Raw genomic sequence first — 43,558 nt, 5'->3', positions numbered from 1 at the left:
CGCCCAACACCCCGTTAATTTTTCTGTGCCCCCCGCCCCCGCCCCCCGCACCGCCATCAAAAACCCCCCCTATTATTCTCTCCCCCCCCCCCTCCCTCTGCCCCCGCGGGCCCCGCGGCGGGCCCCCCCCGACAAAGTCAAACCTCCGGACGCAACCAAAGGATGCGATCGGCGAGACAAGAAACGGACCGTCCATGTTGCGATTCCTGCTCACGCGCATAGCGTCGGCAATACCGGTCCTCGCCATTTTGAGCCTGGTCACCTTTGCCATCATCCAGGCGCCGCCGGGCGACTATGCCGACTACATCCGCTCGCAGGCGATCAACCAGGGTGGAGCTTCCTTCGCCGAGGCCGACGCGCAGGCCAACGCCTATCGCATCGAGCATGGCCTCGATAAGCCGCTGCCTGTCCAGTATCTCAACTGGATCGGCGGCATCATCACCCGCGGCGATTTCGGCTACAGCCTCTATTACAACAAGCCGGTCGCCGATGTGGTCGGCGAGCGCCTGCCGCGCACGCTCATTCTGGCACTGGTCTGCCATCTGCTCGCCTCGGTGCTCGGCATCACATTCGGCATATGGGCGGCGACGCGGCAATACACCTGGATCGACTCGACACTTTCCGCGATCTCTTTCCTCGGCATGACGGTGCCGCGCTTCCTGATGGCGCTGATCATCGTCTATCTCCTGGTCTTCCAGTTCAACGTGTCGGAGATCGGCAGCTTCTTCTCGCCGCAATATGGCGGCGCGCCGTGGTCGTGGGCCAAATTCGTCGACCTGGTCAAGCATGTCTGGCCGGTCGTTGCGATCGCCACCTTCGGCGGCCTCGCCTACAACATGCGCGTCATGCGCGGCAATCTGCTCGACACGCTGAACGCGCAATATGTCGAGACGGCCAGGGCCAAGGGGCTGACCGGTGCCGCCGTCGTCATGCGCCACGCCGTGCCCAACGCGCTGCACCCGCTCGTCATGTATCAGGGCGTGGTGCTGCCCTACATGCTAACCGGCGAGATCGAGACCGCGATCATCTTCGCGCTCCCGACCGTTGGCCCGGCGATCGTCGGTTCCATGGCTGTCGGCGACGTCTATGTCACCGCCACGTTCATGATGGTGCTGTCGGCGACGCTGATCGTCGGCAACATCATCGCCGACATGCTGCTCGTGCTGCTCGATCCGCGCGTGCGCCAGTTCGGGGAGGGTTAGATGCTGGCTTTCGACAATCTGCCACCACCGCTGCCCGCCGAAGGCGCCATCGGGAAGCCGCAGCGCGGCAATGAGAGCTATATCGCCCTTGTCTGGCGCCGGTTGAAGCGCTCCTGGACCGGCACGGCCGGGCTTTGGCTTGTCGTGCTCCTGTTGATAATGGCCGTGTTCGCCGAGTTCATCGCGCCGATGGACCCGAAGGTCACGGATGTCGGCTTCGCTCCGCCGCAGGTGCCTGTTTTCCATGACAAGGACGGAGGTTTCACCGCGCGGCCGAGGGTCTATGCGCTGGCCGATTCGGCGGATCTCGATCCGGTCACCTTCCAGCCCGTCGTCGGCCCCGACTATGACCATCCAAGGCTGCTTGGTTTCTTCGTGCATGGCGCGCCCTACAAGCTGTTCGGGCTGTTGCCGGCGGACCGGCATTTGTTCGGCTCTCTGGACGGCCAGCCGGTGCATTTCCTCGGCACCGACAAGTTCGGCCGCGACGTGCTGTCCCGCGCCATCCATGGCTCGCGCGTCTCGCTTATGATCGCGCTGACGGTCGTCTTCATCATCACCGTCATCGGCACCACCGTCGGCATGGTCTCCGGCTATTTCGGCGGCAGGTTCGATGTCTGGATGCAGCGTTTCGTCGAACTGGTGCTCGCCTTCCCGCAACTGCCGCTTTACCTGGCGCTGACGACATTGATCCCGGTTACCGCGCCCACCAATGTCTTCCTCGCTTTCGTCATCATCGTCATGTCGGCATTGGGTTGGGCGCAGATGTCGCGCGAGGTGCGCGGCAAGACTTTGGCGCTGGCGCGGATCGAGTATGTGCGCGCCGCCATGGCGGTCGGCGCCACCGACCGGCGCATCATCATGCAGCACATCTTCCCCAATGTGATGAGCCATGTGATCGTCGCCGTGACGCTGGCGATCCCGACGGTGGTGCTGCTTGAATCGTTCCTCGGTTTCCTCGGCTTCGCCGTCAAGCCGCCGCTGATCTCGTGGGGCCTGATGCTGCAGGACACCGCGACCTATTCCGTCATCGGCACCTATCCCTGGATCCTGTCGCCGGTAGGTTTCGTGCTCGTCACCGTCTTTGCCTTCAACGCGCTGGGCGACGGCCTGCGCGACGCCGTCGACCCCTATTGAGGTGGAACAGATGACAGTCGCGCTCGCCGAATCCTTTGCACCAACCGTCCGTCACGACCATGACGGACGCCAGGACCAGCCCATCATCGACGCCCGCAACGTCGCCGTGGCCTTCAAGGTCGAGTATGGCGTCGTCGACGCGGTCAAGGACATCTCGTTCCAGCTCTATCGCGGCGAGACGATCGCAATCGTCGGCGAATCCGGTTCCGGAAAGTCGGTGACGGCGCGCACCGTCATGGGCCTGCTGTCGCGGCGCGCCACGGTGTCGCCCGGGTCGAGTGTCTGTTACGACGGGCAAAACATCCTGAAGTTTCCCGAGAGCGCCCGGCGCAAGCTGCGCGGCAACCGCATCTCGATGATCTTCCAGGAGCCGATGAGCTCCCTCAACCCGATCTATACGGTCGGCAGCCAGATCGTCGAGGCGATCAGGGTGCATCGCAAGGTCAGCCGCAAGCGGGCCTGGGCGCGAGCACTCGAACTTCTGCAGCACGTGCAGATTCCCGATCCTGTCGCGCGGCTCAAGCAGTATCCGCACCAGCTATCGGGCGGACAACGCCAGCGCGTGATGATTGCCATGGCGCTGGCCAACAATCCCGATGTGCTGATCGCCGATGAGCCGACCACGGCGCTCGATGTCACCGTCCAGGCCCAGATCCTGAACCTGATCCGCAGCCTGCAGAAAGAGCTGCGCATGGCGGTGATCCTGATTACCCACGACCTGACCGTCGTGCGTCAGTTCTCCGACTACGTCTATGTCATGCAGCATGGCGAAATGTGCGAGCACAACGTCACCGAACGGCTCTTCGCCGATCCGCGGCATCCCTATACGAGGCGGCTGCTGGCTTCCGAGCCGCGCGGACAGCCGAAACCGCTGCCTGAGGGCTGCGGCACCATTCTCGAGGCCAGCGGCGTGCGTGTCTCCTTCATGCTGCGCCACGGCACCTTCCTGAAACCGGACTGGCGCGAACTGGTCGCCGTCGACGATCTCAGCCTTAGCCTGTGCCGCCATGAGACGCTGGGGCTGGTCGGCGAGTCCGGTTCCGGCAAGACCACCTTCGGCCAGGCCCTGCTCCGGTTGATAGATACCAAGCGCGGCGAGATACGCTTCGATGGCAGGCCGATCCACGGCCTGTCGCGGGCCGAGATGCGGCCGCTGCGCTCGCGCATGCAGATCGTCTTCCAGGATCCGTTCTCCTCGCTCAACCCGCGCATGACGATCGGCCAGATCATCGAGGAAGGGCTGATCGTCAACAGCATAGGGGCGACACGGCGCGAGCGGGTCGATCGGGTGCGCGAGGCGCTGGTCAGCGCCGGCATGCCCGGCGATATACTGTCGCGGTTTCCGCACGAATTCTCCGGCGGCCAGCGGCAACGCGTCGCGATCGCCCGCGCCATCGCATTGGAACCTGAATTCATCCTGCTCGACGAGCCGACATCGGCGCTGGACCTGTCCGTTCAGGCGCAGATCATCGACCTGCTGCGCAAGCTGCAGGACGAGCGCGGCCTCAGCTACCTCTTCATCTCGCACGACCTCAAGGTGGTGCGTGCACTGTGCCATCGCGTCATCGTCATGCAGAACGGCAAGATCGTCGAGCAGGGCCCCGTCGACGACGTCCTGTCCAATCCCAAGACCGCCTACACCGAACGGCTCGTCAGGGCCGCTTTCGACGTGGCCTGAACATATGCCGGAGGTTAGCATGGCAAGAAATCCCAAGATCACTTTCATCGGCGCCGGCTCGACGGTGTTCATGAAGAACATTGTCGGCGACGTGCTACAGCGCCCGTCGCTTTCGGGCGCGACGATCGCGCTGATGGACGTCAATCCGCAGCGGCTGGAAGAGAGCGCCATCGTCGTCAACAAGCTGATCGCGACACTCGGCGTCAAGGCAAAGACCGAGACCCATTCGGACCAGCGCAAGGCGCTGGCTGGCGCCGACTTCGTCGTCGTCGCCTTCCAGATCGGCGGTTATGAGCCATGCACGGTCACCGATTTCGAAGTGCCGAAGAAATACGGCCTGCGCCAGACGATCGCCGACACGCTCGGCGTCGGCGGCATCATGCGGGGCCTCCGGACCGTGCCGCATCTGTGGAAGGTCTGCGAGGACATGCTCGCCGTCTGCCCGCAGGCGATCATGCTGCAATATGTCAACCCGATGGCGATCAACACCTGGGCGATATCAGAGAAATATCCTGAGATCAGGCAGGTCGGCCTCTGCCATTCGGTGCAGGGCACGGCAATGGAACTGGCGCACGATCTCGACATTCCTTACGAAGAAATCCGCTATCGCTCGGCCGGCATCAACCACATGGCCTTTTATCTCAGCTTCGAGCATCGCCAGCCGGACGGTTCCTACCGCAATCTCTATCCAGATCTGGTGCGCGCCTATCGCGAAGGCCGTGCGCCCAAGCCTGGCTGGAACCCGCGCTGCCCTAACAAGGTGCGCTACGAGATGCTGACCAGGCTCGGCTATTTCGTCACCGAAAGCTCGGAACATTTCGCCGAATACACGCCCTATTTCATCAAGGACGGCCGCCCGGACCTGATCGAGAAGTACGGCATCCCGCTGGATGAATATCCCAAGCGCTGCATCGAGCAGATCGAGCGCTGGAAGGGACAGGCGGAAGCCTATCGTTCGGCCGATCGCATCGAGGTCGAGCAGTCGAAGGAATATGCCTCCTCGATCATGAATTCGGTCTGGACCGGCGAACCGTCGGTGATCTACGGCAATGTCCGCAACAATGGCTGCATCACCTCGCTGCCTCGCGATTGCGCCGCCGAAGTGCCGTGCCTGGTCGATGCATCCGGCATCCAGCCGACTTATATCGGCGAACTGCCGCCGCAATTGACCGCGCTGATCCGCACCAACATCAACGTGCAGGAACTGACGGTGCGGGCGCTGATGACGGAGAACCGCGAGCACATCTACCATGCGGCGATGATGGATCCGCATACCGCCGCCGAACTCGATCTCGACCAGATCTGGTCACTGGTCGACGACCTTCTCGCCGCTCATGGCGACTGGCTGCCGGCCTGGGCGCGCGTGGCGCGCAAGACCGAGGCCGCCTGACGCCTTATTTAGGAGCGTCGGGGTCGGTCTCTTCCTCGTCGTCGCGGGCCTTGATGACATAGGCGCCCTTCAGCCAGCGGTTGAGGTCGATGTCCTTGCAGCGCGTCGAGCAGAACGGAAAAGTGTCGCGCGCCGATGGCTTGCCGCATTCGGGGCAGGGGCGCTTTGGACGCAAGGGCGTGACTTTGGGGTCGGAACTCATAGCCGTGCGCCTGACAGCCAGCCGCCATGCACCTTGAAGCCTTCGCCGCTCAACAGCGCCACCGTCTCATAGAGCGGCAGCCCGACGACGTTGGTGTAGGAACCGACCAGCTTGACGACGAACGCGCCGGCGAGACCCTGGACGGCGTAGCCGCCGGCCTTGCCGCGCCATTCGCCCGAGGCGACATAGGCGTCGATTTCCTCGCGCGGCAGCCGCTTGAAGCGCACCCGCGTCTCGACCAGCCGCTGGCGCAGTTTGCCGCCCGGCGTGATCAGGCAGATGCCGGAATAGACCCGGTGCGAACGGCCGGACAACAGCCCGAGGCAGTTGGCGGCGTCGTCGAGGGTTTCTGCCTTGGGCAGGATGCGCCGCCCGACGGCGACCACCGTGTCCGCGGCCAGCACGAAGCCCGGCGCGTAGTCGGCTTCGGTCTTCAGCGACGCGAACGCCTTCTCGGCCTTTTCCTTCGACAGCCGCTTGGCCAGCGAGCGCGGATGCTCTGCACGCAGCGGCGTTTCGTCGACATCGGCCGGCAGCACGCGGTCCGGCTCGATGCCGGCCTGCTGCAAGAGCTCGATCCGGCGCGGCGAACCCGAGGCAAGCACCAGCTTCTGCAAAATGCTCATCGCGGACCAGTCGGGCTTGGCTTACTTGAAACGATAGGTGATGCGGCCCTTGGTCAGGTCGTATGGCGTCATCTCGACCAGAACCTTGTCGCCGGTCAGCACGCGGATGCGGTTCTTGCGCATGCGGCCGGCCGTATGGGCAATGATCTCATGTTCGTTTTCGAGCTTTACCCGGAACATCGCGTTGGGCAACAATTCCGTCACGACACCCGGAAACTCGAGGACTTCTTCCTTCGGCATTCGATACCTTTGCTTGGATGGTAGTTCCAGCGCCTAGAGCATGATGCCGAAAAGTGTGAAGCGGTTTTCGGACGACATCATGCTCTACTTCTTGATTTAGAGGCGGATTCAGATTTCAGGTCGAACAGACCTGAAATCATCCGACTCTGCCGGAATTTCGGCGGAACCTATATGATAATCGCCCGCTTGTGAACACGCTTAATCCGTCGCGTTTTTAGCTTCCGGAAGCAAAAAACGTCGGCCTATGCGCAACTTCAGCCGCTCGCGCACGTCGCGATAACTGGCCATGATCCGTTCGCGCGTGCCGTCGGCATCGGTAGGGTCCGGCATCGGCCAGTATTCGACCTCGACGGCGAGCGAGCGGGTGAGTTCGAGAGCCGCGTGGTGCGCTTCCGGAGACAGCGTGACGATGAGGTCGAAATAGTCGTCCTCGAGATCGTCCATCGTCCTTGGGTGACGCTCGCCCAGTGTGAGACCCTCCTCGGCCAGCACCGCATCGACGAACGGATCGCGCTCGCCCGCGCGAACGCCGGCCGAGGCGACGAAGATGGTGGCAGGCAGCATCCGCCTCGCCAGTTGCTCCGCCATCGGCGAGCGCACGGCATTCATGCCGCACAGGAACAGGATCGAACGGGGAAGGACGCCGGGTGCCAGGGCTAGCCCCGCCAGTGAAGCACGCAGACCAGCGTGAACAGCCGGCGCGCCGTATCGAAATCGATGTCGATCTTGCCGGAAAGCCGGTCCATCAGCGTCCGCGAGCCTTCATTGTGCAGGCCGCGGCGGCCCATGTCGATCGCCTCGATGTGGCTTGGCGTCGAGGAGCGGATGGCGTCATAGTAGCTTTCGCAGATCATGTAGTAGTCCTTGACGATGCGCCTGAGCGGCGTCAGCGACAAGATATGGGTGACGACGGGGGCCCCATCCTCTCGCGCCACAGCAAAGACCAGGCGCTTCTCGGCCAGCGACAGTTTCAGCCGATAAGGGCCGGCGCCGCCGTCATTGACGGGTTGAAAACTGTTTTCCTCGATCAGGTCGAAGATCGCCACCGCGCGTTCATGCTCGACATCGGGTGTCGAGCGGCCGATCGATTCATCGAGTTCGACATCGATCAGCCTGGCGCGGGTTTGATCGGAGTCGGACATGGCGGCTACATGTTCAACCGTATGGCGACGGAACGTGCATGTGCATCAAGGCCTTCCGCCTTGGCCAGCGCGATCGCCGCCGGCGCCAAGATCCGCAACTGCTCCGGCCCAAGCTTGAGGATCGAGGTGCGCTTGACGAAATCGAGCACGGACAGCCCGGACGAGAAACGTGCCGAACGTGCCGTTGGCAGCACATGGTTGGATCCGCCGACATAGTCGCCGATGGCTTCCGGGGTATGGCGGCCGAGAAAGACGGCACCCGCATTGCGCATCCGCGACAGGAAATCCTCGGGATCGTCGATTGCCAATTCGACATGTTCGGCGGCGATACGGTCGACCAGCGGCAGCGCTGCCTCGATCGTCGGCACCAGGATCACCGCGCCGAAATCGCGCCAGCTTGCCGCTGCCGTTTCGGCGCGCGGCAGGTTCTGCAACTGGTGTTCGACCGCCTGTTCGACGGCGATGCCGAAGGCCGGGTCGTCGGTGACCAGAATCGACTGCGCCGACGCATCGTGCTCGGCCTGGGCCAGCAAGTCGGCGGCGATCCAGTCCGGGTCGTTGCTGCCGTCGGCCACGACGAGCACTTCCGACGGCCCGGCGATCATGTCGATGCCGACGGTGCCGAACACCTGGCGCTTGGCCGCGGCGACATAGGCATTGCCCGGGCCGACGATCTTGGCGACCGGCCGGATCGTTTCGGTGCCATAGGCAAGCGCTGCGATCGCCTGGGCGCCGCCGACGCGGTAGATTTCCGACACGCCTGATATATCCGCGGCCACCAGCACCAGCGGGTTGATGATGCCGCCTGGCGCCGGCACGACCATGACGATGCGCTCGACGCCGGCCACCCTGGCCGGGACGGCGTTCATCAGCACCGAGCTTGGATAGCTCGCCGTGCCGCCCGGCACATAGAGCCCGACCGCCTCGATCGCCGTCCAGCGCCAACCGAGTTCGACGCCGGCGGCATCGGTATAGCGATCGTCCTTCGGCCGCTGCCGTTCGTGATGCGAGCGGATGCGGTCGCGCGCGAATTCCAGCGCCTCGATCGTTTTTGGGTCGGCGGCCTTGTAAGCCTGGGCGATGTCGTCCTTCGAGACGGCGATGCCTAATCCAGCCAGATCGGCGCGATCGAATTTCTGCGAATAGTCGATCAACGCCGCGTCGCCCTCTGCGCGCACGCGCGCGATGATGTCGCGCACCGCGGCATCGACGTCGGCGGACACTTCCCGCTTGGTCAGGAGGAAGGCGGCGAAACGCTGCTCGAAATCGGCGTCGGACTGACGAAGCGTGATGGCCATCGGATGTTCAGGCCTTGTGGATCGGGCGCGAGCTGGCTTCCCACGCGCCGCCTATGTCGGCAAGGCGGGCCTCGATGCACTCGACATCGAGCATGATGGTGCCGCCGCCCGCAAAGATCAGTTCGATGATACCGGCCGGCTTGCTGATCTCGATGAAGCTGATCGCCAGCAGGGAAAGGACCTCAGCCGGCTTGTCGCGGGCGATGCCGTTGGTCTTGGCACCAAGCACCCGGTCGAAATGCAGCACCGCCTGCCGCCGCTCATTGTGCTGGCGAAACAGGCCGGATTTGGCCTCCCAGACGAAACGGTTCATGGTCAGCAGGAAACGCTTGGCCGCGGGCAGGAATTCGAGGTCACTGACCTTCATCACGGCATCCTGGACATGGGCCGAAACGATGCTCAGATCCTGGTCGTCGAGCGCGATAAGCTTAAGGGCAGTCATGCGGATTTCGCACCTGAAGGTTGATAACTGAACCTTCTGTTAGGCGGTCTTTCCCGTCCGCGCAACCGCACCGCACGGCCTTGCGAATGGCCTATGCGGAAATCCGCTCGATCACCGCGCCGCAGTTGGACAGCTTTTCTTCCAGCCGCTCGAAGCCGCGGTCGAGATGATAGACGCGGTTGACCGTCGTCTCGCCTTCGGCAGCCAGGCCGGCGATGACCAGCGAGACCGAGGCGCGAAGATCGGTCGCCATGACCGGCGCGCCCTTCAATTTCGGCACGCCGTCGACGATTGCCGTCTGGCCCGAAAGCGTAATGTGGGCGCCGAGCCGGGCCAGTTCCTGCACATGCATGAAGCGGTTTTCGAAAATCGTCTCGGTGATGCGCGACTTGCCCTTGGCCATCGTCATCAGGCCCATGAACTGCGCCTGCAAATCGGTCGGGAAGGCCGGGAACGGCGCTGTCGTCACGTCGACCGGCAAAATGCCGGCGCCGTTGCGCTTCACACGAATGCCGGAATTGGTTTGCGTGATCTCCGCACCCGTCTGCGAGATCACGTCGAGCGCGGTCTGCAGCAGTTCGGGGCGTGCGCCCTCGAGCACGACGTCGCCGCCGGTCATTGCCACCGCCATTGCGTAGGTGCCGGTCTCGATACGGTCGGGAATGACGCGCACGCGGGCACCCGACAGCGATTCGACGCCATCGATGGTGATAACAGGCGTGCCGGCGCCGGAAATCTTGGCGCCCATGGCATTGAGGCACTCGGCGAGGTTGACGATTTCGGGTTCGCAGGCGGCATTTTCCAGCACCGTCTCGCCCTTGGCCAGGGCCGCGGCCATCATCAGCACATGGGTGGCGCCGACAGAGACCTTCGGGAACACATAGCGGTTGCCGACAAGGCGGCCATTTCGGGTTTTAGCGATGACATAGCCGGTGTCGACGTCGATATCGGCGCCCAGCGCCTGCAAGCCTTCGAGGAACAGATCGACCGGGCGCGTGCCGATGGCGCAACCGCCAGGCAGCGACACCTTGGCCTCGCCCATGCGGGCCAGCAGCGGCCCGATCACCCAGAACGACGCCCTCATCTTCGACACCAGCTCATACGGTGCCGTCGTGTCGACGATGTTGCGGGCGGAGAAATTGATGGTGCGCGAATAGCCCTCATTCTGCTTCTCGCGGCGGCCATTGACCGAATAATCGACGCCGTGATTGCCCAGGATGCGGATCAACTGCTCGACATCGGCCAGATGCGGCACGTTTTCCAGCGTCAGCGTGTCGTCGGTCAAGAGCGAGGCGATCATCAGGGGCAGGGCCGCGTTTTTCGCGCCCGAGATCGGAATGCTTCCGGAGAGCTTGTTGCCCCCGACAATTCTGATGCGATCCATGGAAGAACGTCCCTCTCGGCTCGAAAAAGCCGGTTCAATCGTTTGAGTAGCGGCCCGTCTAGACCATTGGCCAATCTGGTTCAAGGAATTGGCTGGTTCAAGAAATAGGATTTCGCCCCATCCCGGGCCAAGAGTGGCCGATTTGAGTTAATCTTTTTGTATTTCCTTTGCCGCGCCGAGCCCGTCCGGCCGCTGATCCGCATCGCCAGCGCGCCGCGAGCGCGACTGCGCCTTGCGTTTCTGCAAATTGGCGCGCAATTGCTCGGCCAGCCGGTCCTGGCGGTTGGCGCCGCTCTTTTTCGCTGGACCAGCCCTTTTCAGTGGAATTGTCTTGTCGTTCATCGTCCCGTCCCGGCCGGCGACCAGCCAACCCGTCAATCAGGGATAGCCAACATTGTGGCGCCGCCATGTCGATAAAAGCTATCCGGCAAAGGCTTTCACAGAAGCGTTGCACTTGGCCTTGCGCTTGCCGGTTCGATATGGCAGAAGCCCCGCCATCAGCGGCTGCGGTAGCTCAGTGGTAGAGCACTCCCTTGGTAAGGGAGAGGTCGAGAGTTCAATCCTCTCTCGCAGCACCATTCCAAGCCCTTGTTTGGAAACAACTACCGGGCACCATCAGAACGGTGAAAGCGGGCGCGACCGTCCGCAACGATCGGCCCGAAACGGCTTCCGTGATACTCGTTCGTGCCGCGGAACAGGCAGATGCCATGGTCGTGCCAACCCAATCCATTGCCCGAACGGAATGCTTGTCCGACCTTCTCCTCGTCCAGCCACCCGCGCTGACAGAAGGATTGCGCTCGTGAGCCAGGCGAAAGCAACAGCACGTGACAATGACGAGCGCTTGCCGTATATTGACATAAAGATATCCTTATGTGACATGAAAAGACTTGTCGCCAAAGGAATAAAAAATGTCGCAGAATTCTGCATCGCTGGACGCATTGTTCGGCCCCGTCGCGGCAAGGCCCGACGGGTCGGAGGTGCTTGCGGCGCTGACGGCGGCGGCGCGCGAGCGCATCCTCATCCTCGACGGCGCCATGGGCACGCAGATCCAGGGGCTGGGTTTCGATGAAGACCAGTTCCGCGGCGAAGCCTTCGCCGGCTGCGCCTGCCACCAGCAAGGCAACAACGATCTTCTGATCCTGACGCAGCCGCAGGCGATCGAGGAAATCCACTATCAATACGCCATCGCAGGCGCGGATATTCTGGAAACCAACACCTTCTCCTCGACTTCGATCGCCCAGGCCGATTACGGCATGGGCGACGCCGTCTATGCGCTCAACCGCGATGGCGCGCGGCTGGTGCGGCGCGCGGCGAAGAGGGCAGAGCATGAAGACGGCAAGCGCCGTTTCGTTGCCGGCGCGCTGGGGCCAACCAATCGCACCGCCTCGATGTCGCCCGACGTCAACAATCCCGGCTATCGTGCCGTGACCTTCGACGATCTGCGCCTGGCCTATGGCGAACAGCTGCGCGGCCTGATCGACGGTGGCGCCGACATCATCCTGATCGAGACGATCTTCGACACGCTGAACGCCAAGGCGGCGATCTTCGCGGCAGAAGAGATCTTCAACGAGAAGGGCGTGCGCCTGCCGGTGATGATTTCCGGCACAATAACAGACCTGTCCGGCCGCACGCTGTCCGGCCAGACGCCGACGGCCTTCTGGCATTCGGTGCGCCATGCCAGTCCCTTCACCATCGGCCTCAACTGCGCGCTCGGCGCCAACGCCATGCGCGCGCATCTGGCCGAGATATCAGGCGTCGCCAACACCTTCACCTGCGCCTATCCCAACGCCGGCCTGCCCAATGAATTCGGCCGTTATGACGAGAGCCCGGAATTCATGGCCGCCCAAATCGAGGATTTCGCCCGCGAGGGGCTGGTCAACGTCGTCGGCGGCTGCTGCGGCTCGACCCCGGATCACATCCGCGCCATCGCCGAAGCGGTGAAGAAATATCCGCCGCGCGCCATTCCGGAGATCGAGCGCAAGATGCGCCTTTCCGGGCTGGAGCCGTTCACGCTGACCGACGAGATTCCCTTCGTCAATGTCGGCGAGCGCACCAATGTCACCGGATCGGCCAAGTTCAGGAAGCTGATCACGGCGGGCGACTATGTCGCCGCGCTCGACGTGGCGCGCGACCAGGTCGCCAACGGCGCCCAGATCATCGACATCAACATGGACGAGGGACTGATCGATTCGAAGAAGGCGATGGTGGAATATCTCAACCTGATCGCCGCCGAGCCGGACATCGCCCGCGTTCCTGTCATGGTCGACAGTTCCAAATGGGAGATCATCGAGGCTGGCCTGAAATGCGTGCAGGGCAAGCCGCTGGTCAACTCCATCTCGATGAAGGAAGGCGAAGAGGCGTTCCTGCATCATGCAAGGCTGGTGCGCGCCTATGGCGCGGCGGTGGTGGTCATGGCCTTCGACGAAGACGGCCAGGCCGACACCAAAGCGCGCAAGGTCGAGATCTGCACCCGCGCCTACAAGCTCCTGACCGAACAGGCCGGCTTTCCGCCCGAGGATATCGTCTTCGACCCCAATGTCTTCGCCATCGCCACCGGCATAGAGGAGCACGACAATTACGGCGTCGACTTCATCGAGGCCACGGGCGAGATCACCGGGACGCTGCCGCATGTCCACATTTCCGGCGGCGTGTCGAACCTGTCGTTCTCGTTCCGCGGCAACGAGCCGGTGCGCGAGGCCATGCATGCCGTGTTCCTCTACCATGCCATCCAGCGCGGCATGGACATGGGCATCGTCAATGCCGGTCAGCTCGCCGTCTACGACACGATCGAGCCGGCGCTGCGCGAGGCCTGCGAGGATGTCGTGCTCAACCGCGTGCCCAAGGCCGGCGGCACCGCCACCGAACGCATGCTGGAGATCGCCGAACGCTTCAAGGGCACGGCGGGCCAAGAAGCCAAGGAGCGCGATCTCGCCTGGCGCGAATTGCCAGTCGAACAGCGGATCAGCCATGCACTGGTCAACGGCATCACCGAATTCATCGACGCCGACACCGAGGAAGCGCGTCTGGCCGCGGAACGCCCGCTGCATGTCATCGAGGGCCCGCTGATGGCCGGCATGAACGTCGTCGGCGACCTGTTCGGCGCGGGCAAGATGTTCCTGCCGCAAGTGGTGAAGTCCGCGCGGGTGATGAAACAGGCGGTGGCCGGACTATTGCCGCACATGGAGGCCGAGAAGCTGGCCAACGCCGCCAACGGCATCGACAATGGCGAGCGCCAGACGGCGGGCAAGATCCTGATGGCGACGGTGAAGGGCGATGTCCACGACATCGGCAAGAACATCGTCGGCGTCGTGCTCGCCTGCAACAATTACGAGATCATCGACCTCGGCGTCATGGTGCCGGCGGCAAGGATCCTGCGGACGGCGCGCGAGAGACAAGTCGACATCATCGGACTGTCGGGCCTGATCACGCCGTCGCTCGATGAGATGGCGCATATGGCCGCCGAGATGGAGCGCGAAGGCTTCGACATCCCGCTGCTGATCGGCGGCGCGACGACCAGCCGCGTGCACACGGCGGTGAAGATCCACCCGCGCTACACCAAGGGACAGGCGGTCTACGTCACCGACGCCAGCCGTGCGGTCGGCGTGGTCTCGTCCTTGCTGTCGAACGAGACCAAGGGCGGCTATGTCGACACGGTGCGCGCCGAATACAAGAGGGTCGCCGACGCGCATGCCCGCTCCGAAGCCGACAAGCAGCGGCTGCCGCTGGCCAAGGCGAGGGCAAATGCGCATCAGCTCGACTGGTCTGAATATGAGCCGCCGAAGCCGTCCTTCACAGGCGTGAAGGTCTTCGAGAATTGGGACCTGACCGAAATCGCGCGCTACATCGACTGGACGCCGTTCTTCCAGACCTGGGAGCTGAAGGGGCGCTATCCCAGGATCCTCGAAGACGAAGCGCAAGGACCCGCCGCCCGCCAGTTGTTCGAGGATGCGCAGGCGATGCTGAAGCAGATCATCGCCGAAAAATGGTTTGCGCCGCGCGGCGTCATCGGCTTCTGGCCGGCCAACACCGTCGGCGATGACATCAGGCTGTTCACGGATGACAAGCGCTCAAAGGAACTGGCGACCTTCTTCACCCTGCGCCAGCAGCTGACCAAGCGCGACGGCAAGGCCAATGTCGCGCTGTCGGATTTCGTCGCGCCAATGGACAGCGGCAAGCCCGACCATATCGGCGGCTTCATCGTCACCGCCGGAATCGAGGAGGTGGCGATCGCGGAGCGTTTCGAGCGGGCGAATGACGATTATTCGTCGATCATGGTCAAGGCGCTGGCCGACCGTTTCGCCGAGGCCTTTGCCGAGTGCATGCATGAGAAGGTGCGCAAGGAGTTCTGGGGCTACGCGCCAGAGGAATCATTGGCGCCCGACGAGCTGATCGGCGAACCCTATCGCGGCATCCGCCCGGCCCCCGGCTATCCGGCGCAACCCGACCACACCGAGAAGGCGACGCTGTTCCGGTTGCTCGACGGCGAGAACAATGCCGGGGTCCGCCTGACCGAGAGCTATGCGATGTGGCCGGGCTCGTCCGTGTCAGGCATCTATCTGTCGCATCCCGAAAGCTACTATTTCGGCGTCGCCAAGGTCGAACGCGACCAGGTCGAGGATTATGCGCGCCGCAAGGCTATGCCGTTGGCCGAGGTCGAGCGCTGGCTTGGCCCCATCCTCAACTACGTGCCGGCACACCATGCCAAGGCGGCTGAATAGCAGCGGCAGGTTCTGTTGTCGGCCAAGCCAAGCGACAACCACACATCGCCATGGCATCGTCGAGATGCAATGTGCCAATATCGGCATCCGCGCCGGTGACTGGCCTCTGATCCAGGATAGCGATAGACCCAAGCAGTCGTCTTTGCAGTTGGAACGCCGAATGACCCTACTCACACGCCGCGGGCTTTTGAAAACGGCCGCGGTTGCCGGCGTGGGCGGGATAGGGTTTTCGGCCATCGGTCGGCTTGGCGGCTGGGCCTCTGCCACGCCCGAGCCGGTGGTTTTGCAGACGGCAAAGATCCAGGCAAAGCTGATGGATATCGGCCAGACCAGGGATGTACTGACCTACGGCAACGCCGGAATGCCGCCCGTGCTCAGAATGAAAAAGGGCGAGCCCTTTGCCGCGCGTCTTGTCAACGCCATCGACGATCCGACGACCATCCACTGGCACGGTATTCGCGTTCCAAACAAGATGGACGGCGTGCCCTTTCTGGTCCAGCCTTATGTCTACACCGGCGATCATTTCGACTACGCCTTCACGCCGCCCGACGCCGGCACCTTCTGGTACCACCCGCATTGCAACACGCTGACCCAGATGGGCCACGGCCTGACGGGCGTGATCGTGGTCGAGAACCCCGGTGATCCGGAATTCGATGCCGAGATTGTCATCAATCTGCGCGACTGGCGCCTCGGCGACGACGGTCAGTTCATCGACCAGTTCCGCCCGCGCGATGCCGCGAGAACCGGCACTTACGGCACAGTGCGCACCGCCAACTGGCTCGATCAGCCGCAATATGACGCGCCGGCCGGAGGGCTGGTGCGGCTCAGGGTCGCCATCACCGACGTCACGCGGATCTATGCCTTTCGCGTCGACGGCGCCGAGGCGACAGTCATGGCGCTCGACGGCAATCCGGTGCCGCGGCGTTTTTCTCCCGAAGCCCTGCTGCTTGGACCCGGCCAGCGCATGGAACTGGCCATCCGCATGCCCGACGACGAGGGCGCGATCGTCAGCCTGCGGGACGTCAGGGGCACCAAGCCCAAAGTGCTCGCGACCCTTCGCGCGACGGGAAACTCGCTCAAGCGCGCCATTCGTGATGTTGCACCCCTGGAGGTCAATCCGGTGGCGGAAGTGGACCTCACCAGTGCCAAGCATATTTCCCTGGCGCTCAGCGCCACGGCGGAAAACGTCCCGAGCGACGGCATCTGTGGTTCGCTTGGCTACAGCTTCTGGGCGATCAACAAGGTGCCGTGGTCAGGCGATACGCCGGATCCAACCGCGCCGCTGGCCGAACTGAAGCTCGGCCGGAGCTATGTTATCGACATGGAAAACCTGACGCCGCAATCCCATCCGATGCATCTGCACGGCATGAGCTTCAAGGTGTTGTCGTCCTCGACGCGCCAGATTGAGCCGATGATTTCGGATACCTATCTCATCCAGCCCAACGAGAAGGTGAGCCTGGGCCTCGTCGCCGACAATCTCGGCGACTGGCTTCTGCACTGCCACGTCATCGAGCATCAGAAATCGGGAATGACGAGCTACGTCAAGGTGGTGTGAAGCCGCGGCCGAGGGTTTCGTTGGCAAAAGGGGGCGTTTCCCTGCTATTGCCGCCTCCAACTCAAGAACCATGGGACAATCCTGCATGACCAATGTCGCCCTGACCGGGCTTGCCCGCGATCTTGCCAGGCGCGCCGCCGAGGGCCGCCCCGTGCGCATCGGCGTCATCGGCTCGGGCGAGATGGGCACCGATCTGGTGACGCAAGGCATGCTGATGAAGGGCATTTCGGTTTGCGCCGTTTCGACACGCCGTCCGCACACCGCGCGCGAGGCCATCCGCATCGCCTATGGCGATGAGGCCATGGCGGTCGAGGCCGACAGCGCGTCGAAAGTCACCGCGGCGATCGAGAACGGCAAGATCGCCATCACTTCGAACGAGATGCTGGTCACCAACCCGTTGATCGACGTCGTCATCGACGCCACCGGCAAGCCGGGCGTTGCCGCCGATTTCGACCTGATGGCGATGGAGCATGGCAAGCATCTGGTGATGATGAACGTCGAGGCCGACGTCACCATCGGCTGCTATCTCAAGCAGCAGGCCGACCGGCTTGGCGTCGTCTATTCGGTGGGTGCGGGCGATGAGCCGTCGAGTTGCATGGAACTGATCGAGTTTGCGTCGGCACTTGGGCTAACCATCGTCTCGGCCGGCAAGGGCAAGAACAACCCGCTCAACCATGACGCCGTGCCGGACGACTATCGCGAGGAAGCGGTCCGCCGCAACATGAACCCGCGCATGCTGGTCGAGTTCGTGGACGGTTCCAAGACCATGGTCGAAATGTGCGCCATCGCCAATGCAACCGGGCTGGCGCCCGATGTGCCCGGCATGCACGGCCCAAAGGCCGACCGCGACGATCTCGCCAAGGTGCTCATCCCGCGCGAGGATGGCGGCCTGCTCACGAAGAAAGGCGTCGTCGACTACACGGTCGGCAAGGGCGTCGCGCCCGGCGTCTTCGTCATCGTCGAGGCGACGCATCCGCGCATCATCGAGCGCATGGACGACCTCCATATCGGCCACGGCCCCTATTACAGCCTGTTCCGGCCTTATCATTTGACCTCGCTGGAAGTGCCGCTGACCGCCGCCCGCATCGTGCTGTTCGGCAAGCCCGATATGGTGCCGCTGCCAAGGCCGGTGGCCGAAGTGTGCGCCGTCGCCAAGCGCGACCTTGCCGCCGGCGAGACCTTCGATGCGATCGGCGAGACCTGCTACCGCTCCTGGACCATGACCGTCGGCGAGGCCCGTGCGCAGCGCGCAGTGCCGGTCGGCCTGCTCGAGGGCGGCAAGGTGCTGAAGCCGGTCCGGAAAGGCGAATTGCTGACCGGCGACAATGCCATACCCGACCAGACGACGAGGCTGTTCGCCTTGCGCCGGCTGCAGGACGAGATGCTGTATGGGGCTGAAGGCCGCGCGCCTCTGGCGGAGCGGTTGGCCGACATTGCCGTCGATTTGAGGACCAGGTCGGGCGAGGGTGGTCGCGTCGTGAGCAAGAACGAGATCGACGACATGTGGGGCGGGAGCCAGAATGAGGCCTGACCAGGGGCACACGGGGTTGACGGGTTGGACGGCCTATTGGCGGCCCGGATTTCGTCGTTCGTTTGGATTGATCAGCATAAACATTCGAGATTGACCGAGGCCTTCCCCTTCGTCATCCACGGGTCTGCGCTGCGTCGCTTCGCTCCTTGCTGCGCCCCAGGATGACGAAAACCATGTGCATTTCCGCCAAGCCGTCAACATAAGCAGCTAATGCCTTACTTCCCCAGTTCGATCGACCGCAGCCGCGCAGCCTCCACCGCCTCTGTGAGAAGGCGCGTCAGCCGGTCCTCGCCCATCAGCACGTCTAGCGCCGCGGCCGTCGTGCCATTGGGGCTGGTGACCTGCTGGCGCAGCACGCCCGGCTCCTCGCCGCTTTCGGCGGCAAGCGAGGCAGCACCGTAGACGGTCTGCTTGGCGAGCAGCTTGGCGGTTGCCGTCGGCAGGCCGGCCTTCTCGGCGGCCACGGTCAGCGCTTCGATGAAATGGAAGATGTAGGCCGGGCCCGACCCCGACACGGCGGTCACCGCATCCATCAAACCCTCGTCGTCGATGGTGGCCACTTCGCCGCTCGCCGACAAAAGGTCGGCGACGAAACGCTTGGTGTCGTCGGAAACCAGTCTGTTGGAGAACACCACCATCATGCCCTTGCCGATCGCCGCCGGCGTGTTGGGCATGCAGCGCACGACTGGCGCGCGATTGCCCAGGATGTCCTCGAAGGTGGCGGCAGGCGTGCCGGCGGCGATGCTGACGAAGGTGGTGCGGCCATCGGCGAAGCGCTTGTAGGCGGCGGTGACGTCGCGGATCACCTGCGGCTTCACCGCGATGACGACGAGATCGGGCACGGCATCTGCCGGAATGCCGCTGGCATCGGCTGATGTCGCGCAGCCTAGCGTTTCCGCGCGATTGCGCAGATCGGCTTTGGGCTCGACCACGAAAACCGCCGACGGCGCAAGCTTGCCGGATTTCAGCCAGCCCGAGAGCATGGCGTAACCCATATTGCCGCAGCCGGCGAGAACAAGCCTGATCGTCATCGAAAGCCTCCGAAGGAAGGCCTTCACATAGACGCTGGCTGTTCCGTGGGGAAGCCCCCGTCAGGAGGAACGGGAAGATCGTGCACCGTGATCGGGGTCACGCACGGCCATCGGCCGCAGCGAAACTTGCCTCAGCCCAAGGACGCCGAGCACGAAGAACAGCCAGACCGGGTCGCCGCGATGGAAGAAGAAGCTTTCGAGGAAAGCGTTCAGCGCCGTGAACAGCACCACCATCATGAAGAAGTCGCCGAGAAAGATGTTCTCCCTGCGCAGCGGTATGCGCATGTAGTCGCGCAGCGGCGCGATGAGGAAGGTGTAAACCGCCACGCAAAGGGCCGGAATGCCCATCAGCACGGCAATATCGAGATAGCCGTTATGGCCGTGCACGATGGTTCTGATGTCCCACGGCCGGTCGAAAGGCTGGTCCTGGTTGAGCAAGAGCGGCGTGCCCCAGAAGCTTTCATAGCCGTAGCCGGTCCATGGCTTCTTCGCCAGCATGCCGCCGGCGAACTCCCACAGCGTCGTGCGGCCGGTATAGGTCATGTCGGGGAAATAGATCGCCGCCAGATGTTTTATCGGCGGCAGGAAGACGATGCCTAGCGTGCCGACCGCCGTGGCGATGATCGCCAAGGCAAACAGAATCGGCGTGCCGAGCTGCATGCCTATCAGGCTCGGGAACATCACGATCAGGATCGAGAACGGCACCAGGCCGGCTGTTGTCTTTGAGCCGGTGTGCAGCATGAAGATCATCGCCGCGAAGAAGATCCCGGCACCCCAGTACCGTTGCCCGCGCCGGTAGAGATACAGACCCGCGAAGCTGAGGCAGGCCATGATCGGGCCGGCGATGTTCTTGTGGGTGAACACGCCGCGCCACAGGCCGGCATGTTCGGGCTCCTGTGAGTCGGCGGTGTGCATCGCCTCGTGCGGAAAGACGATGAGGCCGAGATAGCAAAGGACCATGACCACGACGGCGGTGAAGATGATGACTTTTGAAAAAGCTTCGGCGTCGCGCGGCAGCACCAGGATCGTCGCCATGGTCAGGATGCCGATTAGCGTGAAGGAGGCGGCGCGCATCGCCGACGGCGGATCGGTCGCCAGCATCACCGACAGGAAAAAGAAACCCAGCATCAGCATCCAGGAAGGGCTGAGCAGCGAGCGCACCACGCGCGGATCGGCAAAGGCCATCAGCGAGAAGATCGACATGGCGCCGAGCGAACTGAAGCCAAGCTGGTTGACGATGTCGCCGCCTTGCCCCGTGAGTTCGGCGCCGGCCGGCTGGAATGGCCGGAAGGACACCATGGTGACGGTGAACAGAAGCGCCGCGATGGCGGTGGCCACGCCTTCGCGCGTGAACGCGGCGCTGAGCGGGGCGCGCTCAGTTTTTCTCAGGCTGGCGGTATTGCTCATTGGCATATCCGAATTCGGCCAGCACGCGGCCCAGCGCCACATGGACGGGGTAGATGGCGATCGCCGGTGATCCGGTTCGCGCCAGGCGGATCAGGCCGCGAAACGGCGAGGCTGCAAGCAGCGCCAGGCTCTTCAGCAACACCTTGGCGCCGGCGAGTGGCCTGCCGGCGCGTTTCTTCTTTTCGACCAGTGTCGAGATCACGCCGTTGCGCAGGCTGCGGGCACGGATCCAGTCGGCTTCGATACGCCGGGCCGGAACGGTTTCTTGCACTTCCGCTTCGGCGCACCAGCCAAGCACGAAGCCGCTTTGCGCCGCCCGGCTCAGGAAATCGGAATCGCCGCCGCCCATGAAATTGAATTTGAGGTCGAGAAAGGGCGGCCCCATCGCGGTCAGCACGTTGCGTCCGACCAGAAGATTGCCGGAGGAATAGAGCGCGGGCACGCGTCCCGTCTCCCGGTAGGAAGGCGCGAACACCGGGTGGTCTGCCCATCCCGCATGGGCGGGATCGGCAAACACGGGAACCTGCGGGCCGCCGACGACATCGGCGCCGAGCGTTTCGGCTGCCTTGCACATCCGTTCCAGCCACCGCGGATCGGCGATCTCGTCGTCGTCGATGACCAGCAGATGCCGGAAGTTCGGGAACTGCAGGATCGCTGTCTGCCAGCCGGCATTGTAGGCGCTGCAATTGCCGCGCTCATGCGCGATGATGACCAGACCCGGTATCTCGCCGCGCTCGAACAGCGGCAGTGCCGCCTTGGCGCCGGCCCGCGCCTCGGCCTCGTTTTCCATGACGATGACGGCAAAGCGCCTGCCGGTCTGCTGTGCGCGCAGCGACGCCAGCGTTTCCAGCACCTGCTCGGGCCGCTTGAAAGTTGGCAAAGTGACGACCGCTTCGATGGCCTCGACGTCAAGCCGCGGCGAGCGTCCCGCGATCGATACCGAACCGTCCGATGGCAAAGGGATCATCCGTGTCCAGCCACATGGTGAGTTGGGTTCTGGGTAGCACCACGGTGATAAGGTTTCGTTAATCACCTTGCACGGAGAAGCCCCGCAGACAGGGGCTTTCGGTCGTCGAATGTGCTGGCTTAATCAAGGGTTCACCGCACTTTGCTACCGGCTGCACCACAGGATAGGTGAGATGCATCTGCTGTTCGCCACATCGATCGTGCCCGACGGCGCTCTCGCCTCGGGCTACGAGATCGCCAACGCCGCGATCATCGCCGCCTTGCGGCGCGCTGGCGCGCGAGTCACGGTCATCGGCTTCACCTGGCCGGGGAAACCCGCGGCCGATCCCGACAACACCATGGTGCTGGGTGCGATCGACGTGCGCACGGACAATGCCTCCGCACGGCAAAAGCTGGCCTGGGTCGGCAAGGCACTGCTTTCGGGCCTCACCTTCGCGTCGGCCAAGTTGCGCGCCGTGTCCGACGGCGCTGTTCTCGCCGCCATCGAGAGCGCCGGTCCGGTTGACGGCTATGTCTTGAATTCCGTGCAGTTCGCCGGCGCCTTCGAAAAACTGTTCGCTGACCGGCCTTCGATCTTCGTCGCCCACAATGTCGAGCATCTATCGGCGCGGGAGAACGCCGCTGCCGCCGGCGGCCCCTTTCAGCGCCAGTTGTTTCGCCGTGAGGCGAGGTTGCTCAAGATTGTGGAAGAGCGCCTCTGTCGCCGTGCGCGTTTCGTCTTCACGCTCGCCGAGGAAGACCGCGCGGCACTCGGTGTCGCCTCCGACGACCGCTCGGCGGTGCTGCCTTTGGTGACCGGCGTCGAGGCACCGACCCGGAAAGGGTCACGTCACATCGACTGCGATGCGGCGCTGATCGGCACCTGGACCTGGCAGCCGAACCGCATCGGCCTCGACTGGTTCCTGGGCAAGGTGGTGCCGCATCTTCGGCGCGACTTCCGCATCCGCATCGCCGGCAGCATGCCCGCGGGCGTCACGTCGAAGCATCCGGGTGTCGAATTTGTCGGCCGCGTGCCGGACGCACAGGCCTTCGTGCGTAGCGCTGCCGTCATCCCGCTGATCAGCACCGCGGGCAGCGGCGTCCAGTTGAAGACCATCGAAACCTTCGAGCTCGGCCTGCCGTCCGTCGCCACCAGCCGCTCGCTGCGCGGCATCGACCATCGCCCGTCCAATTGCGTCGTCACCGACGATCCCGCCGCCTTCGCCAGGGCTCTCGAAGCCGCGGCGGCCGACGTCCGCGACGTCGACGGCAGCACATTCCGGCGTTCGCAGGTCAAGGCGCTCGACACCGCCATCCGGCTCGGCCTCGAAAAGCTCGGGCCCGTCAGGCAGGAGGCGTTTGCATGAACATGCATGCCGCCCGCGCCGCGTTCGGGCTCGACACGCTGAAGACGATCCTCGGCATTCCGGTGGTTGCGATCCGCTGGAACGATGCCATCGTCCTGCTGAACCGGCTGGTCGCCGAGCGGCGCTTCACCAAGGTCAGTTTCCTCAACGCCCACAACGCCAACATCGCCTATACCGATCCGGTCTTCGCCGAGGCGCTCGATGATTTCCTCATCCTGCCCGACGGCATCGGTGTCGATCTGGCGGCGAGACTTCTCTACGGGGCGCCGTTCCCGGACAATCTCAACGGCACCGATTTCGTCCCCGCCTTCCTGCAGGCCTCGACGACGCCGCTGACGGTCGGGCTGCTCGGCGCGACGCGCGTCAACGCCGAAGCGGCGTCGGTCAAGCTTGCGGCACTGGCCGTGCAGCACCGCTTCGTGGTCATCCATGACGGCTATTTCTCGGCTGCCCAGCAGACGGAAATCGTCGACCGGATAGCCGCGCTGCGGCCCGACGTGCTGCTCGTCGCCATGGGTGTGCCGCGCCAGGAATTGTGGATCGAACGCCACATCGACGCACGCCACTGCACGCTGCCGATCGCCGTCGGCGCGCTGCTCGATTTCCTGAGCGGCTCGGTGCCCCGGGCGCCCTTGTGGATGCGCCGGCTGCGGCTCGAATGGCTGTTCCGGCTGGCTGTCGAACCGGGCCGCCTGTGGCGCCGCTATGTGGTCGGCAATCCCCTGTTCCTGCTGCGCGTCGTCAGGCAGAGATTCTCGCGTGCACCCGAAGCTGCGGGAGACATCCGTTGAACAGCAGGTTCGTTCCAGGTGCCGCTGTCGAGCCAAGCCCGCTTCGGCGGATGCCGACGGCGGCACTAGTGACGGCAAGCTACGCGCCCGATTTCGAGCGCTGCCGCCTGTTGTGCGAGACACTCGATCGCCACGTTTCCGGCGCGGCGCACCACTATATCCTGGTCGAACATCGCGATGTCAGGCTGTTTCGCCAACTGGAAACCGGCCGGCGTACCATCGTCGACGAGCGGGAATTGCTGCCGCGCTGGCTGCACGCCTTCGACGACCCGCTCAGCCTGTTTCGTCGCCGCATTTGGCTCAGCCTGAAGACCCAGCCGCTGCGCGGCTGGCATGTGCAGCAGCTGCGCCGCATCGCGATATCGGCGCACGCATCCGAGGATGTGCTGATCTTCTGCGATTCCGATGTCGCTTTCCTCAAACCTTTCGACTGCGGCACTTTCTGGCATGACGGCAAGGCGCGGCTGTTCCGCCGCGACGGTGCGCTGGCGCACGAAGGTCATGAAGAGCATCGCATTTGGTCGCGCAACGCGGGTGCGGCGCTTGGCATCGACCCATCCCGGACATCGAACCACGACTACATCTCGACGCTGATTGCCTGGCGGCGCGACACCGTGCTGGCCATGTGCGGCCAGATCGAGAAGGTCCATGGCCGAAACTGGGTCGAGGTCGTCGGCTCGGCGCGCAAATTCTCCGAATGCATGATCTACGGCCGCTACGTCGACGATCTGCTGGAGGGCGCCGGCCACTTCCACGGTTCGGAAGAGTTCTGCCGGGTGCACTGGACCGGCGAGGCGCTATCGGACGACGAGTTCCGCAACTTCGTCGCCGCCATGGCGCCGGAGCAGGTGGCGATCGGCATGCAGTCCTTTATCGGCACCGATATCGGCCGCATCCGCCGTTTGATCGGGCTTAACGAAGCATGATCACGAAAAACGGGAACCGGAAGTCTTAGACCGGCTTTGCTGGCTTGCGCATCGCCGAATAGGTGAGCAGCGTCGAGGCGAGGTACAGAAGCAGGAAGACGACATTGAGCGACAGCACCAGGTTCGGCGTGTCGAGGATGGTCGTCAGCACATAGGTCAGCAACAGCGCCTTCAGTGCGGCAAGCAGGCCGAGATTGAGCGCCCGCACCAAGGTCTGGCCGCGTGCAAACAAAAGCTCGGCCTGGTATTCGACCAGATTGCGCAACCCCGGCACGCAGATCGCCAGCAGCACCAGCGGCGCGGCCTCGGCGACATTCTTGCCAAGCGCATTGGGGAAGAAGTGCAGCACGATGCCGAGCGCCAGCAGCGCCAGCGTCGAGACCGCGAACACGCCGCCTTCGATGCCGCTCTTGACCGCCAGCCGTGACAGCATTTCCGGCGCGCGCATCATGCGCTGCACCAGCATCATCGAGAAGGTTCGGATCGGAATGGCGGTCAAGTCGACCAGCCGCATGATGATGGCGTAGATACCGGCCAGATGCGGGCCGCCGATCGCCAGAACCAGCAGCTTGTCGAACTCCATCTGCAGGTAGAACAGCACTTCTGCACCGGCGACATAGATGGAATCGGCCAGCCGCCGGAGATACGGCTCGATGCGCAGCCGCAGCCGCTGTCGCGGATAGAACCAGCCGAACGCCAGTATCAGGGACGCGGCGTTGGCGCCGATATAAAACCACGACCATATCCAGACGCTGTGTTGCGCGGAGAACATGAACAGCACCGCGCCGAGCGCCCGCAGCGCCGTCGCCAGGATGGCCAGCACCGCGGCGCGGCCGAATTTGCCCAGACCGTTGTTGACGATCAGCGCCACCTCCACCGGCCGCCACAACAGCGCTTCGGCAAAGACGATTGCCGCAAACACCGCCAGCGGCACGGTGCTGGCGAAGAAGATCAGATAGACGCCGAACGAGGCCGCGGCCAGCAGCGGCAACGACAGCAGGCCGAGCAGCAGGAAGCCGGCGGTGAAGGTGCCGATCAGATTGGGGCGGATAGTGGCGGTGCGGTAGAGTGCCGAGATGAAACCGAAGGCGAGGATGCGCGACAGCATGACGCCGGCCGCCGACGCCGTGGCGAACATGCCGAACTCGGAAATGGACAGCGTGTTGGCCAGCGCGATGAAATAGGCGAGTGAAAACACCAGTCGCCCACCGGCGCCGCTGATCGCCGAGAAATAGTCGCGAAGCAGCCCCCGTCGTTCGGCCAAAAAGCTGCCGATCCGGGCGAGGGGCCGCCTTTGCGGTATGTCACTGGCCTGCGTCATGTCTCAAACAGAGCCTAGGCCGGAAAGCTTAACGTGCCGTTCTGGAGCTTAAGGCTGTGTTGAAAATAGAGGTTGGCAGAGAGAGAAACCGCTCCTCAGCGTGGCAAGCGGCGGGCTTTTTGCCGGTCTATCCGCGCCTGCTGATTCGGCAAAATCGGATTCGGACTTGATTGGCCCGGCGGTGAAGATTATCCGTCGCGTTTCTCCTCGTACTTCCGGTCGAGGATCCAAAGCGCGATCTCCCAAGGCTCGGGCGCGCGGGTACCATTGACCACGCATTGTCCCGCCCTTCAGCTTGATTAGACCAATCGGTTCATAGGCTGGTTCGACGCCTCCGTTGCGGCGCATCCAACGCTAGCAGCGCGGAATCAAGTTCCCAATTTCTGCCTTGAAAGTTTCACTGCTAATAATTTAGGTATTGCTAATGCAAAGGAGGTCAAAAAGTCGGCGTTTCAATAAGCGGTTGTATTGAAAAGCCCTTCCGATATGCTTTGACCAACGCTTGGTCATCACGTTGGGGGGCACCCGCGACAGGTGAAAGGGGCGTAGTGGCATGCGTTAAGGGCACTCTGAAGAAGGGAACCGTGCATGCTTAGGAGATCTCTCGCATCGAGTATTGCGGCGCTTGCCGCGATCGTGCCGCCGGGCCCGGCGTTCGCCGCGACGGCGACCGGCAACATGACCGTTCGCATCACCATCCAGGCCGAATGCAAAGTTCAGACCGCCAGCGATCTGGATTTCGGCACGAGGGGCGTCATCGATGCCAATGTCGATCTGACCAGCACGATAGGCGTGCAATGCACGAGCGGACAGACCTACAATGTCGGCTTGAGTGCCGGTGGCGGAGCCGGCGCAACTGTTACCGCTCGCAAAATGACCGGCCCGGCGGCGGCGACAATCAATTACGCGCTTTACCGTGACACTGCCCGCACACAGAACTGGGGTATCACTGTCGGCACGGACACAGTCTCGGGAACCGGCAACGGTAGTGTCCAGAACCTTACCGTCTATGGGCGGGTGCCGCCGCAATCCACACCGGCGGCCGGCGTTTATACCGACACCGTCGCGATCACCGTTACCTACTGACAACAGCGAAGCGAGAACGACATGCGAACCATGCTTTCAAGCATTGGCGCGGCGGCCCTTGTTCTGCTGTGCGCCGGATTTTCACAAGCCGCCTCGCTGAGGGTAGCCCCGACCAATCTCGAACTGATTGCACCAGACAGTGCTGCGGTTCTCAACCTCCACAATGACGCGAAGCGGCCGATCAACGTACAAGTCCGCGTCTTCAGATGGACGCAGGTGGATGGCGTTGAACGGCTGGAGCCGACGTCGGACGTGGTGGTCAGCCCGCCTTCAACCAAACTCGGCCCCGACGCCGACTACGTGGTCCGGGTCCTGCGGGTCGGCAAGGCGCCGGTTCGAACCGAGGAAAGCTATCGCGTCGTTGTCGACGAATTGCCGGACCCTTCGCGCCGACAGGCCGGGACCGTGACCCTGGTCCTGCGGTATTCGATCCCGGTCTTCTTCCGCAGTCCCGACGCTTCGACGCCGAACGTGTCGTTCAGTCTTTCGCGCGCCGGCGGTGGACTGATCCTCAAGGCACGCAACGACGGTGATAGCCGACTGAGACTGTCAAACATCACTCTGAACCAGGGAGGTAAAAAACTAGCGAGCCGGAGCGGACTTGTTGGCTACGTTTTGGGTGGGGCATCAATGCAATGGCCGATCGGCAGCGGCAAATCGCTGTCCGGAAGCTCCGTGACGCTTAAGGCGCAGAGCGATTTTGGACCATTCGATGCCACAGTCGCCGTTCAGGGTCGCTAGCACGGCGGCTGCCGGCGTTCTTGTGATTTGCTCTTCGTCGCAGGTGAACTCGCAAGAGATTCCGGACGCACCGGCACAAGACATTTCCAATTCGGCTCGGCCCGCTGGGCGCGATCTCTATTTGGAAGTGTTCATCAACGACATTTCATCTAAGATGATCGGCAACTTCAAGGAACTGCCGGATGGCGGCCTTGCGGCCGCCCCAGGGGAACTGCAGGAGGTCGGCCTCAAACCACGCGAGGAGGCGATCGGCGCCGATGGCCTCGCCAGGCTTGATCGGTTGCCGGGCATCTCCTTTCGCGTCGATGAGACGGCGCAGCGGCTTTATGTCACCACCACCAATGACGGTCGCGCCGCCCGCACGATCGATGTCGGCCCGGCGGAAAAGCAGGATCGCCTGAAGCCGCAATCGGACTACGGGGCCGTCCTCAACTATTCCCTCTTTGCAAGCTCCAACACGCTGTTCGATGATAACGTCGAGTTGTTTCAGGGCGTCTCCGGCGCCTTCGATGCACGCGCCTTCAGCCCGTACGGAACGCTGGCCCAGTCATTCATCACCGGTTATTCCGACGGCGAGCTCCAGGACTTCACCCGGCTGAACACCACCTGGAGTTATTCGGACCCTGACCGCATGGTCACCTACAGGGCGGGAGATTTCGTTTCCGGTGGCCTGTCATGGACCCGACCTGTTTATCTCGGCGGCATCCAGGCACAGCGCAATTTTTCCCTTCGTTCGGATTTGGTCACCCTTCCACTCCCCTCGTTTGAAGGCACGGCAGCCGTGCCTTCGACCCTAGAGGTCTATACCCAGAATGTACGCACCTACGCTGGCGACGTGGCGGCAGGGCCATTCCAGGTCATCAACGTGCCGGTGTTCACGGGAGCCGGAGAGGCACGCGTGGTGCTGCGAGACAGTCTTGGAAGGGAAACCACGGCAACGCTTCCGTTCTACGCATCCAGTATGCTCCTGCGACAGGGCCTGCTTGATTTTTCGGCCGAGGCCGGACTTCCGCGCCGAAATTTCGGCGTCGAATCCAACGACTACGACCAGCGCGTCATGGGCGTCGCCACCGCCCGCTACGGGCTTACCAACTGGCTGACGCTCGAGGGCCATTTCGAGGGCGGTCAAGAGCTGCTCAACGGGGGATTGGGTGTTGCCTTTCCGCTCGGACCGTATGGCGCTGCTTCGGTTGCGGTTGCGGGAAGCCACCACGACGGAGACACCGGCTCGTTGGTGAACGCGTCGCTGGAACTCACCTACGAGGGATGGTCGCTGTACGGCAGGGTTCAAAGGGCGTTCGGAGACTATGAGGACATCGCCTCGGTGACGGCCGAACCAGAATTCTCGGGACCGGATGGTCTTCCGATCTTCAGTCCCGACGTTCCGCGCGCGATCGATCAGGTAACGCTGAGCGTGCCGATGCCGCTCGATCTGTCGAGTCTCAACCTTTCCTACACCCACCTGGAGGATGCCGAAGGCGAGCAGAGCCAGATTGTCGGGCTCTCCTACAGCCAGCAGATATTCAAGCGGAGCACGCTCTACGCTACGGCGTTCACTGATCTTGAGGATCGCAAAAGTTTTGGTGTTTTTGCCGGCGTTTCGATCCCCTTCGGCGAAGGTATCACCGCCTCCACGGGAGTAGAGCAGGGCCCCAATGGTGTGAACGTCGTGGCCGACGTCGCCAAGGCAGAGCGGCTTGAGAACGGAAGCATCGGCTGGCGTGCGCGGACATCGGAAGGAGACGTTCCCAACCGCTCGGCGGCGGTCAGCTATCGCGCTCCGTTCGCGCGCTTCGAGGCCGGCGTCCAGCAGTATGATCACGATGTTCGGGCGACGGCGCGGATGGATGGCGCAATCGCGGTGGCCGGCGGCGGCGTATTCGCAGCCAACCGGATCGACGACGCCTTTGCCGTCGTGGATGTTGGCACGCCGGGAGTGGAGGTTGAACGTCAGAACAGACCTGTCGGCAAGACCGACCGTCGTGGCCGTATTCTGGTGCCTGATCTCAATTCCTACGAACTGAACACGATTTCGATCGATCCGAAGAATCTGCCGGTTGATGCCGATGTTCCGGCCACCAGGGAAACGGTCGTGCCCGCCGACCGTAGCGGCGTGGTTGTGAAATTCGGAGTCTCGGAAACGCCGCGGGCCGCGCTGGTTACCATTGCGGACAAGGACGGTGCGCCATTGCAAGCCGGCCTTTCCGGCAAGCTTGAGGGCAGCTCTGAAGACTTCTTCGTCGGTTATGACGGCCAAGCCTACATTCGCGGGCTGAGGGCGCACAACGCAATCGTCATCGATCTGAGTGACGGAAAGACCTGTCGCGCCGAGTTTCCTTACAAGCCAGTGCCGGGAAAACAGGTCGTGATCAACGATCTGAAATGCTTGTGAGACAAGGATCAAACATGCTTCGTGCCGTCGGTTTTGTGCTCTTCTTGTTGTTGCCCTCGCTGTCTTTTGCGCAAAGTTGCAGTTTCAGCAGTTCCAACCTGAATTTCGGGAGCGTCGACACCCTATCTGGCAGCCAGACTAACTCAACAGCTTCGATCAGCGTAGACTGCACCGGGATTGGCCTGCAGCGCATCCTGCTCTGTCCCAATCTCGCTGAGGGCAGCGGCGGAGCAACGTCCGCTGCGGCGCGTCAGATGCTGAGCGGAGCCAATCCACTCAACTATCAGATCTATTCGGATTCGACGCGCAGCGTTATCTGGGGTTCGTACAGCTGGCCCTATGCCGCCCGTTCGCCGGCCTATGCCCTGACGCTGAACGCTCTTGGATCAGGATCGGGGGCAATTACCATCTACGGCGCTGTTCTGGGCGGACAGTCGACGGCTGTTCCCGGAAGCTATCTTTCGACGTTTTCCGGTGCGAACACACCGTTTCGTTATCGCTATAGTCTCGGCAGTGACTGTACGACGTCGGCGGGCACCGCAACCACCACCAATTTTACGGTGAACGCGTCCGTGGCAGCGAACTGTCTCGTCACGGTCCAGAACATCGACTTCGGCGCCAAAGGGGTGCTAAGCGCCGATGTCGACGCCACCGGCGGGGTTTCCGTCACCTGTACCTCGGGGACGGCCTACACCGTATCCCTCAACGGTGGCACCACAAATTCGGCCCCGACGGCGCGCAAAATGTCGAAGGGTGCCGAGACCGTTACCTATGGCCTCTACAAGGACGCGGCACGCTCGCAACCATGGGGCGATGCGGCGACGCCCGGAAGCACGGTGCCCGGTACCGGAAACGGTCTGGTCCAAGCATTGACGGTGTATGGCCGGGTGCCGCCGCAGACTACGCCCTCGGCCGGCGTCTATACGGATACGGTGGTCGTGACGATCACATACTGATCGTTGGTTGCATGACGGCACGCCAAGATATCCAATTTTACTCACGCCCGCCTTCTGGGAAGAGAATACGCCAGCCGACCTCTGACTTCGCAGCGGGACAGCATTCTGGGTGGCCTGGCTTAACGGCCCCTTAACCATACCAGTGCCAAGTTCCAAACCAACGAGTCCATGGCCAAACGAACTGCCCAGTTCGCCTATTTCTGCCCATTTGACGCCAAAAGAAGTTCCCACTTCGCGGAATTCTGGGCTTGTAAGTTTAGCGTGGGCTAACGAATGGCCAATCGCCGTTCGCAGGTCGCCAAGGGTAAAGTTCCGGACGATGGTCGACAGGGAAAACCGCGAAGACTGGAAGCGCGAGCGCTCGTTGCTGGCGCTAGGCCAGGCTGTGCGCGGCGACGAACCCGACGCGTCCCTGGTCTCGATCGGGGACCGGGCAGACCCGTCATGGCGCGAGGATGCCGCCACGCGTCATCGTCTCGCCCGTTCACAACGCGAAACGCGGACGAACCTGAAGCTGTCGGATCCGGCCGCAACGGACGGGTATCAGGCTGGCTATGAGACGGCCTCGTCGGCGAACCCTGCGCAAACCACGCCACCGACACAGTCTACCGAAACCGCGGGCGCCTATCGCCCCGATCCTGCATCCGGACCTTATCGCTCAGGCGACGCGCCGGCATCCCACGACGAAGGCGCCGACAGCCAGCGGTGGAAGCCGCTGATCGATCCGATGCAGGTCGTCCGTGGTGTTGGCAAGTCGAAGGCGCTGATCGTGACGACGACGATACTGGGTGCCGCGCTCGGCATTGCCATCGCTCTGTCGACGCCGAAGAAATACGAAGCCACCACCGAACTGATCGTCGATCCGCGCGACCTGAAGCTCACCGATCGCGACCTCACCCAGTCGGTCGTCGCTTCCGACGCGACGCTGGCCATCGTCGAAAACCAGGTCCGGGTGCTGACATCAGGCACTGTTCTCAACAAGGTCGTCGACAAGCTCAATCTCGTCAACGACCCGGAATTCAATGGGCAGGGCGGCGGCCTCGGCGTCATGTCGCTCATCCGCTCCATCCTGTCACGCAATGACGGGCCAGGTGGTGTCGACGACACCCGTCGCCGGGCGCTTGCCGTCGGCAATCTGGCCGAGAGCCTTTCGGTGGAACGCGGTGGCAAGACCTTCGTCATCACCGTCAGCGCCACCACGCAGAATGGCGAGAAATCGGCACTGATCGCCAACACGATGACGGATGTCTTCCTGCAGACTTTCGGCCAGATCCAGTCGGATACCGCAGGCCGCGCCACCGACGAACTGACGGCAAGACTGGACGAACTGCGCAAGGGCGTCGAGGCGGCCGAGCGAAAGGTCGAGGATTTCAGGGCCTCGCACGACCTTGTCGACGCGCAGGGCCACCTCATCAGCGAGGATGAGATGATGAAGCTCAACGAGCAGCTGGCGGTTGCCCGCGCCCGCACGCTTGAACTCAACGCCCGGGCCGCTTCGGCGCGTTCGGTCGACGTCAACTCTGTTCTCACCGGCACCTTGCCGGAGGAGATCAACTCCAACACGATGAGCGATCTGCGTTCGCAATATGCGTCGCTCAAGCAGGAGGCTGATCGCGCCGCCATCCGGTTCGGCCCGCGCCACCCCGAACTCCAGGCGCTCAATGCCCAGCTTGCCGGTGCACGCGACCGCATCGCCGCGGAGCTGCGCCGCATCGGCTCGTCGCTGCAGGTCGACCTCAAGCGCGCGGTCCAGCTCGAACAGGATCTCGCCTCTCGTCTGGCGCAGCTGAAGGTTCGCAGCGGCGACGTCAACGGCGATCTGGTGTCGATGCGCGAACTGGAGCGCGAGGCTACCGCCAAGCGCTCCGTCTACGAACAGTATCTGCTGCGCGCCAAGGAGACCGGCGAGCAGAAGGACATCAACACCGCCAACATCAACGTGATCTCGAAGGCCTTCGCGCCGCTCGAGGCGAACGGGCCGTCGCGGGTCGTGGTGGCGCTTGCCGGCCTGTTGCTGGGCTTTGCCTCCGGCATTGGCCTCGGCGCCATGCGTGGCGCCTATGAGAGCCTGCGCGACACCGCCAATTCGCGATCGCGCCGCGACCGCAGCATGGACGAACGTCGGACGCCCTACGAGGACAAGCCATATCGGGCAGCGCTCCCGCCTGCGCCGCAACCACCAGCGCCGCAAGCGTCGGCACCTCCGCCTGCGCCGCCACCGCCGGCTGCACCACCGCCTGTCCAGCAGGCCGGGATCACGCCAGACGAAGGCCCCGGCAGGGTCAGCGCGCTGCTGTCGAGGCTGCGCAAGGCCGTGTCCCGCAAGCCGTCCCCGGAAGAGCCCTTCGATACCGAGTGGGTCTCCGATGAAAACGGGAAGCCAACGCAAGATCCGGCGTACTCCCCCTATCCCCAGTCGGCGCCGGCCTTTACGCCTCGGCAGCAGGTCGCGGCGGCCTACCCGCCGCCGCCGCCCTTCCAGTCCGGTAATCCTGTTCCCTATGCCCAGCAGATGGCGCAGCCGCCTCAGCCTGCGCACATGGTGCCGCCGCGAGCGTATTCGGGCCCGCAACTCTATCCCTACGCGCAGCCTTTGGCCTACACGCAGCAGCCTGGCTATCAGCAGTCCATGTCGGCCCCCAATGCCGGGCAGCTGCCCTATCCGCCTCAGCCTGCTTCCGCGCTCTATCCGCAACATCCCACCTCGCCGCAGCAGGAGACCCAGCCTCGCGAGCCATCTGTGGAGGCACGGCAGGCCGAGCAGGACGTCGAACCGCAAGCGCCAATCGAGGAAATCCGCGCCAGCCTGCGCGAATTCCGCGAAGCGGTCCGCGAACTCACCGAGAGCCGCGCGCGCCGCCGGTACTTCTGAGCCACAAAATTCTTCGCCGTGTCGTACAAAAGCATGCCGGTTTCGCGTAAACGGCATGGGACGGCGCTTTGGCGGGATTGCGTGTTGGAATTTTCGTGAAGATGCCACGCTGTGAAAGATCAGAAAGCGCGCCGCTTCCGGAAGCGACGCGCTTGGGCATTTTGGTGTTGAGGGTGGTCCATGGCCGAAGTGATTGATGGTAAGAGCGTTGCCGAAGACGTTGTGCGGACGGTCAAGACGCTGACGGCCGAGCTTGTCGCCAAAGGCAAGGCCAAGCCCGGTCTTGCCGTGGTCATCGTCGGCGAGGATCCGGCCAGCCAGGTCTATGTCGCCTCCAAATCGCGCACCGCCAAGGAATGCGGCTTTCATTCCGTGCAGCACACGCTGCCGGCCGAAACCTCCGAACCGGAATTGCTGAACATCATCGGCGACCTCAACGCCGATCCGGCCATCAACGGCATCCTGGTGCAGCTTCCGCTGCCTGCCCATATCGACGCCGGCAAGATCATCCAGACCATCGCGCCGGAAAAGGATGTCGACGGCTTCCATTTCATCAATGTCGGCAAGCTCGGCACCGGTGAACTCGAGACTGCCTTTGTGCCCTGCACGCCGGCCGGCTCGATGCTTCTGATCGAGCGGGTGCGCGGCAAGGATTTGTCCGGCCTCAATGCCGTCGTCGTCGGCCGCTCCAACATCGTCGGCAAGCCCATGGCCAACCTCTTGCTTGCGGCCAACTGCACCGTCACAGTCGCCCACAGCCGCACCAAAGACCTGCCGGCACTTGCCCGCACCGCAGACATTCTTGTCGCCGCCGTCGGCCGGCCGGAGATGATCAGGGGCGATTGGGTGAAGCCCGGCGCCACCGTCATCGATGTCGGCATCAATCGCATTCCCGCACCCGAGAAGGGCGAGGGCAAGTCGCGCCTCGTCGGCGACGTCGCCTATGCCGAAGCGGCCAAGGCCGCCGGCGCGATCACGCCGGTGCCCGGCGGCGTCGGGCCGATGACCATTGCCATGCTGATGGCCAATACGTTAGCCTCGGCCTACCTTGCGGCCGGATTGAAACGGCCGTCCTTCTGACCCGCCAGAAAGCCGCAACTTTGCCGAACCCCAGTGTTCCCTCAGAACGGCCGGTCATGACTGATCCCGTTCAAGGCGGCCGGCAGTTCGCATTCCTGCTGGTCGACAAGTTCTCCATGTTCTCGCTGGCCGCGGCGATCGATACGTTCCGGTCGGCGAACCGGTTGCTCGGCCGCGACTTCTACGGCTGGACCACGGTGTCGGCCGACGGCGATCCGGTGATGGCCTCCAATGGCCTGCCGCTCAAGATCGACTACGCCGTCGCCGACCTGCCGCCGGTCGATATCCTCTTCGTCTCGGTCGGGCTGACGACGGAATTTCCCGGCAAGAGCAAGGTGCTGGCGGCGCTGCGCAGCTGGGGCCGGCGCGGCAACGCGCTGGGTGCCTTGTCGGTCGGCTCCTACCTGCTTGCCGAGGCCGGCCAGCTCGAAGGCTATCGCTGCACCATCCATTGGGAAAACCGCGCCGGCTTCGTCGAGCGCTTCCCCGACATCAACTGCACGGGCAATGTCTTCGAGATCGATCGCAAGCGCTACACCTGCGCCGGCGGCACCACCTCGATCGACCTGATGCTGGAGATCGTGCGCGGCGATTTCGGCTCGAATCTCGCCAATGGCGTCGCCAACCAGTTCCAGCACGAACGCATCCGCTCGGCCGGCGACCGCCAGCGTGTCGGTCCGGAACGCGACCTGACCGGCAAGTCGGAGAAGCTTAGGCGCATTGTCGAACTGATGGCCGACCACCTCGACGAGCCGCTGTCGGCGGTGCAGCTGGCAAAATCCGCCGGCCTGTCGGTGCGCCAGGTGGAGCGCCTGTTCCTGCGCCATCTCAGCGTCACGCCCGGCCGTTATTATATGCGGCTGCGGCTGGAACGGGCGCGCGAACTGCTGCGCCAGACCAACATGCCGATCCTCGACGTGGCGATCGCGACCGGCTTCACCTCGCATTCTTACTTTGCCCAGAGCTACCGGCTGCAATTCGGCAGGCCGCCCTCGGAAGAGCGCCGCACGACCTACTGAGCGGTTTTCGCTTCCGTTGAAAAGTTTGGCATTCGGCCCCGGCGCACCGGGCCAGGGCAACGAACTCGGGTTAACGGGTTCCTTCGCAGCTTCGCGGGCGCATTGGCTGACGGAGCATCAAACGAAAAACCCGCCTGTGCGGCGGGTCACTGGCGCAAATCAGCACCATGGACGATCATGTACCATAGCTGAGGTCACGGAATCAAGAAAAAATTCCTATCCGGCACAAAAGCTGCCAACACCGCCGAACTGGCTGTCGTCAGGTCCTTTGTCAACCTGAGTTCGGAGCCCTTAACGCATAGGCGCGCGGGCTTGTGTCCCGGCGCGGCGTCAAATAGCTTTGCCGCCCGGATCAGGGCGGATTTGAGGAGATATCGATGGCGGGACTTGCACGGAGCGTCGCTGCGGCGATGCTCCTTTTGTCGATGACGACATTCGGCTTTGCCGCGAACAAGGTCATCGTCATTCTCGATGCTTCCGGCTCGATGTGGGCGCAGATCGACGGCAAGCCCAAGCTCGAAATCGCCCGCGAGTCGCTGCGAACCGTGCTTCAATCGGTCCCCACCGACGACGAAATCGGCTTCATGGCCTATGGCCATCGCGAAAAGGGCAGCTGCGACGACATCCAGTTGATCGTGCCGCCACAGGCAGGTTCGGCAAGTGCCATTTCGGCCGCCGCCGACAGCCTGAAATTCCTCGGCAAGACGCCACTGACCTCTGCCGTCAAGCAAGCAGCCGAGGCGTTGAAATACACCGAGGACAAGGCCACCGTCGTGCTGATCACCGATGGTCTCGAAACATGCGGTGGCGACCCCTGCGCGCTTGGCAAGGAGCTTGAGGCGTCCGGCGTCGACTTCACCGCCGATGTCGTCGGCTTCGGCCTCACCGCCGACGAAGGCAAGCAGATCGCCTGCCTCGCCGACAACACCGGCGGCAAATACATCCAGGCCTCCGACGAGAAGGCGTTGCAGGAGGCGCTTGTCGAGACCGTGGCGGCACCAGCGCCGGCACCCGCTCCAGAACCGGCTCCCGCTCCTGCGCCCGCACCGGAGCCGGCCAAGCCTGAATTCAATTTCCAGCCGACGGTGGTGATGGCCGAAGGTGGCGAGCCTATCACCGACGGCAACGCCTGGGAGATCTACAAGGCGGACGCCGACGGCTCGCGTGGCGGTTCCGTCACCACGGAATATGGCACCTACAATGGCAATCTCGAACCGGGCGACTACATCGTCGTCGCACGCGACGACGAGGCCAAGGTGGAGCAGAAGGTCAAGATCGAGGCCGGTCAGGTCTACAAGCCGCTGTTCACCTTGAACGCGGGCACCATGCTCATTCATCCGCGGCCGAGCCAGGGCGCCGACATCAGTGACGCGGCCAGCCTCAATTTCGCCTATCCGGGCGGCAGCACCACCCACTATGGCGACACCAAAATCATCGTGCCGGCGGGCGAACAGAAGGTCACGGTCCAGATTGGCGCCGGCAGCGTCACCGAAACCATCCAGCTCGCCGCCGGGCAGAAGATCGAGAAGGACGTCATCGTTGGTGTCGGCCATGTCATGCTCAACGCCTTCTATATCGCCGGCGGTGACAAGGCCGACAGTTCCGGCCTCGGTTTCGAGATCGTCAAGGCGAAGAAGAAAATCGATGGCACGCGTGACAGTGTCGAGCATTCCTATGGACCGGACAGCAAGTTCTGGCTGCCGCCGGACGACTATGTCGCGGTCACCACACTTGACCTCGCGGTCGTCGAGCAGCCGTTCAGCATCAAGGTCGGTGATGTCATGGATATCAAGGTGCCGCTCGATGCCGGCGTCCTGGCCATGTCGGCCCCCGGTGCCTACTCGATCGAGATCCTGTCACCGAAAAAGGACATTGAGGGCAAGCGCAAGGCGCTTGGCCTGAACTACGGCGATACCTGGCAGCAGACCGTTCCGGCCGGCGACTATGTGGTTGTCCGACACATGTCCGACGCGGGGCATGAGAAGGAAATGCCGGTGACGGTCAAGGCCGGCGAACGGAGCGAAATCACCGTTACGCCGTGACCGCCATTTGACCGGCAGCAAAAAGGCCGGCCATGAGCCGAGGCCATGAGCCGCCCTTTTTCATGGACAGGATGATGATTCCGTCAAGCCGTGCCGAAGGCGCTGGCGCCATGGTCGGCGCGGCCGACCAATTGCCGGAAGCCGGCAAACAGCTCACGGCCGAAACCGAATTCATTGCCGATCAGGTCGGCATCGGCCGTCCGGCGCAATGCGAAGTCGCCGGCCGGCACCAGCACCTCGAGTGTCCCGGCCTCGGCGTCGAGCCGGATGATGTCGCCTTCGTGGATCCTGGCGATCGGCCCGTCCTCGACTGCTTCCGGCGTCACATGGATCGCCGCCGGCACCTTGCCGGAGGCGCCAGACATGCGCCCGTCGGTGACCAGCGCCACGCGCTGGCCGCGATCCTGCAGGATGCCGAGCACGGTAGTCAGCTTGTGCAGTTCCGGCATGCCGTTGGCCTTCGGCCCCTGGAAGCGGATGACGGCGATGAAATCGCCGGTCAGCGTGCCGGTCTTAAACGCCTCGTTCAGCCCTTGCTGGCTGTCGAAAACCTTGGCCGGCGCCTCGATGATGCGCCGCTCCGGCTTCACCGCGGAAGTCTTGATGACGGCGTGGCCGAGATTGCCCGACAGCACTTTAAGACCGCCGGTCGCCTGGAACGCCTTGCTGAACGGCGCCAGCACTTTCTCGTCGCCGCTTGTCCGCGGCGAAGCTTCGCGCACGACGCTGCCGTCGCCACCGAGTTTTGCTTCGACCGCATAGGGCCGCAGGCCTTCGCCCCATACCGTCTGCACATCCTCGTGCAGGATGCCTTCGTCGAGCAGTTCGCGGATCAGGAAGCCGAGCCCGCCTGCGGCGTGGAAATGGTTCACGTCGGCGAGACCGTTGGGATAGACCCGCGCCAGCAGCGGCACCGCTTCCGAAAGGTCGGAAATATCCTGCCAGGTGATGGCGATGCCGGCCGCCGCCGCCATGGCGATCAGGTGGATGGTGTGATTGGTCGAGCCGCCGGTGGCATGCAGGCCGACGACACCGTTGACGATCGAGCGCTCGTCGATCATCCGGCCGACCGGCGTATAGGCGTTGCCGAGCGCGGTGATCGCCAGTGCCCGCTTCGTCGCCTCGCGCGTCAAGGCCTCGCGCAGCGGCGTGCCTGGATTGACGAAGGAAGCGCCCGGCGTGTGCAGGCCCATGATCTCCATCAGCATCTGGTTGGAATTCGCCGTGCCGTAGAAGGTGCAGGTGCCCGGCCCATGGTAGGACTTGGACTCGGCCTCCAGCAATTCGGCGCGTCCGGCCTTGCCCTCGGCATAGAGCTGGCGGACCTTGGCCTTTTCATCGTTCGGCAGGCCGGTGGTCATCGGCCCGGCCGGAATGAACACCGCCGGCAGATGGCCGAAGGTGAGGGCGGCGATCACCAGCCCCGGCACGATCTTGTCGCAGACGCCGAGATAGACGGCGGCGTCGAACATGTTGTGCGACAGGCCGATCGCCGCGGCCATGGCGATGACGTCGCGCGAAAACAGCGACAGCTCCATGCCGGGCTGGCCTTGCGTCACGCCATCGCACATAGCCGGCACGCCGCCGGCCACCTGCGCGATGCCGCCGGCCTCGCGTGCCGCGTCCTTGATCAGCGCCGGAAAAGTCTCGAAGGGCTGATGCGCCGACAGCATGTCGTTGTAGGAGGTGATGATGCCGAGGTTCGGCACCTTGTCGGCGCCCAGCGCCAGTTTTTCCGAGGGGCTGCACACCGCAAAGCCGTGGGCGAGATTGCCGCACGACAGCACGGCCCGGTTGGCGGTGCGGTTCGACGCCTCGGCTATGCGGCTAAGATAGCGCTCCCGGCCTGGCTTTGAACGCTCGCGGATGCGCTCGGTGATGGCTTCGATGTCGCGTCTGGCGGTCATGGTGTCGGTCCTTTCAGGCGAGGTCCCGGAACACAATCCGGCTGTCCGCCGGGACCCTCAGTATGTTCAAATCAGGGCGCCCAGAAAATCTCCACGGGCTTATGCGCGGCGTCGAGCACGGCGCGGATTGGTTTCCGCGGTCCGGGTGCAACCGCGCCGTCGAAGGCGGTGCGCTTGTCCTCGCCTTCAATGTGCACCGCGATGAAGCCGGCATCGACGATGCGCGCCAGAGACAGGGTCAGCCGCGGCTCTCCCGCACTCAACGCATGAACCGGCAGCACGATCCTGTCGCAGGACGGATCGAGCAATTTTTCCAGGTCGTCGGCATCGGGAAAGAACGAGGCGGTGTGGCCGTCCGGCCCCATGCCGAGCACGACGACGTCGAGCGGCCAGGGCAATGACTGGAGCGCCGCATTGTCGGAGGAAGCCGCATCCTCGATGCTGGTGGCCTCGTGATAGAGCGGCACGAAGCGCGCCACCTTGGCCGCGTTCTGCAAGAGATTGGCGGCCACCAGCCCGGCGTTGGAACGTGGCGAGGAGGCCGGCACGAAGCGCTCGTCGACCAGCGTCACGATCACCTTGTCCCAGGCAATCGGTATCGCCGAAAGAGCGGCGAAGAATTTTGCCGGCGTGGTGCCGCCGGAGACGGCGAGCAGCCCCGTGCCGCGCTCGGCGATTGCCTTGGTCAGGCGGCCGGCGACATGACCGGCAAGGGCGGCCGCCAATTCCTGGCGCCCGGCGAAGCCGTTCCAGCTGTAAGCGGCGCTGTTCAATTGCTCTCGTGCCATGTCCGCCCGTCACGTTCGATCAGTGCGATGGAGGCCGAGGGTCCCCAGGTGCCTGCCGTATAGCCCTGCGCCTCTTGTCTGGCGCTTTCCCAGGCGTTCTGGATCGGGTCGATCCACTTCCACGCCGCCTCGACTTCGTCGCGGCGCATGAACAGGGTCTGGTTGCCACGGATGACATCCATGATCAGCCGCTCGTAGGCGTCCGGCGCGCGGCCATCGAAGGATTGCGCGAAGCTCATGTCGAGCGAGATCTGGCGCAGCCGCATGCCGCCCGGACCCGGATCCTTGATCATGATGAACTGCTTGACGCCTTCGTCCGGCTGCAGCCGGATGACCAGCTGGTTGGCGAAGATCGGACCGGCGCTGTCGCCGAAGATCGAATGCGGGATCGGCTTGAATTCGATGACGATTTCCGAAACCCGGGTTGCCAGCCGCTTGCCGGTCCTGAGGTAGAACGGAACGCCTGCCCAGCGCCAGGTGCCGATCTCGGCCTTGATGGCGACGAAGGTCTCGGTGTTGCTGTCGTGGGAAAGCTCCTCGACATAGCCCTTTACAGCTCCGCCGGCCGAGGCACCGGCGCGGTACTGCCCACGCACGGTCTGCTTCGGCGCCTCGTTGCCGTTGATGCGCTTCAGCGCCCGCAGCACCTTCAGCTTCTCGTCGCGCACCGCGTCGGCGTCCATCGACGACGGCGCTTCCATGGCGACGAGGCACAGCAGCTGCAGCATATGGTTCTGCACCATGTCGCGCAGCGCGCCGGCCTTGTCGTAATAGGTGACGCGGTCTTCCAGTCCCACGGTCTCGGCCACGGTGATCTGCACGTGGTCGATATGGGCGGAGTTCCACAGCGGCTCGTAGAGCGCGTTGGCAAAGCGCAGCGCCATCAGGTTCTGCACCGTCTCCTTGCCGAGATAGTGATCGATGCGGAAGATCTGGCTTTCGTGGAAATCGTCGCCGACCAGATCGTTGAGCGCTCGCGCCGAGGCAAGGTCGCGGCCGATCGGCTTCTCCAGCACGATGCGGGAGTTCGGCGTGACCAGATTGTACTCTTTCAGCTTGTGCGAGATATCCCCGAACAGCGCCGGCGCCACCGCCAGGTAGAAGGCACGGATGCGGTCGCTGTCGCCTATCGCCTTCTTCAGTTTGTCGAATCCGGCGCCGGTCGTTGCATCGGCCGAGACATAGGATAGCCTCGCCAGGAAGGTCTTCAGTTCCTTGGCGTCGATATCGGCCGGTTTGACGTGCTCGGAGATCGCTTGGCTGGCGAAGGCCTGGAATTCCTCGTCGCTCATTTTCGAGCGCGACGTGCCGATGATGCGCGTCGGCTCGGAGAACTGATGGTCGCGCTGGCGATAGTAGAGCGACGGCAGAAGCTTGCGCTCGGACAGATCGCCGGTGCCGCCGAAAATGATGAAGTCGAAAGGGTCGACGGGGATGATCTGGCTGGTCATGGTCTGTCCGCTCTGACGCCGGTCGCTGTGACGCGGCTGATATAATCTAATCGATTTAAATTTTCCAGTGCCATGGTGTCACATCTGGGTGTATGCGCCTGCCCCTTGACAGTCCGATGACCTGGAGGCTTGTCGACAGGCGCGGCTCCGGAAGCCTTCGCAGTTGCAGCATAGAGCGGGATCGAGGCGAAAGCCAAAGGAGAAATCGGCGATGGCCGCACATCTTTCAGCCATGCTGTTCAGTAGCCGCGGCATTGCGTGGATGTGCATTATTGGCGTGCCGGTCGATCGTCACCAATCATGAGCGGGAAAAACATGCGTCTGGAAAACAAGGTTGCTGTCATCACCGGTGCTGCGTCGGGGTTTGGCGAGGGCATCGCCAGGCGCTTTGCCGAGGAGGGCGCCAGGGTCGTCGTCGCCGATCTCAATGCCAAGGGGGCGGAGCGCGTCGCCGGCGAGATCGGTGAAGCGGCGATCTGGACCCAGACAGATGTTTCGCTGCGCTCCGAATTCGACGAGATGGTCTATGCCGCCAAAAGCGCCTTCGGCCGCATTGACATCATGGTCAACAATGCCGGCTACACCCACCGTAACGGCGACATGCTCGATGTCGACGAGGAAACCTTCGACCTGATCACATCAGTCAACATGAAGGCGATCTATCACGCGGCGCTTGCCGTGGTGCCGATCATGGAGCGACAAGGCGGCGGCGTCATCCTGACCACGGCCTCCACCGCGGGTCTGCGGCCGCGGCCCGGCCTCACTTGGTACAATGCGTCGAAGGGCTGGGCGATCACCGCCACTAACCCGAATATCTCACAGAGTTGAGGTGCATCGGGGCTCCGAATCAGGGAAAATGCTTCTGCGACAAAGACTTACCCTAGGCAGAGG

Annotated in this window: 34 protein-coding genes, 1 tRNA gene and 2 pseudogenes; 20 read left to right on the top strand and 17 right to left on the bottom strand. The window is 63.4% G+C overall.

The window, feature by feature from the left end; genetic code table 11:
• Nucleotides 1-194: 194 nt before the first annotated feature.
• Genes NKH03_RS26175 through NKH03_RS26160 form a run of 4 tightly spaced genes read left to right on the top strand, consistent with a single transcriptional unit; the run spans nucleotide 195 to nucleotide 5,407 of the window.
• On the top strand, nucleotides 195-1,202 hold the full coding sequence (locus NKH03_RS26175; protein ID WP_352971487.1) for an ABC transporter permease: 1,008 nt from the start codon (nucleotides 195-197) through the stop codon (nucleotides 1,200-1,202).
• On the top strand, nucleotides 1,203-2,339 hold the full coding sequence (locus tag NKH03_RS26170; RefSeq protein ID WP_352883664.1) for an ABC transporter permease: 1,137 nt from the start codon (nucleotides 1,203-1,205) through the stop codon (nucleotides 2,337-2,339).
• Nucleotides 2,340-2,349: 10 nt separating this feature from the next.
• The gene (locus tag NKH03_RS26165; protein ID WP_352971485.1) at nucleotides 2,350-4,017 is read left to right on the top strand and encodes an ABC transporter ATP-binding protein; all 1,668 of its coding nucleotides are present in this window, start codon (nucleotides 2,350-2,352) and stop codon (nucleotides 4,015-4,017) included.
• 19 nt (nucleotides 4,018-4,036) lie between these two features.
• Nucleotides 4,037-5,407: an alpha-glucosidase/alpha-galactosidase gene (locus tag NKH03_RS26160; RefSeq protein ID WP_352971483.1), complete on the top strand. Its 1,371-nt coding sequence runs from the start codon at nucleotides 4,037-4,039 to the stop codon at nucleotides 5,405-5,407.
• Between the two features lie 4 nt (nucleotides 5,408-5,411).
• Here the strand turns inward: NKH03_RS26160 and yacG are convergent, their stop codons facing one another.
• From yacG to NKH03_RS26115, 9 genes are all read right to left on the bottom strand, one after another.
• Nucleotides 5,412-5,609 carry a DNA gyrase inhibitor YacG gene (gene yacG, locus NKH03_RS26155; RefSeq protein ID WP_352628423.1) on the bottom strand — a complete coding sequence of 66 codons (198 nt, stop codon included), beginning with the start codon at nucleotides 5,607-5,609 and terminating at the stop codon, nucleotides 5,412-5,414.
• Nucleotides 5,606-6,235, bottom strand: a complete 630-nt coding sequence (locus tag NKH03_RS26150) for a Maf-like protein (protein ID WP_127296630.1) — start codon at nucleotides 6,233-6,235, stop codon at nucleotides 5,606-5,608. The genes yacG and NKH03_RS26150 overlap by 4 nt, the downstream gene beginning before the upstream one ends.
• 21 nt (nucleotides 6,236-6,256) lie before the next feature.
• Nucleotides 6,257-6,475 (bottom strand): translation initiation factor IF-1, encoded by a 219-nt coding sequence (gene infA, locus NKH03_RS26145; RefSeq protein WP_006200926.1) that lies wholly within the window; start codon nucleotides 6,473-6,475, stop codon nucleotides 6,257-6,259.
• A gap of 198 nt (nucleotides 6,476-6,673) precedes the next feature.
• Nucleotides 6,674-7,144 carry an arsenate-mycothiol transferase ArsC gene (locus NKH03_RS26140; protein ID WP_352971489.1) on the bottom strand — a complete coding sequence of 157 codons (471 nt, stop codon included), beginning with the start codon at nucleotides 7,142-7,144 and terminating at the stop codon, nucleotides 6,674-6,676.
• The gene (locus tag NKH03_RS26135; RefSeq protein ID WP_352869692.1) at nucleotides 7,132-7,617 is read right to left on the bottom strand and encodes a UPF0262 family protein; all 486 of its coding nucleotides are present in this window, start codon (nucleotides 7,615-7,617) and stop codon (nucleotides 7,132-7,134) included. The genes NKH03_RS26140 and NKH03_RS26135 overlap by 13 nt, the downstream gene beginning before the upstream one ends.
• A 5-nt stretch (nucleotides 7,618-7,622) precedes the next feature.
• Nucleotides 7,623-8,915 (bottom strand): histidinol dehydrogenase, encoded by a 1,293-nt coding sequence (gene hisD, locus NKH03_RS26130; RefSeq protein WP_352971480.1) that lies wholly within the window; start codon nucleotides 8,913-8,915, stop codon nucleotides 7,623-7,625.
• A gap of 7 nt (nucleotides 8,916-8,922) precedes the next feature.
• Nucleotides 8,923-9,357: a DUF2948 family protein gene (locus tag NKH03_RS26125; RefSeq protein WP_352971478.1), complete on the bottom strand. Its 435-nt coding sequence runs from the start codon at nucleotides 9,355-9,357 to the stop codon at nucleotides 8,923-8,925.
• 91 nt (nucleotides 9,358-9,448) lie between these two features.
• Nucleotides 9,449-10,741, bottom strand: a complete 1,293-nt coding sequence (gene murA, locus NKH03_RS26120) for a UDP-N-acetylglucosamine 1-carboxyvinyltransferase (protein ID WP_352869686.1) — start codon at nucleotides 10,739-10,741, stop codon at nucleotides 9,449-9,451.
• Between the two features lie 147 nt (nucleotides 10,742-10,888).
• On the bottom strand, nucleotides 10,889-11,083 hold the full coding sequence (locus NKH03_RS26115; protein WP_352971477.1) for a hypothetical protein: 195 nt from the start codon (nucleotides 11,081-11,083) through the stop codon (nucleotides 10,889-10,891).
• Between the two features lie 161 nt (nucleotides 11,084-11,244).
• Here NKH03_RS26115 and NKH03_RS26110 point away from each other — a divergent pair.
• A tRNA-Thr gene (locus NKH03_RS26110) sits at nucleotides 11,245-11,319 on the top strand.
• Between the two features lie 96 nt (nucleotides 11,320-11,415).
• Here NKH03_RS26110 and NKH03_RS35075 read toward each other — a convergent pair.
• Nucleotides 11,416-11,523, bottom strand: a pseudogene (locus NKH03_RS35075) (SAM-dependent methyltransferase); the annotation flags it as partial.
• A 126-nt stretch (nucleotides 11,524-11,649) separates the two neighbouring features.
• Here NKH03_RS35075 and metH point away from each other — a divergent pair.
• The 3 genes from metH (at nucleotide 11,650) to NKH03_RS26095 (ending at nucleotide 18,545) form a co-directional block, all read left to right on the top strand.
• Nucleotides 11,650-15,459, top strand: a complete 3,810-nt coding sequence (gene metH, locus NKH03_RS26105) for a methionine synthase (RefSeq protein ID WP_352971475.1) — start codon at nucleotides 11,650-11,652, stop codon at nucleotides 15,457-15,459.
• Nucleotides 15,460-15,619: 160 nt separating this feature from the next.
• Nucleotides 15,620-17,014 carry a multicopper oxidase family protein gene (locus NKH03_RS26100; protein WP_352971473.1) on the top strand — a complete coding sequence of 465 codons (1,395 nt, stop codon included), beginning with the start codon at nucleotides 15,620-15,622 and terminating at the stop codon, nucleotides 17,012-17,014.
• A gap of 85 nt (nucleotides 17,015-17,099) precedes the next feature.
• The gene (locus NKH03_RS26095) at nucleotides 17,100-18,545 is read left to right on the top strand and encodes an NAD(P)H-dependent oxidoreductase (protein WP_352971471.1); all 1,446 of its coding nucleotides are present in this window, start codon (nucleotides 17,100-17,102) and stop codon (nucleotides 18,543-18,545) included.
• Between the two features lie 215 nt (nucleotides 18,546-18,760).
• On the opposite strand, the gene proC is transcribed toward NKH03_RS26095, so the two are convergent.
• From proC to NKH03_RS26080, 3 genes are read right to left on the bottom strand one after another with little or no spacing between them, the layout of a single operon-like run.
• Nucleotides 18,761-19,576 carry a pyrroline-5-carboxylate reductase gene (gene proC / locus NKH03_RS26090; RefSeq protein ID WP_352971469.1) on the bottom strand — a complete coding sequence of 272 codons (816 nt, stop codon included), beginning with the start codon at nucleotides 19,574-19,576 and terminating at the stop codon, nucleotides 18,761-18,763.
• Between the two features lie 60 nt (nucleotides 19,577-19,636).
• Nucleotides 19,637-20,983 carry an O-antigen ligase family protein gene (locus NKH03_RS26085; protein WP_352971467.1) on the bottom strand — a complete coding sequence of 449 codons (1,347 nt, stop codon included), beginning with the start codon at nucleotides 20,981-20,983 and terminating at the stop codon, nucleotides 19,637-19,639.
• Nucleotides 20,952-21,950: a glycosyltransferase family 2 protein gene (locus tag NKH03_RS26080; protein ID WP_352971465.1), complete on the bottom strand. Its 999-nt coding sequence runs from the start codon at nucleotides 21,948-21,950 to the stop codon at nucleotides 20,952-20,954. Before NKH03_RS26080 ends, NKH03_RS26085 begins: the two co-directional genes overlap by 32 nt.
• Nucleotides 21,951-22,122: 172 nt before the next feature.
• Between NKH03_RS26080 and NKH03_RS26075 the strand changes: the two genes are divergently transcribed.
• The 3 genes from NKH03_RS26075 to NKH03_RS26065 are packed head-to-tail and all read left to right on the top strand — an operon-like array spanning nucleotide 22,123 to nucleotide 25,012.
• Nucleotides 22,123-23,295, top strand: a complete 1,173-nt coding sequence (locus NKH03_RS26075) for a glycosyltransferase family 4 protein (RefSeq protein WP_352971463.1) — start codon at nucleotides 22,123-22,125, stop codon at nucleotides 23,293-23,295.
• Nucleotides 23,292-24,086 carry a WecB/TagA/CpsF family glycosyltransferase gene (locus NKH03_RS26070; protein WP_352971461.1) on the top strand — a complete coding sequence of 265 codons (795 nt, stop codon included), beginning with the start codon at nucleotides 23,292-23,294 and terminating at the stop codon, nucleotides 24,084-24,086. The genes NKH03_RS26075 and NKH03_RS26070 overlap by 4 nt, the downstream gene beginning before the upstream one ends.
• A complete protein-coding gene (locus tag NKH03_RS26065; protein ID WP_352971459.1) occupies nucleotides 24,083-25,012 on the top strand; it encodes a DUF6492 family protein in 930 nt (309 codons plus the stop codon). The genes NKH03_RS26070 and NKH03_RS26065 overlap by 4 nt, the downstream gene beginning before the upstream one ends.
• Before the next feature lie 25 nt (nucleotides 25,013-25,037).
• On the opposite strand, the gene NKH03_RS26060 is transcribed toward NKH03_RS26065, so the two are convergent.
• Nucleotides 25,038-26,333: a lipopolysaccharide biosynthesis protein gene (locus NKH03_RS26060; RefSeq protein WP_352971457.1), complete on the bottom strand. Its 1,296-nt coding sequence runs from the start codon at nucleotides 26,331-26,333 to the stop codon at nucleotides 25,038-25,040.
• 588 nt (nucleotides 26,334-26,921) lie between these two features.
• Between NKH03_RS26060 and NKH03_RS26055 the strand changes: the two genes are divergently transcribed.
• The 8 genes from NKH03_RS26055 (at nucleotide 26,922) to NKH03_RS26020 (ending at nucleotide 38,521) form a co-directional block, all read left to right on the top strand.
• Complete coding sequence (locus tag NKH03_RS26055) at nucleotides 26,922-27,419, top strand: Csu type fimbrial protein (RefSeq protein WP_352971456.1); 498 nt, start codon at nucleotides 26,922-26,924, stop codon at nucleotides 27,417-27,419.
• 21 nt (nucleotides 27,420-27,440) lie between these two features.
• Nucleotides 27,441-28,160 (top strand): fimbrial biogenesis chaperone, encoded by a 720-nt coding sequence (locus tag NKH03_RS26050; protein WP_352971454.1) that lies wholly within the window; start codon nucleotides 27,441-27,443, stop codon nucleotides 28,158-28,160.
• Nucleotides 28,132-30,552 (top strand): fimbria/pilus outer membrane usher protein, encoded by a 2,421-nt coding sequence (locus NKH03_RS26045; protein WP_352971452.1) that lies wholly within the window; start codon nucleotides 28,132-28,134, stop codon nucleotides 30,550-30,552. The genes NKH03_RS26050 and NKH03_RS26045 overlap by 29 nt, the downstream gene beginning before the upstream one ends.
• Before the next feature lie 14 nt (nucleotides 30,553-30,566).
• Nucleotides 30,567-31,508: a Csu type fimbrial protein gene (locus tag NKH03_RS26040; protein WP_352971449.1), complete on the top strand. Its 942-nt coding sequence runs from the start codon at nucleotides 30,567-30,569 to the stop codon at nucleotides 31,506-31,508.
• 319 nt (nucleotides 31,509-31,827) lie between these two features.
• Nucleotides 31,828-34,380, top strand: coding sequence for a GumC family protein (locus NKH03_RS26035; protein WP_352971448.1), 2,553 nt, complete (start codon nucleotides 31,828-31,830; stop codon nucleotides 34,378-34,380).
• Nucleotides 34,381-34,560: 180 nt separating this feature from the next.
• Nucleotides 34,561-35,460: a bifunctional methylenetetrahydrofolate dehydrogenase/methenyltetrahydrofolate cyclohydrolase FolD gene (gene folD, locus NKH03_RS26030; protein ID WP_352971446.1), complete on the top strand. Its 900-nt coding sequence runs from the start codon at nucleotides 34,561-34,563 to the stop codon at nucleotides 35,458-35,460.
• A gap of 56 nt (nucleotides 35,461-35,516) precedes the next feature.
• The gene (locus NKH03_RS26025; protein ID WP_013530232.1) at nucleotides 35,517-36,479 is read left to right on the top strand and encodes a GlxA family transcriptional regulator; all 963 of its coding nucleotides are present in this window, start codon (nucleotides 35,517-35,519) and stop codon (nucleotides 36,477-36,479) included.
• A 377-nt stretch (nucleotides 36,480-36,856) separates the two neighbouring features.
• Nucleotides 36,857-38,521, top strand: a complete 1,665-nt coding sequence (locus NKH03_RS26020; protein WP_352971444.1) for a vWA domain-containing protein — start codon at nucleotides 36,857-36,859, stop codon at nucleotides 38,519-38,521.
• Nucleotides 38,522-38,604: 83 nt separating this feature from the next.
• On the opposite strand, the gene edd is transcribed toward NKH03_RS26020, so the two are convergent.
• The 3 genes from edd to zwf form a co-directional block, all read right to left on the bottom strand.
• Nucleotides 38,605-40,428 (bottom strand): phosphogluconate dehydratase, encoded by a 1,824-nt coding sequence (gene edd / locus NKH03_RS26015; protein WP_352971442.1) that lies wholly within the window; start codon nucleotides 40,426-40,428, stop codon nucleotides 38,605-38,607.
• A gap of 71 nt (nucleotides 40,429-40,499) precedes the next feature.
• Nucleotides 40,500-41,216 (bottom strand): 6-phosphogluconolactonase, encoded by a 717-nt coding sequence (pgl, locus tag NKH03_RS26010; RefSeq protein WP_352971440.1) that lies wholly within the window; start codon nucleotides 41,214-41,216, stop codon nucleotides 40,500-40,502.
• Nucleotides 41,198-42,667, bottom strand: a complete 1,470-nt coding sequence (gene zwf / locus NKH03_RS26005) for a glucose-6-phosphate dehydrogenase (protein ID WP_352882741.1) — start codon at nucleotides 42,665-42,667, stop codon at nucleotides 41,198-41,200. Before zwf ends, pgl begins: the two co-directional genes overlap by 19 nt.
• 315 nt (nucleotides 42,668-42,982) lie before the next feature.
• Here zwf and NKH03_RS26000 point away from each other — a divergent pair.
• Nucleotides 42,983-43,471 (top strand): annotated as a pseudogene (locus NKH03_RS26000) (SDR family NAD(P)-dependent oxidoreductase); the annotation flags it as partial.
• Nucleotides 43,472-43,558: the final 87 nt, after the last annotated feature.

This window comes from Mesorhizobium sp. M1406, from assembly GCF_040317555.1.
Lineage (GTDB): Bacteria > Pseudomonadota > Alphaproteobacteria > Rhizobiales > Rhizobiaceae > Mesorhizobium.
The sequence above is the reverse complement of the archived record's forward strand: the minus strand, read 5'-3'. Positions and strand labels throughout refer to the sequence as shown.

Excerpts from the sequence above, each read along its gene's own strand:
- NKH03_RS26175 (WP_352971487.1), top strand. The coding sequence starts at position 195 with ATGTTGCGATTCCTGCTCACGCGCATAGCGTCGGCAATACCGGTCCTC.
- NKH03_RS26170 (WP_352883664.1), top strand. The coding sequence starts at position 1,203 with ATGCTGGCTTTCGACAATCTGCCACCACCGCTGCCCGCCGAAGGCGCC.
- NKH03_RS26165 (WP_352971485.1), top strand. The coding sequence starts at position 2,350 with ATGACAGTCGCGCTCGCCGAATCCTTTGCACCAACCGTCCGTCACGAC.
- NKH03_RS26160 (WP_352971483.1), top strand. The coding sequence starts at position 4,037 with ATGGCAAGAAATCCCAAGATCACTTTCATCGGCGCCGGCTCGACGGTG.
- yacG (WP_352628423.1), bottom strand. The coding sequence starts at position 5,609 with ATGAGTTCCGACCCCAAAGTCACGCCCTTGCGTCCAAAGCGCCCCTGC.
- NKH03_RS26150 (WP_127296630.1), bottom strand. The coding sequence starts at position 6,235 with ATGAGCATTTTGCAGAAGCTGGTGCTTGCCTCGGGTTCGCCGCGCCGG.
- infA (WP_006200926.1), bottom strand. The coding sequence starts at position 6,475 with ATGCCGAAGGAAGAAGTCCTCGAGTTTCCGGGTGTCGTGACGGAATTG.
- NKH03_RS26135 (WP_352869692.1), bottom strand. The coding sequence starts at position 7,617 with ATGTCCGACTCCGATCAAACCCGCGCCAGGCTGATCGATGTCGAACTC.
- hisD (WP_352971480.1), bottom strand. The coding sequence starts at position 8,915 with ATGGCCATCACGCTTCGTCAGTCCGACGCCGATTTCGAGCAGCGTTTC.
- NKH03_RS26125 (WP_352971478.1), bottom strand. The coding sequence starts at position 9,357 with ATGACTGCCCTTAAGCTTATCGCGCTCGACGACCAGGATCTGAGCATC.
- murA (WP_352869686.1), bottom strand. The coding sequence starts at position 10,741 with ATGGATCGCATCAGAATTGTCGGGGGCAACAAGCTCTCCGGAAGCATT.
- NKH03_RS26115 (WP_352971477.1), bottom strand. The coding sequence starts at position 11,083 with ATGAACGACAAGACAATTCCACTGAAAAGGGCTGGTCCAGCGAAAAAG.
- metH (WP_352971475.1), top strand. The coding sequence starts at position 11,650 with ATGTCGCAGAATTCTGCATCGCTGGACGCATTGTTCGGCCCCGTCGCG.
- NKH03_RS26100 (WP_352971473.1), top strand. The coding sequence starts at position 15,620 with ATGACCCTACTCACACGCCGCGGGCTTTTGAAAACGGCCGCGGTTGCC.
- NKH03_RS26095 (WP_352971471.1), top strand. The coding sequence starts at position 17,100 with ATGACCAATGTCGCCCTGACCGGGCTTGCCCGCGATCTTGCCAGGCGC.
- proC (WP_352971469.1), bottom strand. The coding sequence starts at position 19,576 with ATGACGATCAGGCTTGTTCTCGCCGGCTGCGGCAATATGGGTTACGCC.
- NKH03_RS26085 (WP_352971467.1), bottom strand. The coding sequence starts at position 20,983 with ATGAGCAATACCGCCAGCCTGAGAAAAACTGAGCGCGCCCCGCTCAGC.
- NKH03_RS26080 (WP_352971465.1), bottom strand. The coding sequence starts at position 21,950 with ATGATCCCTTTGCCATCGGACGGTTCGGTATCGATCGCGGGACGCTCG.
- NKH03_RS26075 (WP_352971463.1), top strand. The coding sequence starts at position 22,123 with ATGCATCTGCTGTTCGCCACATCGATCGTGCCCGACGGCGCTCTCGCC.
- NKH03_RS26070 (WP_352971461.1), top strand. The coding sequence starts at position 23,292 with ATGAACATGCATGCCGCCCGCGCCGCGTTCGGGCTCGACACGCTGAAG.
- NKH03_RS26060 (WP_352971457.1), bottom strand. The coding sequence starts at position 26,333 with ATGACGCAGGCCAGTGACATACCGCAAAGGCGGCCCCTCGCCCGGATC.
- NKH03_RS26055 (WP_352971456.1), top strand. The coding sequence starts at position 26,922 with ATGCTTAGGAGATCTCTCGCATCGAGTATTGCGGCGCTTGCCGCGATC.
- NKH03_RS26050 (WP_352971454.1), top strand. The coding sequence starts at position 27,441 with ATGCGAACCATGCTTTCAAGCATTGGCGCGGCGGCCCTTGTTCTGCTG.
- NKH03_RS26045 (WP_352971452.1), top strand. The coding sequence starts at position 28,132 with ATGCCACAGTCGCCGTTCAGGGTCGCTAGCACGGCGGCTGCCGGCGTT.
- NKH03_RS26040 (WP_352971449.1), top strand. The coding sequence starts at position 30,567 with ATGCTTCGTGCCGTCGGTTTTGTGCTCTTCTTGTTGTTGCCCTCGCTG.
- NKH03_RS26035 (WP_352971448.1), top strand. The coding sequence starts at position 31,828 with ATGGTCGACAGGGAAAACCGCGAAGACTGGAAGCGCGAGCGCTCGTTG.
- folD (WP_352971446.1), top strand. The coding sequence starts at position 34,561 with ATGGCCGAAGTGATTGATGGTAAGAGCGTTGCCGAAGACGTTGTGCGG.
- NKH03_RS26025 (WP_013530232.1), top strand. The coding sequence starts at position 35,517 with ATGACTGATCCCGTTCAAGGCGGCCGGCAGTTCGCATTCCTGCTGGTC.
- NKH03_RS26020 (WP_352971444.1), top strand. The coding sequence starts at position 36,857 with ATGGCGGGACTTGCACGGAGCGTCGCTGCGGCGATGCTCCTTTTGTCG.
- edd (WP_352971442.1), bottom strand. The coding sequence starts at position 40,428 with ATGACCGCCAGACGCGACATCGAAGCCATCACCGAGCGCATCCGCGAG.
- pgl (WP_352971440.1), bottom strand. The coding sequence starts at position 41,216 with ATGGCACGAGAGCAATTGAACAGCGCCGCTTACAGCTGGAACGGCTTC.
- zwf (WP_352882741.1), bottom strand. The coding sequence starts at position 42,667 with ATGACCAGCCAGATCATCCCCGTCGACCCTTTCGACTTCATCATTTTC.